Raw genomic sequence first — 57,671 nt, 5'->3', positions numbered from 1 at the left:
ATGAAAAGGCGTATAAATTCTATGTGAAAGGGAACTCTATGGCAGATTCATTGCGGGGAGCAGAAATGAAATCTCGAATACTTGAATTAGAAGAAAAATACAAAACAGCTCAAAAAGATCGACAAATAATGGAACTCTCAATGATTCGTCAAAAAAATCAATGGCTGATTGCGGGGTTATTTGGAGGCTTATTATTCGTATTGGGCGCAAGTTATTTTTTAGTGAAGCGATGGAGGTATAAAGCTAAAATATCCGAACAGGAAAAGCAAAAGTTAAAACAAGAGCAACAACTCAGGGCTACGGAATCTGTTATTCGAGGGCAGGAAGAAGAGCGGACCCGCCTGGCGAGGGATTTACACGATGGCTTGGGAGGATTATTATCAGGACTTAAATACACACTTAATAATATGGACGGAAATGTAATTTTGAGCGGTAAAAGTGCTATTTCTTTTACCAAAGCGATGGATCAATTGGATAATGCTATATCGGAAATGAGAAAAGTGGCGCACAACATGATGCCTGAAGCACTCGTGAAATTTGGTCTCGACGATGCATTGACAGATTTCACAACTGATATAGTAGATAATAGCCCTTTACAGATCCATTATCAATCCTATGGATATGAAAGAATGGAGCCACCTGTAGAAATAACGCTCTACAGGATAATACAGGAGGCTATAAATAATACAATGAAACATGCAAGGGCTTCTGATATTTTTATTCAGCTTAGGAAAGAGGATAATACAGTTACGCTCTCTATCGAAGATAATGGGGAAGGATTTGATACAAATGAAATAGGAATTGAAGAAGGAATGGGATTAAGGAATATAAGAAATAGAGTAGCTTACCTCAATGGGAATGTTGATATCAGTAGCTCGCCAGGCCAGGGTACCGTAATAGTAGTAGAAATTATGATTTAAAGAAACCACAGTATGATTAACATTCTTATTGTAGATGATCACCCCTTAATCCTGGAAGGACTTCAGAATTTGCTTGAAGGGAATAATGAAGTCAAAATATTACACACTTGTAGCAATGCAATTGAGGCAATGGCTGCCATTAAAGAAGAACTTCCGGATGTAGCTCTCCTCGATATAAACTTGCCTGATATTAACGGCATCGAGTTGTGCAAAAAAATAAAAGAGGAGTTTCCGGGAGTGTTGACGGTAGCATTGACTACTTTTTCAGAAAGGAGTTACATAAACAAAATGATCGAAGCCGGAGCTTCCGGATATTTATTAAAAAGCTCTACAAAGGATGAGATCGTTAATGGAGTTAAACAAGTCTACAATGGTGGGATGTACCTGAATGTTCCAACAAATTCCAGTTCAATTCATCTCGATGAAAGACCTCCCGCACCTATGCTTACTCCGAGAGAAAAGGAAGTTCTGAATTTGATTGCAAAGGGGTTCACCAATCCACAAATTGCTGAAAAATTGTTTGTTAGTGTTCTGACTGTGAATAGCCATCGCAAAAACCTTCTGGGGAAGTTTGAAGTTAGCAATACCGCTAAATTAATCAAGCTGGCTGTCGAAATGGGATTAGTAGATTAGTTCAAATTCCTAAAAAGATTTCAAAGAATGTTTTTATTTTCATGTCAAATCGACAGTGTATTGGATTAATAAGTGACAAAATGGCTGTTTTTTGTTGGAGGTTTCGGCCAAAAATTCATTTTTTTAATAATGGACTCTAATTTGCAATTACTTAATCAAATGATTTGACAAAAAAATAAATCTTGAATTATGAAAGTTATTGCTAGAAAAAACATCAACAGAGATCCTTTTTGGAATTATTTGGACCGTGCATTTTTTAGTGACCTACAGAGTGAAAAACCTGCAAGTTCAAATAAAAATAATCGCGCACCAATGAACATTATTGAAAATAATAATGTTTATACTATTGAATTATTGATTCCTGGTTGGAAAAAATCTGAGATTAGTATCGAAATAGAGGATGATACATTGAAAATTTCAGGAGAGAAAAGTATTTCCAAGGAGGAAACGAATGAGACTGAGAATTTTAAACTTAGAGAATTCAAAACGGAAAAATTTTATCGCTCTGTGATTTTGGGAGATGTTGTTGACAGGGATAGTATTGAAGCCAATTTAGAGGACGGTGTCCTGAATCTGGTTTTACCTAAAGTTCCGGAAGCACAACCTGAAGAGCCCAAAAAAATAGCGATTAAATAAAGATCTAACATGTTCATGGGGTTAGGGCTTGTTTAAATGGCTGAGGTTCTTTTTAGGGCCTCAGCTTTTTTTTCTCTCAATATTCCCACAAAAAAGTTATCTGATAATAATCGACCGGACAATCTCATTTTTTGTGCTGTGAATTTTCCTTCTTTTGAAATCGATTCAGTATCTACGCAAAATTCATGATGAATTTTTATAAGCTTTTGAACGGACACTACGTGAGGTTTTTATAATTACTGGGTATATCCGTTTTGCAAAAAGGTTTTCCTGCGGTTTAGACTTGGTTGGATTAAATGCGAACTGTTGCCGATTCTTACATATACTCCTCTCCAATTTTGCCTGGACAAACTCGCCAGGGGCTTTGAAATTGTGGTATTACCTACTGAATTAATTGAAGGTGTCGCTTAATTTTGAAAGCGATAAATATGGTAATCTTGATGTATACAACTGTAAGTCTATTCGATCCCGCAAAGTATTGTAATTATGCCCTATTGAAGGACATTCAAAGTGAGCTCTTGTCTAATGGGAAAATGCTTACTGTATCATACGGATTCATTGTCTTAACCAACTATTTTAGATTCATTGCTTGATGCAATATGTTCTTTAGACGTAGGTACAATGATCTTTTGGTGTTTCTTCAAGTTTAGAAACGGATTAAGTCTGAGCAAATCTTCTAATGTAAGATCAAATTTTTGAGCTACATCCAACATTGTTTCCCTAGGCTTGAGGTAGTATATTTTTGTCTTAATATTTATCTCATCAATATTATTCATTGCCAGGAACGAGTTAGTCCTTTTCCATTTATATGAAATAGGATTTAAATTTTTGAAAATATACGGTGCGGGCATGGGATCAATCACCTTTCTTATTTTCAAATAATCTTCATTGGGTACGTAGAAATTCAATACCCCTGAAAAATATTCCTGATTATTATAATATCCATTGATCAACATCATTAAACGATGGTTAATACCCATTATACCAGCTACCTTCTTTAACTCTTCAATATTGTCAAAGTGATACTTGATATTTCGGAATAAAGCAGAGTCGGGTTTATCCCGATCATGTATGGGAATTCGAATGCTTATGGTCGAATTTTCATTTAATGTGATCGCATTCCTTTTGATATGAGGGTTTAATGCTAAAATATCATATTTTGATATATTGTACTCCTTGGCAATATTATTGAGGTTAAAATGGCTGGAAACGATATGATGCTTAGTATACAATTCTTTGGCAGAGGGCATTTCGGGTATTAATTCATACGATTGGTAGGTTTGAAATATCAATTTGGCCGCTACCATTTTGCTCAAATATTCTTGAGATTCCCGGGGCATTTTTCGAATAATGGCCTCCACGTCTTCAATTTCATTATCCCGAAGGATCTTTTTTAAGCGATACGGCCCGCCGTTATAGGCCATAAGTACCAGGCTCCAGTTTTGGAATTCATCGTAAAGGGACTTTAAATATTTTGCTGCTGCTTCACTAGATTTGATAAAGTCCTTGCGTTCATCAATTGAACTATTAATTAAAAGACCATTAGTCTTTCCCGTACCACTCATAAATTGCCACATTCCTACAGCGCCGGCTGATGATACTACATCAACCCTGAATCCGGATTCAAAGAAAGGGATATATTTAAGATCTTCCGGTAGATTATATTTTTTCAAAGCAGATTCGATGAATGGAAAATATAACATGGCCCTTCCCAATAAATGTTCTGTATACTGGGGATAAACAGAGAAGAAAGGTTTGGATATGGCAATGGCTTTATCCTTCTCATAATACGGGATTATAGTATTGATTTCCTCGATATCGCTGCGAATCTTTAATTCAAGTGCCTCTTCTTTATTAATAAAGGGGGTGTTCGCGAAAGATTGAGTATGTTGACCTATAAAAAACAGGATTTGTATGCTAAAGTAGCAAAAATACAGTCCTTTGTTCATAATACCTATTTAGTGAATAAATCGTAGGATATTAATTTATAAGCAAATATAGTTTAAAAAATTTTATAATATGATTTATGGCTCACTTTTTTGTATAGTTCATTTGTATACCTTTTTGGTCGGACCAAAATCAAGTTGCAAATGTATGAATATTTACGAACCAGAAACGTAATCAGTTTTAAAAATTATACTTTTATAAGACGTCTTGAGCAATTTTTAACAATTTGCCTTCTTCCCAGGAATTGGATATAATTTGTATTCCAATGGGGTAGCCGTTTTGGGATGTACCAATAGGGATACTAATTGCTGGAAACCCTGTAAGATTAGGTAGAACGGAGAAAATATCAGACATGTAAAGTTCTACTGGAGAAATTTTTTCGTCTATTGACCAAGGAAATTTAGGAGTGATCGGGCAAATAATAGCATCAAATTCCTCCATTAAACTCTTAATTTTTTTAACAAGGATTCTTCGAGCTTGTTGTCCTCTCTTATAGTACGCATCGTAATATCCACTGGATAAGACATAAGTACCAGTTATGATCCTTCTCTTTACCTCTTTTCCAAAACCTTGAGTACGGGATTTGGTGTATAATTCATTGAGGCTTTTAACATTTTCTGCGCGGTAACCGTAGCGTACGCCATCGTATCTTGATAAATTAGCCGAGGCTTCAGCTGATGTCAAAATGTAATATGTGGGAATGACATAATCTATTAAATCGAACTCAGCATTTTCTACAGTGTATTTGTCTTGGAGAGTCTTTTCAATGAATTGTTTTGAAAACGTTCTGATCTCCGGATCCATCGAATGATGATCAAAACCAGAGTTCATTATACCTAATTTTAATTTTGCCTCAATTGTAGCAGATATGGCTTCATTGGCTGTTGGGGATACCGTTCCATCATTTATATCTGTTCCGGATATTATGTTCAGGGTCGTTAATAAATCTTCAGGATGGTTGCCAATTAATCCGATCTGATCAAAAGAAGATGCGTAGGCTAATAATCCATATCTGGACAACCGACCATAAGTTGGTTTGATACCAATGGTCCCCGTAAATGCGGCAGGTTGACGAACCGAACCACCGGTGTCACTACCAAGCGCAACTAAGCAACTGTCAATTTGTATAGATACAGCTGCACCACCTGATGACCCCCCTGGTACTTTGTCTTCTCCCAGTTTATTTAATGCAGGACCATAAAAACTATTCCGATTGTCAGACCCCATGGCAAATTCATCACAGTTAGTACGGCCAATGAGAATTCCATCCTCCTGTAAGATTTTGTCAATAACTGTTGCGTTGAACGGTGAGCGGTAATTATCCAGGATCTTTGAGGCTCCCGTTACAATTTTGTCTTCTACACAAATTACATCTTTTACCGAAAATACCGCACCTGCCAACTTCCCTACTTCTTTACCATTTGTAATTTTATGATCTAATTCGCTGGCTTTTTGTAATGCCTCATCTTTCCATACTTCAATATATGCATTGAGAGAACTGTGAGTGTCTATTTGTTCCAGGTAATAGTTTACGATTTCACAAACAGATAAATTGCCGTCAAATAATTGACTTCTTAAATTTTGTAGTGTATTGGACTTCAATGGTTTTCGGGTTTTAATAACTTTTCTACAATTTCATCTCTGTCGATGGTGACTTGTTCACCTGTAATCATATTTTTTAGAGATGCGTTTTGGTTTCGAAACTCTTCTTCTCCAATAATTATTACGAATTGGCAATTGATATTATTTGCATATTTCATTTGCTTTTTCATCTTATCACCTGCTGGATAAAGATCCGCTTTTATTCCTTCATCACGAAGGGTATTTAATATTGTATAACCATGCTGTTGATAAATGGGGTCTAATGTGAGTATCAACACTGGAGCTGATTTTATTTTTGGGGGAAATAATTTGAGTTCTTCCATTACATCGAAAATTCTTTCGGCCCCAAAAGATATACCAATACCCCCGAGGGCTTCACCTCCAAAAACTTTCGTAAGATCGTCATATCTACCACCTCCTCCTATACTTCCCATTTCTACATTTTTAGCAGCAACTTCAAAAATGGTACCGGTATAATAATTCAATCCTCTCGCCAAGGTCGGATCAAAGGTCAAAGTATTGGTTAGTTGTTGATTTGTCAAGAAGCTGTATATTTCTTCTAATTCTTTTACTCCAAGTTGCCCTAATTCAATATCATTGAAAAATTCCCGAACATCAGATAAATTTCTAAAGGACAGAAATTTCAGGATGGATGTAATTTTTGCGTCAGGCAATTTCAGTTTTTTCAAAATGTTGACTACTCCTGATTCCCCGATTTTATCTAATTTATCAATAGCAGTAGTAATCGATGTTAAATTCTCTTCTTCATTAATTAATATAGATAGAGCTGTGAGGAGTTTTCTATTATTTATTTTTATATCAACTGAGATACCTAAATCCCTGAAAACTTTATCGAATAATTGGACAAATTCCGCTTCGTATTGCAATGATGAAGATCCAATTACATCGGCATCGCATTGATAAAATTCCTGATATCTTCCTTTTTGAGGCCGGTCAGCTCTCCATACGGGTTGTATTTGATATCTTTTGAAAGGAATATTTATTTCATTTCTATGCATTACTACATAACGGGCAAATGGTATCGTCAGGTCGTATTTTAATCCCCGTTTGGATAGTTGCTTAACAGCTTTAGGACTGTTTTTTTCTTCTAATATATCCGGTGAAACCTTTTTTAAGAAATCCCCATTGTTTAGTACTTTAAACAATAATTGATCGCCTTCTTCACCATATTTACCCGTTAATGTATCAAGGTTTTCCATGGCTGGAGTCTCGATTGGGACATATCCAAAAAGTTCGAAGTATTTCTTAATAGTATTAAAAATATACTTTCGTTTGTATATTTCCTGTGGCCCGAAATCCCGGGTACCTTTAGGTATATTTACTTTCATATACTTACAGATCTGAATTGATTTAGAAACCGCATATCATTCTCGAAGAACATTCTGATATCCGTAATTCCATACATACGCATAGCTTGCCTTTCGATACCCATTCCGAATGCAAAACCACTGTATTCATCTGGGTCGATTCCACAGTTCTCCAGAACATTGGGGTCAACCATCCCACATCCCATTATTTCAAGCCATCCCGTTCCTTTGGTTATCCTGTGGTCTGCTTCGGTTTCCAGTCCCCAATATACGTCTACCTCTGCACTTGGTTCTGTAAATGGAAAGTAAGAGGGCCGTAATCTTATCTTTGCTTCTGGTCCGTACATTTCCCGGGCGAAGTACAACAACGTGTTTTTTAAATCCACAAACGATACATCTTTGTCAATATAAAGCCCCTCTACCTGGTGAAACTGGCAGTGAGATCGGGCAGATACCGTTTCATTTCGATATACTCTACCTGGAGAAATAATTCTAATAGGAGGTTGTTGACTTTCCATCACATGAACCTGAACCGTACTTGTTTGGGAGCGAAGCATGTGGGTCCAATCATTTTTGATATAATAGGTATCAGTCATATCACGGGCCGGATGGTTTTCCGGAGTATTTAAAGCCGTAAAATTATGCCATTCGTCTTCTATTTCACGATTTTCAGCAATTGAAAAACCTATTCTGGAAAATATATCAATAATCCGATTCATAACTAATGATACCGGATGTCTGGATCCCAGATTAATTGTCGGCCCTGGTTTTGTAAGATCCAGATTCTTAATTTCTTTTATTTGTTCAGAGCTTTCCAACGAAAGCTTTAGGGACTGATATTTTTCTTCTGCCAACTTTTTAACGGCATTAATCTGTTGACCAAATTCTTTCCTGGAATTAGGTGGAATATTCTTTATTTCTGAGAATAATGGTTTGAGCTGATTTTTTGACCCTAAAAATTTAATTCGAAATTTCTCTAGTTCCTCGCTTGTCTCCATCGAAATATTTTCAATTTCTTCCCGGTATGATTCCAACTGACTTATAGCATCCATATTAAAATCCTGTATAAATTACTTTTTAATTTGACAAAGGTATAATTTTATTATTTTGAATGAAAGGGAATGAGAATTTATCAAATTTGAATTTATAGTATAGATACTATAGTATTATAGTTTTTTGATAGGAATAAGAAATGGATATAAAAAAAATTAACCTGAATTGGCAGGAGAGGTTGTTATTGGGAATTTGGTTATTGCTTCCCTGGGCATTTTACTTTTCAAAAGCTGTAATATCCATTTTGTTGGGTTGTTTTGTAGTAATGGTGCTTTTTGAAGCAAAGAGAATGAAAATGCCGGGATTTTTACGGTCAATGACCCCATATTTAATTATATCATTTGTAGTATTCATATCTGGACTTTGGACTTATAATACAAGAGATTGGTTTAATTTATGGAAGGCCAGCTTGCCTTTAATAATAATTCCTGCAGGCTTCCACATTAATCCCGAATTAATTAGCCGAAACAGAAAAATGATATTAAACCAGTTTATTTGGGGAGGAATGGCCCTTTGTATTTACATCATATACATATATGCAGGGAATTCTGATACAATAAATAATGACATTTATAAGGGAGGCTCTATACCATTGCCAATGAATCATATACGAACGAGTATTTTATTGGCTATTGCTACTTTAATTGGACTGGCTTCGTTTTTGGAATTCAATCATTCTATAAAGAGAAAAATTACAGTACTTTTTTTTACGTTAATTCTGTTTTTCGGGGTTCATCTTTTAGCCGTCAGGACTGGTATCATATTAATGTATGTAGGAATTATTTTGCTAATAATATGGGCCAATGCCCGATGGGACTTTTCATGGAAGTATTTCGCATTTGGCTTACCTGTATTAGCAATTATATCATTCCTGGTTTTTCCCTCTCTCCAGGCAAAGTGGTCTTATTGGGTAGATGATATGGGTAATTTGGATAGTTATTCATGGACGTATTATTCTGATGCAATGCGCTTGAAGTCTATTGGTTTGGGATGGAAAATTGGAATATCTCATCCCATTATTGGCGTAGGTATTGGAGATTTAAGAGATGAAATGTCGTGGATTTTCCAAAGAGAAGAAAATGTAATTGCTTCACTCTATCCACATAATATGTTTATTACATGGTTCGCTGGTTTTGGGGTTGTTGGGTTGGGGATAATATTATATGCTTTAGGGTATATGTTTTATAACACCGGTATGTATAAAGATCCTCTTTTTGGTTCTGTATTTATATTATTTATGATTAGCTGCCTCGTAGAAAATACGTTTCTGGGATTTTTGGGCTGTACTTCTTTTGCAGCATTGACTGCACTTTCTAACGATACTTTGAATGGTTGAAGCGGTTGTTATACTCCCTTACAAATTCATAAGTTTTTGCTTTGGTACGAAAGAAGAACCCTACAATAACTCCAAAGATAAAGCCCCCGATATGGGCCCACCATGCTACTCCTTGTGTTTGGGCCGGCATTTGACCGGCTTCATTATACACCGATAAAAATTGCTGGAAAAACCAGAACCCGATAAAAAATAAAGCAGGAATATAAAAGGTCATAAAAAATATGATAAAAATCATTTTTATTCTTGATCTGGGAAACAATATAAGATAAGCTCCCAGGACAGCTGAAATAGCTCCACTGGCTCCGAGGCTGGGAATGGTACTTTGGTAATTCATTCCAATGTGAACAAGCGATGCAATAACCCCTCCCGCTATGTAGAAGAGGAAAAACTTTATATTGCCGAAAACCGCTTCAATGTTGTCTCCAAAGATCCAAAGAAATAGCATATTCCCTACCAAATGAGCCATCCCACCGTGTAAAAACATATTTGTGAACACAGAATAAAGTTTATGACCATTTAGAAAATCCTTGGGTACTGTACCGAATGTGTTAAAAAAAACCTGTAGATAATTGCCTCCCAGGCTCACCTCATAGATATAGATTAAAATATTCGATAAAAGGAAGAAATACGTAAAAACAGGCTTTGCCCCGCCCTTAATATTATCATCGCCAATTGGGAAAATCATATGAAATCATTTATTCGGCTATGCCTTCTTTTAGTAAATCATGTAGATGAACCATCCCCAGATATTCATTTTTTTCTGTTACAATCAGTTGGGTAATACTGTTTTTTTTCATAATCTGAATAGCCGATATTGCCATTTCATCCGGACTAATTGAAATTGGATTCAAGGTCATAATATCAATAGCTTTTACAGTTGAATTAAATTTTTCGTGCAGGAGCATTCTACGTAAATCCCCATCTGTAATAATACCTGTAATTCTATTATCGTGTATTACGGCCGTAGCCCCCAGTCTTTTTGCAGTTATTTCAAGGATGACTTTTTCAATGGAAGTTTCTTGAGATACCATAGGCTTTTCGTGTAAGTGGAGCAAATGTTGGACTTTTAAATAAAGCTTTTTGCCGAGGCTTCCACCTGGATGAAACTTAGCAAAATCGTCCTTACTAAAATTTTTTAGTGCCGATAAGCACATTGCGAGGGCATCACCCATAGCAAGTTGTGCAATAGAGCTACAAGTCGGCGCAAGATTGTCATTATCTGCTTCATATTTTACGGGTGTAAATAATAAAAAATCAGAGTGTAATGCCAGATATGATTCCTTATGGGCGGTCATGGCAATGGATTTGTTACCAAACTTTTCGATGATATTATGAATAATCTTTATCTCGGGAGTATTACCACTTTTAGAAATGAAAAGTATAATATCGTACCGATCTATAACACCCAGGTCTCCGTGAATAGCGTCTGCCGCATGTAAAAATGTAGAAATGGTCCCAGTGGAATTGAGAGTTGCAACAATTTTTTGACCAATAATCGCACTTTTTCCAATTCCTGTAATAATTAATTTACCTTTGGACAGGTGAATTGCTTGGACAACTTCTTCAAAGGCTGGACCAATTTCAGGAATTAAATTTTCAATAGTGTTTTTTTCCAGTTTGAGGGTCTCAGTTGCTATCTTTAAAGATGATTTGTGCACATTCATCTGATTTTATGTGTGAAATTTCACGAAAAATAGATATTTTAATTGATAGAACCATATTGAGTTCGTATGTGAATTAAGATTTAATGTAAAATATCAATTATGGAGTTTAAAGAGAAATCACTGCAAGGGGCTCTTCAGCAGTATTTTGGCTTTGATCAATTTAAGGGACCTCAGGAAGAGATTATTAATAGCATTCTTTCGGGCCATGATACTTTTGTTATTATGCCTACCGGTGGTGGAAAATCTCTGTGTTATCAATTACCAGCAATTTTATCGGAAGGCACTGCTATTGTTATTTCCCCATTAATTGCTTTGATGAAGAATCAAGTAGATTTGATACGAGGGTATAGCCAGTCTGATAGTATAGCCCATTTTTTAAATTCATCATTGAATAAGGCTCAGATCCGGAAAGTAATGAGTGATATTACTGAGGGAGAAACAAAAATATTATATGTAGCTCCGGAAACGCTTACAAAGGAGGAATACCTTAGTTTTTTTAATCGCGTAAATATTTCTTTGGTGGCAGTGGATGAAGCACATTGTATCTCTGAATGGGGGCACGATTTTCGACCGGAATATCGAAAGATTAAGTTCATGGTGGATTCAATAGGACCCAATATACCCATCATGGCCCTTACCGCTACAGCTACCCCAAAGGTCCAGAGCGATATAGTTAAGAATCTCAATTTAGGGAGTTACAATAAATATGTTTCTTCATTTAACCGGACTAATTTATACTATGAAATACGTCCTAAGGTAAATAAGCAAAATGCAATAAAAGAGATTATCCAATTCATCAATGAAATGAATGACCCTTCGGGAATTATTTATGTACAGAATCGAAAGACTACGGAGGAACTGGCGGAGACGTTGAATATGAATAATATCAATGCGGCCCCATATCACGCAGGATTGGATGCAAATACCCGTGCCAATACACAGGATGCTTTTCTTATGGAGGACGTAAAAGTGATATGTGCTACGATAGCGTTTGGGATGGGGATAGACAAGCCTGATGTGAGGTTTGTGATTCATTATGATATGCCAAAGAGTATTGAAAATTATTACCAGGAGACCGGGAGAGCGGGTAGAGATGGATTAGAAGGAAGGTGTCTGGCTTTTTATTCGCCCAAGGATTTATTGAAATTGGAGAAATTCCTAAGAGACAAGCCTGTAGCTGAACGAGAAATGGGAATGGTATTGTTGCAGGAAGTAATGGACTACGCAGAGACTTCAGAATGCAGGCGGGCTTTCCTTCTTAATTATTTTGGAGAATCTTATACCAGGGATAAGTGCAATGATATGTGTGATAATTGCAGGCATCCCGTCGAAAAAGAGGAAGTATCGAATCAAATGGTCCATGCATTAAGTGTCATTGATTCACTAAAAGAGAATTATACTTCTAAAATGTTGGTCAAATTTTTGATGGGGGAAGAAAATGAAACATTGAAAAGTTTTAGTCTCAACGAACATCAATGGTTTGGTTCCGGGAAGGATAAGGGCAAAGATTTTTGGAATACAATGTACAGACAGGGAATATTAAAAAAGTTTTTGTTCAAAGATATTGAGACGTATGGTGTTTTGAAGCTAAGTGATAAAGGCAAAGATTTTATACAAAACCCCAGTGAACTTTGGTTGGGAATTAACCGGAGCTACAAAAAAATGGAAGAAAGTGGTTACGATCCATCAGTGGGGCGTGGTGGTGCAGTAGATAACATTTTGTTTAAAATGCTTTGTAGCCTTCGTGACAGGGAAGCCAAGAGGAAAAGGATTCCAAAATATGTAATGTTTCAGGAGATTTCACTGGAAGATATGGCGACTCAATATCCGTTGAGTATGGAGGATATGACCAAGATCTCAGGCGTAAGCATAGGCAAAGCGAAAAGGTACGCAAGGCCATTTCTCAAGTTAATTGCAGACTATGTAGAAGAGAATGATATAGAAAGGCCCGAAGGGTTTGTTGTTAAAACAGTTGCGAATAAATCCAAGTCTAAAGTGGCAATTATTCAGGGAATTGACAAGCAAATGGACATGGAAGACCTGGCTTCAGCAATTAATATGAGTTATAATGAATTGTTAGAGGAACTGGAGATCATTGTTTTTTCAGGAACAAAATTAAATATTGATTATTACCTGGACGAGAATATAGATGAATATGTTATTGAGGATATTTATGAATATTTTATGGAAGCGGAAAGTGATTCCCTTGAAGATGCTCTGGCTGAATTAGAAGAAGATGATATCAATAGTGATGAAATACGATTAGTAAGAATAAAATTCTTGTCTGAGCTAGCTAACTAATATGGAAAAATTATCAGTTTTAATTATAAATGGGCCAAATTTAAATTTATTGGGTACCCGTCAGCCGGAAATTTATGGGAGTACGACTTTTACGGATTACTTGGATGAGTTAAAAGATTTGTATTCAAATACGTTAGAATTAGAGTATTTTCAATCCAATTCAGAAGGGGAGCTAATAGATTGTATCCAGAAATATTCTTCTTCTGTCTCTGGAATAATTATTAATGCCGGAGCCTATACGCATACATCCGTGGCTATACATGATGCCTTGGCCAATATATCCATACCTAAGGTGGAAGTCCATATTAGCAACATTCACAAAAGAGAAGTATTCAGGCACCACTCATATTTAAGTCCGGTATGTGATGGAATTATTATTGGAATGGGATTGAAGGGGTACAGACTGGCGTTGGAATTTATACTTCAGAAATAATCTATATTTATTCTTCCGGTACGGACATTCGCAAATCAACAACCCGGAACCTCCATCCTTTATTGGCTACATAGGGACGGTCAATCCATTGGTGGAGTAACCAGGCGATTCCGAATACGATTGGCCCCGGAAGCAATAGACCGGCTCTAAATCTTTTTTCATAAATAGTCCCTATAATTCCGGATAAAGTGCCTGTAGCTCCTAATGTATATAAAGGGTAAATAAAGAATCTCCCTTTCCTGTGATAAAAATCATTGGGAATTATAGAATATATACTATCCGCAAAAAATACTTCGCTTTCGGTAATAACTACACCTTGGTCCGGTCGAAACCCTGTTATTTTCTCTTTTGTATAATAATCTCTTCCCTTTAATTTGAATTCAATTTCACTTCCTACAGGAATTTTGAGTGTTTTAGTATTACCGATTTTCTCAAGTTGGAGAAAAACTTGTGTGTATGCCTTATAAGGTTGGAGGTAAAGAAAGAAAAGGATAATTATAATTGATTTCATTCTGCCGGTTGTTTTAGAATGAAACGATTAATAGCTTTATTAACGCTGGAAAATATCGGAATTTCTTTACCGATATACAACAATATTAATCCGACCTGATCATCCGTTTCCGCAGAAGTGATCACTTCTGCTATTTTATGTTTCTGCAAACGGTACGCTTCGCGCATTACCCTTTTTATTCGATTGCGATCAGTGGCTTTTTTGAAGCGTCTTTTGGATACAGTAAAGGCACATTGGATGGTTGGTGGTGCCTTTTTTTCAATTGGAGCACGTTTTATCGTGCCATATAAAAATAGGATGGGATAGAACTTTATTTTTTTCCCGTTTTCAAATAAGTCTTTTATTGCATGCTCATCTTTGAGCTTTTCTGATTTTGGAAAACGGAATTGAGACATTCCAGGGGATGATCTTATTTCAATTTGAATTCAGAGGAAACTGATAGTTTTTGCCTTCCTTTTCTTCTTCTTCTATTGATAACCTTTCTCCCGTTTTTAGTACTCATTCTAGATCTAAAACCGTGTTTATTTTTCCTTTTTCGTACTGATGGCTGAAATGTCCTTTTCATGATTCAGTCTTCTTTTTATTAAAAATTAATGCTCCCACTTAAAAGGGAGCACAAATTTAGAAGTTATTTCTTAAGTATCAAAATTAATTGGTAATTCTTGGTATTTTTTTCAGCTTATCCATTCATGGAAGCCAAAAATTCCTGATTGTCACTTGTGTTTAGCATCAATCTTCGAATATGTTCCATTGCTTCATCCGGTTTCATATCAGCCAGGTATTTGCGTAGGATAAACATTCTTTGTAAAGTATCTTTATCGAGCAATAGCTCTTCCCTTCGAGTACTTGACTTGGTAAGGTCTATTGCAGGATACAATCTCTTGTTGGCAAGCGACCTATCCAATTGAAGTTCCATGTTACCAGTTCCCTTAAATTCTTCAAATATTACGCCGTCCATTTTTGATCCGGTATCGATAAGGGCCGTAGCTAAAATAGTAAGTGATCCTCCGTTTTCTATATTACGTGCCGCACCAAAGAATTTTTTGGGCTTGTGAAGAGCGTTTGCCTCAACACCACCTGACAATACTTTACCACTGGCAGGAGCTACTGTATTATAGGCTCTGGCTAGTCGCGTAATGGAATCGAGTAGAATAACTACATCGTGTCCTGATTCCACTAATCTTTTGGCTTTCTCAAGGACGATGCCAGCTACTTTTACATGGTTATCGGCAGGCTCATCAAAGGTGGAAGCGATTACTTCTCCTTTGACACTTCTTTTCATATCTGTCACCTCTTCCGGTCTTTCATCGATCAGTAATACGATCATATAACATTCCGGATTATTTTTTGCAATTGCATTAGCTACATCCTTTAGCAAAAATGTCTTACCTGTTTTGGGTTGTGCCACAATCAATCCCCTTTGACCTTTTCCGATTGGTGCAAATAAGTCGATCATTCTATTCCCAATATCACGTCCAGTAGGAGAGGATGTCAAATTGAACTTTTCATTGGGGAATAAGGGAGTCAAATAATCAAAGGAAACTCTTTCTCGAACTAACTTCGGATCGAGTCCATTAATTTTTGTTACTTTCAATAAAGCAAAATATTTTTCACCGTCTTTTGGAGGTCGGATTGTTCCTAATATGGTATCTCCTGTTCTCAGTCCAAAAAGTTTGATCTGAGAAGGGGAGACATAAATATCGTCTGGTGAAGAAATGTAATTGAAATCGGCTGATCTCAAAAAACCATAACCATCAGGCATCATTTCGAGCACTCCCATGCCTTCAATCGCACCATCTAGGTCAATATCAAAAGACTTTTCTTTCTTTTTTTGATCATTTCTTTCTTGATCGTTTGACTTTTTTTGTCTATCCGAAGAACTGTTTTGTGTATTTTCTTTTCTGTGATTCTCTTTGTGAGAGCTGTTTTTTGGGCTATTTTGGTCTTTATTGTCCGATTTATTGTTTTTGTCAGAAGTGTTCTTTGGATTGGTATTACTGTTGTTGTTAGGCGTATTTGCTTTTGGGGCGTTACTGCCAGGATTCTGTTTTGGGGAGCGTGTACTGTTTTGCTGAGTTTTCTCAGAAGGTTTTTGATTAGCACCGCCTTGATTTTGTCCTTTTTTAGTATTGGGACTATTTGGGGTGTTTGTGACCCGTCTTCTCCTTCTGCCAGATGAATTTTGATTACTATCTGAGTTATCTGGTTGATTGGGATTACTTTTTGATTCCGGTTTTTTGGGGGCTGCTGCTTTATCTTTTTCGCCTTTTTCACCGTCCTCTTTCTGCATAGCTTGTGCATCCAGGATCTTATATATTAAGTCCTTTTTATTCAGGCGCTTGTATTTTTTTAAACCTAAATTTTCCGCAAGTTCTCTTAGCTCTGGAACGAGCATGTCATTCAACTGCAAAATATCATACATATGATTAAACTTTCTTTAAATCGATTGATAAATAAATAAAATGATACCGTTGGTTTATGTTACGAATTATTCAAGATCTAGATGTAAACTATGGAAATTGAATCTAACAATAAAAAAAGGAGTATATCAAATCAAAAGATTAATTTTATAATCTTGACGCAAAAATAAGTGCTTTTTTTTAAAGATGCCTATATCTTTGCAAAAAATATGAAAGAAACAACAAAAAAAGTATGCTTGAGGTAAAAAGAATTCGTAAAAATAGAGATTTTGTCATTAAAAGCCTGGAAAAAAGGGGGATAAAAGATGTAGAAACCAAAGTTGATGAAGTTATTAAATTGGATGACGATCGCAAAACCCTTCAAACTGAGTCAGATGAAATCCTAAGTAATATAAATAAAGCATCAAAAAAAATTGGTGATTTATTTAAATCCGGTAAAGGAAATGAAGCTGAATCGCTAAAAGGAGAGGTGGCAGATCTGAAACAAAAGGTCGGTTTTTATGAGGAGAAGTTAAAAGAAACGGAAGAGGCGTTGGAGGCGAATCTTTTGGAGATCCCTAACGTGCCACATGAAAGTGTTCCCGCTGGTGTCACTGAAGAAGATAACGAGATAACAGAAGATTGGAACGGACCATTACCTCAATTAGGAGATGAGGCAAAACCTCATTGGGAATTAATTGAAAAGTATGACCTTGTTGATTTCAATCTTGGTGTGAAAATCGCGGGGTCTGGCTTTCCTGTTTATAAGGGCAAAGGAGCTGTTTTGCAAAGGGCATTGATCCGGTATTTTTTGGATGAGGCAACCAAAGCTGGTTGTCTTGAAATTATTCCCCCGTACTTGGTTAATGCTGCTACGGCAAGAGGGACGGGACAACTTCCGGATAAAGAGGGACAAATGTACCATGTCACCAAGGATGATTTGTATTTGATTCCTACGGCAGAAGTGCCTGTTACAAACATTTTTAGGGGAGATATTGTTAACGCTGATGAACTTCCATACAAATTAACAGCCTATACTCCATGTTTTAGACGGGAAGCGGGAAGTTATGGGGCGGATGTAAAAGGTTTGAACCGGGTTCATCAATTTGATAAAGTAGAAATGGTTGTTATTGCGAAGCCGGAAGACTCCTACAATATACTGGACTGGATGGTAGAACATGTGCGAAATTTGCTTAAAAATTTGGGATTGCCATTTAGGATTCTAAGATTGTGTGGTGGCGATTTGGGGTTTACTTCCGCGCTGACTTTTGATTTTGAAGTATATTCAGCTGCGCAAAAAAAATGGTTGGAAGTAAGTTCAGTATCAAACTTTGAGACCTATCAAAGTAATAGGATGAAAATACGGTACAAGAATGAAAGTGGAAAATCTGAATTGGTTCATACTCTTAATGGAAGTGTATTGGCCCTGGCAAGAATTGTTGCATCTTTGTTAGAGAACAATCAGACGGAATCGGGGATCGAAATTCCATCTGTTTTGAAACCTTATACGGGGTTTGAACGTATTACATTATAAAATAAAATAAAATTTAAATATGGGAGGATATACGGGGTATATTATTATTGCAGTTGCCTTTTCTATTATCGGATGGTTTGTAAGTAATCGACTTAAATCAAAATTTCGTATTTATAGTAAAGATCAAATTTCCAGTGGCCAATCGGGAAAGGAAATTGCTGAGCAAATGTTGTCATATTACGGTATTAATGATGTTCAGGTACTTCCCGCTAAAGGGTTCTTGAGCGATCACTATAACCCTGCCAATCGCACCGTTAATTTGAGCCCGGAGGTTTATCAGGGGCGAAGTGTTATGTCTGCGGCTGTAGCAGCTCATGAATGTGGTCACGCTGTTCAACATGCTACTAGTTATAATATGTTGAAATTTAGATCGGCGATTGTGCCTGTAGTAAAAGTAGCTTCTGGTCTGCAACAGTATCTTTTATTGTTTGCACTTGGAGGATTTGGCATGAATATGAATGGCGCAGGAGGAACAATTTTGATTATTACTATCTTGGCCTTTGGTGTTACGACTTTATTTTCATTAGTTACCCTTCCTGTCGAATTCGACGCAAGCAGAAGGGCCTTGGTTTGGTTGGACCAAAATAATGTTACTGCTGGTAAGGAACATGAAAAAGCGAGGGATGCTCTGAAATGGGCTGCGATGACTTATGTAGCGGCAGCGTTGTCCTCATTGGTTATGTTATTATATTTAGTAATGCAACTTATGGGATCGAGAGATTAAATTTTATTAAATTAATAAAAAATTATGCAAGCAGATACTGATAGTGTATTAAACGTGTCTAAGAGTCAAATGGATGATTCGATAAAACATCTGAAAGACGAATTGTTGAAAATTAGAACGGGTAAAGCTTATCCTTCTATGGTGAACAGTGTAATGGTTAGTTATTACGGAGCTCCTACACCTTTAAACCAAGTGGCGAATGTAACGGCTGTTGATTCGCGTACTCTGGCCATCCAACCCTGGGATAAATCAATTATTGATGATATCGAAAAAGCTATCATTGAATCCAACCTGGGATATAATCCAATGAACGACGGTGAATTTATTAGAATTCCTGTACCTCCTTTGACAGAGGAGCGCAGAAAGACACTTGTGAAACAGGCAAAGGCTCTTGGGGAGGATACCAAGGTAAGTATTCGCAGTACAAGAAAGGAAGCACTTGATGTAGTAAAGAAGGCAACAAAGGATGGCTTTCCTGAAGATGCAGGGAAGCGGTTGGAATCAAAAATTGACGATCTTGTCAAGAAATACTACGAAAGTGTAGACAATCATATCGATGCTAAAGAAAAGGATATTTTGACGATATAATTCTTTGGAAAGATAATATCACAAGTAAAGGTCTTTCGGAACTTTGCTTTAAAAGTGTACTACCCAGGATCAGGCGTTGACGCTGAAGATTAAATTCTTTGGTTTGGGTTACGTAAAAAGGAAAATTGAATATGACCAATATTTCAGTCGTACTGATTACACTGAATGAGGCTGATAATATCAGAGATTTTATCGCTAACGTAAGTAATATAACTGACGATATTATTGTTGTAGATGCTCAAAGTACTGACCATACGGTCGAAATAGCTAAAAAATATTCCCAAGTTTCTGTAATTTCTCATCCCTGGAAAGGTTTTTCAGCTGCAAGAAATTTGGGAGCGGAGTCAGCCAGGTATGATTGGATATTAGCATTGGATGCTGACGAACGACTATCTGATAGGTTAATTTCAGAGATTAATACTTTATCGTTTGATAATCCGGAAGATGTATATTCTTTTTCATTTTTGAATTACATTGGAAAAACTCCCGTTTTTTATGGTAGTTGGTCTGGGGTGTGGGTAAAAAGAGTTTATAATAAAAATTTTTCGAGTTGGCAAGGGGATTTTGTTCATGAGAGGTTGAGGTTTTCTGGGCGAGTTGTAAAACTCACTGGAATATTTCATCATTATTCTTACCGTGATTGGCAGCATTTATATAAGAAAACAGATAGATACGCATACCTGGCCAGTAAGAAATTAAAAGAAAAGGGTAGGGAATATAGTATAGTAATGCATACACTGAGCCCAGTATGGCGTTTTGTTAGAGACTTCGTCGTAAAAGGAGGTTTTTTGGATGGTAGGACTGGATTGTTTATTGCGATAAATAATGCTAGATTGGTGTATAAAAAGTATAAGTATTTGAAGGATATTTCATGAATGTCCTATGGTCTTACGTCTGTATTGTTTTTGAATTCAAAGTAAATTGTGGAATGAATAACCGAATCCTTTTTTCAGCCTTGTTTTTGATGATAGCTGTTTTGTTATTGTCTCATAGAATTGATGCACAAAGCAAAGGATCTGATAGATGGCAACCTATATTTAATGGGCAGAATTTGGAAGGGTGGATACCCAAGTTTCATCATCATAATGTGGGAGATAATTACAGGAATACCTTTAGAGTAGTAGATGGAGTTATACAGGTGAATTACAGTGATTATGGAGAATTTGATGAACGGTATGGTCATCTTTTTTACGAAAAACCTTTTTCTTCTTTCCATTTAAAATTTGAATATCGTTTTACAGATGAGTGGTGCAAGGATGCTCCGGAATACACTTATAGAAATAGTGGCGTCATGTTTCATTCTCAATCACCAAATACAATTCTTAAGGAGCAGGATTGGCCCATCTCAGTAGAATATCAGATGCTTGCGGAAGCTGAAGAGGGTGTATCTCGACCTACAGGTAATATGTGTTCACCGGGAACTGAGGTTTTTTACAAGGGAGAGATGGATCCCAGGCATTGTATTAATTCGACCTCTGATACGTATAAATGGAACGAATGGGTGCAGGCGGAATTAATTGTACATAGTGATTCTCTTATTGTACATAAAGTGAATGATATGAAAGTATTAGAATATACCAACCCACAGATTGGAGGTGGTGTGGCAAATGGTTTTGATCCCAAAATTAAGGTAGATGGTAAAATGTTAAAGGAAGGATATATAGGCTTGCAGGCTGAGGGGCAGGGGGTGGAATTTAGGAATATAAAAATTAAGGAGCTAGTAGATTGATATTCAGATTGACATTTACCACTTTGATCCTCTATAATCTTTTATTAACAAAGTGGCTAAATACTTCGGACGTTACAAGAAGGTGTACAGAGAATAAAAGGTGCTATATCTTGTATAGGTGTTCACGACATAGTATTCAAGTTTTTTCTTGATACTTCATTATCTTTTGAATTGCCCGCATATTGATTAAGATTGTGGCGGTAAATTTTTATGTTTTTAATGGATATGTCTTACTAATTATTTTTACGTAAAAGGTTGCTTCTAATGAAGTTCCATAAGAATATCATAAAGAGGGTGACGAATTTTCGATAAATTCTTACTGAATTATTTTTAAAGAACTTTGCGGTTTGAAGTGATATACTAAAGAGAGTACAGAAGGGGAGTAAAAGCATCCATTGACAAGGTGAAACTGTTGTTTATTCACGTTACTATTTGCCGGAACTATACAATTTTTCCAGACTTTTGATTCTTTGTGTTTCTATAAAAAAAAAAAGAGTGATTTGAAATTTTCAAATCACTCTCACTGTATTCTAAATTATCTGATTCAGATAATTAATTTTTCAACTCAAATTTTACGGGAAGAATAAATTGAACCCTTACTGGATTACCCCGTTGTTGTCCGGGTGTCCACTTTTGAGGGAGATTATCCATCATTTGAACCACTCGAATAGATTCTTCACCTAGTCCTGCACCTACATCCCGCATGATTTTTGGATCGGTAATAGAACCGTCTTTTTCTACTACAAAACTGACAACAACATTACCTTCAATGCCATTTTCTCGAGCAATGGCAGGATACTTGATATTGTCGTAGAGAAATTCAAGCATCTTTTTATCAGCACATGCTTTCTTTTCTGCTTCTGTTCCTGAAATGTTTTCACATCCTGGAAACCGCGGCATTTGTTCCACTACTTTGAAAATCTCCTCTTCTTTGGGAGCTGGTGGTGGTGGTGGCGGTGGCGGTGGTGGTGGCGGTGCTGCCTCTTCTACCGGAGCCTCCACAAAAGTCTCTTCCTCTACCGATTGGTCAACAAACTCGATTTCTTCTTCTTCTTCGATAAGTTCCTCAGGAACTTCTTCGATCACCGGCGGTGGTGGCGGTGGTGGCGGTGGTGGTGGTTCAGAAGTACGAGGCGGCTCAATTTCAATGTCATCAGGTATTTCCAATGCATTGTCCGGAATATAAATTTCTGGATCTTTTTCCGTGTAATTAAAGCTCAACCACGTAATACCTAAAGCAACGACTCCACCGAAGAGTAACAATGGCATCGACAACCTAAAAGCGTCCACATCCGGATATTTACTCCGGCCTTGAAGTGGACTTCCCCAGTCGTGATCACTGTATTTGTCCGAAAGGTCTGAGGCTGACTTGCTACGCATTATATACTTTACAACAAGTATAACAGCGATTACAAGCGCCAAAAAGCCAAACAGAGCTATAACCAATGTCCGCCCATCAACAGTAATGTCATTTAACATGGCTTTAAAATTTATAAAATTTAAAAAAAACTATTCCTAGAATAGAGCCAATAATATTAGCAATAATATCAGCAATATCAAAATCTCTATTTATTATTTTTGAACTTTGTAAAAACTCCATCAATATACCCCAACCGATACAAAATAAAGAAGCCATTAAATACTTGTGCTTTATTTTGGTTTTATGAAGGTAATGTATTGCGATAAAACTTAATACAAAGTACATTCCCGCGTGAACTATTTTATCCAGATGAGGAAGATCCAAAATACTCTTTTGCACTCTATCTCCCGTCGGTATTAGGGATAAATAACAAACAATACCTAACCATAAATAAAAAAGTATTGTCCATTTCTTTTTTCCCACGGTTTCTATTTACTAGATGTTTGTGAAAGAGATTTTGTTGTATCCGTAAAGAAAAAAATTATGAAACTAAATTTTTGTATTCATCTGCATCTAACAAATCATCCCATTCCTCGGCATTTGTCATTTTAATTTTCACAATCCATCCTTTTTCATATGGGTCTTCGTTAATTAAAGCCGGATCATCACCTTCCGATTCATCCAATTCCGAATTGAATTCGAGGACTTCACCTGAAACAGGCATAAACAGGTCCGAAGTAGTTTTTACTGCTTCTACCGTACCAAAAATTTCGTCTTTATCAATTTGATCACCAACGGTATCTACTTCCACATAAACTATATCGCCCAGTTCGGATTGGGCAAAATCCGTAATACCAACGGTAACGATATCTCCGTCATCTTTGCGAACCCATTCGTGTTCCTTTGAGTACTTGAGTGTGTCAGGTATTTTCATGTTTAATTAATTCTGTTGATCAGCAATATAGTTTTTAATCCAGTCTAATGTGACGGACTTTGGACGTTCTAGAGGAAGACCCAGTGCCCGGGACCAGCAAAGGTTACTTAATACTCCAAGGGCTCTTGATACACCAAATAGAACAGTGTAATACGTATATTCTTTTATGCCGTAATGAACAAGGATTGCGCCAGAATGAGCATCTACATTTGGCCATGGGTTTTTAACTTTTCCTAGGCCTTCCAGAATACCGGGAACGATTTCGTACAATTGCCATACGACTTTTACCAACTTATCATTTTGTAAATGTTTTTCTGCAAATAGTTTTTGCGCCACAAATCTTGGGTCGGGTTTTCTCAAAACAGCGTGGCCGTATCCGGGAATTACTCTTCCGCTATCCAGTGTTTTTTTGATAAAAGATGAAATTTGTTCATCCGTTGGTTCATCTGTTCCTATCTCATCCAGCATTTCGAGAATAAACTTAATTACTTCCTGGTTGGCTAGACCGTGCAATGGACCTGCCAATGCATTCATTCCACCCGCTAATGAATAATAGGCGTCACTTAAAGTGGACCCTACTAAATGAGTCGCATGTGCAGAAGCATTACCACCTTCATGGTCTGCGTGAATGGTAAGATACAATCGCATTAAATTTTGGAATTCGGGATCTTTATTCCCTAACATATGGGCAAAATTTGCCGCCCAGTCAAGGGAGGTGTCCGGAGCAATTTGATCGTTGTTGTGATAAACTCTCCTATATATATAGGCCGCTACTCCCGGAAGTTTGGCTATAAGGTTCATGACATCTTCAAAGGTAGGATCCCAAAAATCCTGCTTATTAATTCCCTCTGCATATTTTCTGGCAAAGATACTTTCGGTCTGCATTGATGTGATAGCAGCACTAAACTGAGTCATAGGGTGAGTGTCAATGGGCATAGCCTCAATTACATCATAAGTATGTTGGGGAACTTTTGCTCTTGATTCCCATTCATCAGCCAACCCTTTTACCTGTTCTTCAGTTGGAATTTCTCCCGTTAGCATCAACCAAAACAAACCTTCAGGTAACGGTTCAGTATGATTTAATTTAGGTAGTTTCTCTCGCAATTGGGGTATACTATACCCTCTGAATTTTATCCCCTCTATAGGATCTAGATGGGAGGTTTCGCTAAACATACTTTTGATACCCCTCATACCACCTACCACTTGTTTCAATACTACTTCATCTACCTTCAGATCGCCACTTTCTTTTAACATTGATTTCAACTCATTGGCTACAATTTTTGATTTTTGTTGAAATAATGACTTGAGTTCCTTCATTAGGATAATATATTTTTGAATCTTTGATTAAATAAGAATAGTGTGAAAATTTATTTCACAGGGAGCGAATATACAATTTTAATTGTCGATTTACAATTATAGTTTAGACATGTTCATGATAAATAATATACTCGTTAGTGACGAGATTTTGGAAAAAAAATTTTGCTGTAATTTGGCTGCTTGCAAAGGAGTATGCTGTGTTGAGGGCGATTATGGGGCTCCGCTTGAACCGGAAGAACGCGAAATACTCAAGGCGATTTATGACAAAGTTGAACCGGGATTGGATGATGTATCTCGAGATGCTATTGATGCAAATGGTGTGGAGCAGTACTTCCCTGGAATGAATGATTACGGAACAACACTCAGGCCTGATGGGGCTTGTGCTTTTGTGACTTTTGATGAATCGGGAATGGCTTTATGCGGGATTGAGAAGAAATACAACGAAGGCATTATTGACTTTAAGAAACCATTAAGTTGTGAATTATATCCTATTCGGGTAAATCGGGACAGGGAAGTTGGATTTACCGCACTAAATTATGATGAATGGGAAATTTGTACTCCTGCTATTATGAATGGGGAAAAGTTAGGTTTGCCTCTGGTAGCTTTTGCTAAAGAAGCATTGATAAGGGGATTTGGTGAGGAATTTTATAATGCTCTGGAAGCGGCACAGGAATTTTATAATGAGAAAGAAAAGCAATAACAATTTATTTTAGAAGTCTAGGTGAAAAATGTGGAAGTTTTTTACCTTTGCAAATCTTTTTAGAAGCAAACAATCAAATAATTATGGCCTTAATAGGTACAATTAGAAGAAATAGCTGGTTATTATTTGTCATGATAGCATTGGCACTAGCTGCATTCCTTATAATGGATATGGTCGGTAATAGCAGCAGATATCAAGCTGGAAATCTTACGTTAGGAGAGATTAACGGGGAGAAAGTGGATTACCGAAACTTTATGGCTCATGAAGAAGCTGTATATGCCGGTGGAGGATCCGATGTGTATTCGAGAAGGAGTTATCTGTGGAATTATTACCTGAATAAAACTTTATTCGACCGGGAGGCAGAAGCTAATGGTATAGGTGTGGGTAGGGAAGAACTACTGGATCTTGAATTTGGTTCAAACCTCAGTCCGGTAGTTCAGCAGAGATTTACGAATCCCAATACCGGAGGTGTTGATTTTCAACAATTAAATAATATCAGACAACAAATTCAAGCAGGACAGATGCCTGAAGAAACAAAGCGATTCTGGGCATGGCAAGAGAAAGAGATCATCGCTGATCGCAAGCAGAGGAAAGTGGAGAACCTGGCAGCTAAGGCCTTTTATACACCCTCCTGGTTGATAGATAGATTAATGGATGATCAGAATAACCAAATGGAATTTTCTTACGTAAAAATCCCATTTAATGAAGCTGATGCCAGTAGCCTGGAGGTTACTACTTCGCAAATACAAAACTATTTGGAAGAGAATAGGAGTGAATTTGCACGTGATGAAGAAGGTAGAAGATTGGAATATATGACCTTGAATGTAACGGCCACTGCTACTGATAGCGCTGAAGTTAAAGAAAATCTCAGATCTGTTTTGGAGCGTTTCAAAGAGACTGATAATGATACTACCTTCATCCAAAATAATGAAGGTGTATTTACATCCGCTTATCAATTCAAAGAAGAACTGCCTGCTATTATCGCAGATTCCGTTTTTGAAAAACCGGTCGGGTCTTTTGTGGGACCGTATGAAGTACAGGGATCAATAAGAGCAACTAAAATTGTCGACAGGAAGATGATACCTGATTCAGTGCATGCAAGGCACATTCTTTTTAATGGGCAGACCCAACAGCAATTGATGCAAGGATTTCAAACGGCTGATAGTCTAATGAAAGTGATAGAAAGTGGTCAGGCTACTTTTGATTCATTAGCCATAAAACATAGTCAGGGACCATCTGCTCCGAGAGGAGGGGACCTGGGATATGCTGCAAGAGGTCAAATGGTTCAGCAATTTAATGATTTGATTTTTTATCGAGCTGAGATTGGAGAGTTATATACGGTCGCCACACAATTTGGAGTACACCTGGTTGAAGTACTGGATAAAAAGTTTATTAATAATCAGGAAGGAGTTCAATTGGCTACTGTACAGGAGGAGATTGTTCCCAGCCAACGTACACAGGATTCCATTTACAATATTGCGCAAGAATTTATTTCCAACGCCAGGACATTGCCCGAGTTGAAAAAAGCAATTGCTGATAGACCGGAGTTTAGAATTCAGGAAGCCCAGCCTTCAACAAAAAATGGATATTTGTTTGCAAGTTTTGGTGGCGGAAACGTAAGTAGAGATATTATCCGTTGGGCATTTGAAAACAGCACGGAAGAAGGTGATGTTTCTCCAATCGTTTATAGTTATCAGAATCCTCAATTATTTTATATTGATCGCTATGTTATTGTAGGATTAAATGAAATATTACCAGAAGGTTTGCCTGATCCTGAAAGCGTCAGATTACAAGTAGAACAGACCATACTTGATAAGTTGAAAGGAGAACAAATTGCCAGTCAAATAAGTAATGCTACTTCTCTTGAAAGCATAGCTTCGCAATTCAATGTAACAGTAGATTCAATCGGGGCTGTTAATTTTATGTCCGACAATATTCCTGATATAGGACGTGAGCCCAAATTATTGGCGGCAGTAAAAAATACTGAACTTAACCAGCTTTCCAAACCTGTAATAGGTAATACCGGCGTCTTTGTGGCAAAGCCCACTAATGTTTCTCAAACAAATTCGGCTAATTTTTCAAGTGTGCAAAATAATTCAGTATCACAGATGGCCCAACAAGTTAATACGGCTTTGAGCGGGGCTTTAAAAGAGAATGCTGAAATTGAAGATAATCGATCCGATTTTTATTAGATTAACGGGGTCGTTGAAATACAATAGTTACTCAAAAAGCTGTTCTAGTTAGGACAGCTTTTTTTATTTACCTTTGCTATCAAGACTGTTAATGCCTACTTTATGTTGTTGATACTACATTTGAGAAGAATGATATGATAGCCCCTATTGGAAAGTATATGTTTTTACGAGACCATCTGCAGTTTGGGCTGCGTTTGTGGTTTTTTCCTTTGGGTATTATGATGGTGTGTTCAGTAAATGCACAAAATGAATCATATAATGGTTTTGTTCCTTTAGATAATTATTATGGTGCAAGCGGAGTAGCATTAAGTGGAACGAACGGATCCCGGTCAATGAATGATGTTAACCAATGGGGTATTAATCCTGGAATTCTTACGGGAACACTCAATGGGGAAGTAGGAGTTAATTCTTCTTTTTATCCTTCAAAAATATCTGTCTTTTCTCTTACTTCTGTACTTCAATTGGATAGTATTTGGCCAATTGGTGTGAGATTATTGCAAACCTCTTTTGGAGAAACAGATAGATATGATGCAGAAGGTCGTAATATTGGTACTTTTAGGTCAAGTTCAAGCAGTATCTCTTTGGGAACTTCTCGAGCACTTTCTCAGGATTTGAGAATTGGGATCGCATTGAATTATCATTTACGGAATATTGATTCCTACAATTCCCATATTCTAAGTGTTGATATTGGCAGTGTGTACAGTTTGGGTGATAATTCCGCTGTAGGGCTATCAATCAGCAATTTGGGCCATGAGATTATTCCATTTGAGACCGAACGAACCCCTATTAACTGGGACCTGTCTATATATGGTAGCAAAAAGTTAAGATATTTACCGCTTGAATTATTTTTAAAATTTCAAAAGCTAAATTATTGGAACCGTCTCAGCTATTTAAATCCATTTGATGAATCACAAAATGATTTTGATAATGGCGGCTCGTCAGAATCTTCCCGCATTGAAAATTTGGTTCGCGAAATATTTGCCCACATGGTAGTGGGTGGGCAGATGAGCTTTGGAAAACCGGAAAAGTTTTGGTTGCGATTTTCATATGACCACTTGCAGAACCGCCAACTTGGAATAGAAAATATACGTTCACTTGAAGGCATTGCCCTGGGATTTGGTATAGCCGTTAAAGAACTTAAAATTGATTATTCCTGGGAACGTCTTTATTTTGACACTGGTGTTCATCATTTATCACTTTCTCTCAATATTTTTGGTGATAAAAAGGTTGCTCCCAGGAGATTCTAATATATTCCCTTCCACAAATTAATATTGATCCAATATTGACTTACCTGGAGGGACAATATTCATATATTTTTAATGGTAAATATGCAGTACTTTTCAGAAGTGGTTCTATATTTTGTTGCTTAATTGACAAAATGATTATTACTCCACCGATGTATTTTCATCTTCCGAAGTCACTGATACTTCATCATTTTTTAGTTTTTCAGGTTCGGGAAAAGGTCGTGGGCCTATGAGTTCTTCCAGGTCACTTTTTACGACTACTTCCCGCTCTAATAATGCTTTGGCAAGAATTTCAAGTTCTTCCCTTTTATCTGTCAATAGAGCTTTTGCCCTTTCGAATTGGAACTGAACCATTTTCCTGACTTCCGAATCAATCAATGCGGAGGTTTCTTCACTGTAAGGTTTGTTTATTTGATCTTTTTGCAAACCGTGGAAAGAAATATTACCCACATTATCATTCATACCATAGATAGCGATCATACTGTACGCCATTTTAGTAATTTGATCCAGGTCGTTTTGTGCACCAGTGCTTACCTTTCCAAAAATGATACTTTCGGCTGCTCTTCCTCCAAAAGTCATACACATACGATCTAACAATTGCTCTGTACTGGTAATATATTCTTCTTTGGGCAAATATTGAGCATAACCCAAAGTGCCTATTCCCCTAGGAACAATAGTGACTTTTACAAGAGGTGAAGCATGTTCCAAAAACCAACCGCAAATTGCATGGCCCGCTTCGTGGTATGCTATTACTTTTTTCTCACTTGGAGAAATAAGTTTATTTTTCTTTTCCAGACCTCCAATCACTTTGTCCAGGGCGTAATTGAAGTCTTCCATGTCAACTTTCTTCTTGTCTCTACGGGCTGCAATTAAGGCTGCTTCGTTACAAACGTTGGCAATTTCAGCACCGGCAAAACCAGGAGTCATCTCAGCTAATACTTCTGCATTGACATCAACAGATACCTTTATATGTTTTAGATGAACTTCAAATATTTGTTCACGTCCATTTAGATCCGGGCGATCTATTCCTATTTGTCTGTCAAATCTTCCGGGTCGTAGCAGTGCTGTGTCCAGAACATCCGGTCGATTGGTAGCAGCCATAAGTATTACCCCTTTTTCACTGGAGAATCCGTCCATTTCTACAAGAAGTTGATTAAGGGTATTTTCACGTTCGTCATTACCTCCCTGAATACTGTTTCTTCCTCTGGCTCTTCCTATGGCATCGATTTCATCAATAAAAATAATACAAGGTGCCTTTTCTCGTGCTTGTCTAAAAAGGTCCCTTACCCTTGAGGCACCTACACCTACAAACATTTCTACAAAGTCGGATCCACTAATCGTAAAAAAAGGTACTTCAGCCTCTCCTGCAACAGCTTTGGCAAGAAGTGTTTTCCCTGTTCCCGGAGGGCCAACCAACAAAACTCCTTTGGGTATTTTACCTCCCAGGGAAGTATACTTTTTAGGGTTTTTGAGGAAATCGACCACTTCCATTACTTCTTCTTTGGCTTCATCCAGTCCGGCTACATCTTGAAAAGTCACATTGACTTTAGTGTCTTTGTCAAATAAAGTAGCTTTTGATTTACCAATATTAAATATTTGAGCTCCGGGTCCACCGGCACCTCCACTCATTCTTCTCATAATAAATATCCAAATAGCTATAATAAGTACTATTGGAATAATGTATGTTAAGGCGGATGTCCAGCTATATTCAGTTTTGTAAACCGGATACAGTTGATTCTCCTCTGCGAGTTCTGAATTAATTTTCTCAAGACGTGTTTCCAGGGCATCAACGGTTCCTATGTTGAAAGTATAATGAGGTTGATTCAGCGAAAACGCATCTTGTGATATATCTTTGAATTCTTCAGAGTCAAGCCGTGATTTTTTGATAAAAACTTTTGCTTCACTTTTGTTGACTATTTCGAGGCGATTTATATCTCCGTTTTCAGCCAGGCTTTTAAACTTTTTATAGTCTATTTCCTGTCCTCCACCAAATCCGGATCCAATAATATTAAAAAACAGAAGTAAAAGAATTATTATTCCATATATCCAATAAATATTGAATTTATTACCTTTTTTATTATTGGAGTTCTTTTTATTGTTCTTGTTGTTGTCCATTCTAATTTATATATTTTCGTACTCGGTGATTTCAGCATCTTGCCAAAGTCCCTCTAAGTCATAAAACTTTCTTGTCTCACTATAAAAGACGTGAATAATCGTTGTGAAATAATCTATTGCTATCCATGTCGATTGTGTTTTCCCATCTGTATAGCTGGGGAACAGGCCTATTTCGTCTTTAATGTCTTTTTCTAAATTTCCTGCTATAGATTTAACATGTGTAACAGAATCTGCCTCACAAATGATAAAAAAATCCGTAGGCGGGGTTTCTAGGGATCTTAAGTCAAATTTTAAAATATTTTTACCTTTATGGTCCTGAATTTTTTCGATTATAAAGTCATTCAAATGTTCTCGCTTATATTGCGGGTTTTCTTTTAACTTCGCTTGCAAATTATTCCTTTTTTATTTTCTAATTACAAATTTACTGATAAGTTGGCTGAATTTGATCATTTTAAACACTTTAGTTCTATTTCCAGTACCAATCGCTACGGTATAGAATTAATAGCAAAAAGCAATCCACCTGCATTTACTGTCATATCTGCTGATTTTCAGACCGAAGGAGTCGGACAAATTGGCAGTGAATGGGTGTCTATACCCGGAGCAAATTTATTAATGTCAATAATTCTGTATCCTGACTTTATAAACGCCAAAGAACCATTTAAGTTGCATTTTATAACTTCATTGGCTTGTACGGAGTTATTACGTCAATTTATAAAAGATGAAAGAATACAGATTAAATGGCCTAATGATATCCTGGTAGATCGAAAAAAAATAGCAGGGCTGCTTATTAAAAACACATTTTCCGGAAATCATGTGAAAAACTCAGTCGTAGGAATAGGAATGAATGTTAACCAGGATGATTTTGATAAATATTTATTTAATGCTACATCTTTGAAAATGGTTTCGGACAAAGAATATAATATATCTGATTTAAGGATAGACCTTTATGGGCACCTAAAGAGGTTTTATAATCTTGCAGAAAATGGAAAAAGTCTTAAAGAAATTTATTTGACATACCTTTTTGGCTATGATGAGGATTTTTCATTCTTTGATCTGGTGGATCAGGAGTATAAAAGAGGGATCATAGTTGATGTATTATGTACGGGTGAACTTGTGGTCGAAGTTGAAGGAGTCGAGAGAAAATATGATTTTAAGCAAATTAAATTTTTATTGAATGAGGAGTGATTGTGTGTCGATTGTAACCATTGGGGATGAATTGCTTTTGGGGCAGATTACTGATACGAATTCATCATGGCTTGGGTTAAGTTTGGCCTCCTTGGGATGGAATGTCGTTTCAAAATATACTATAGGAGACCGTGTAGATGATATTACATTGACCTTAAATAGAGCATCTAAAGATGCGGCAATAGTTTTGGTTAGCGGAGGGCTAGGCCCTACCTCTGACGATATGACACTTTTGTCAATAGCAAAATTTTTTAATTGCGACTTGGTAGTCCACGAGCATACCAGAAAACGTATTAAATCCTATTTTGAAAACAAAAACCGGACAATGTCAGCACAACATGCACGCCAATATACATTGCCGGAAATAGCTGAAGTATTGGACAATAATGTAGGGACGGCTCCAGGGCTCCGGATTCACCAGAAAGGGATATTGTTTTATTTCTTTCCAGGGGTTCCTACTGAAATGAAGTTTTTGTTCAACACTTATGTATTGCCTTCATTGAAGTCTTTGAACCAGGAGAGGGTGACCTTGTTTACAGCCGGGATAGGGGAAACAGATGTTGTCGATACTATTTTGGATATTATCAAGGAATTTCCCAGAAATATTTCGATCGCATATCTTCCGTATCACGGAGGTGTTCGTCTTCGGTTAACGGAAGTAAAGGAGAAAGGAAGTGGACATAGCAAAATTAATTATTTTAAAGAAAAGATTATAACGCGTCTTCAAGATTTTTATATTGCTGAGAATCACAATGAATGGGCAACCATTATGGGTGAGTTATTGAAGGAGAGAGGATTGATGATGGCTACGGGTGAGAGTTGTACAGGTGGTTATATCGCTCATAAAATCACATCTGTTCCAGGGGCATCAGAATATTTTTTGGGTTCTGTTATTTCATATGCCAATGAAATAAAGGAAAATTTGTTGAATGTAAGTTCACATGTACTAGATACATATGGTGCAGTTAGTGAAGAATGTGCTAGAGAAATGTTAGCCGGTCTTTGTAACGCAACTAATTGTGATATAGGTATTGTGACCACGGGAATTGCGGGACCCGGTGGAGGCACGAAGGATAAACCTGTAGGAACAGTTTTTGTTGCTGTAGGAAATAAAGAAAGGATACTGGTACAAAAGTTTTCTTTTCGAAGCAGTCGGGCGGGAATAATAGAGCACACCTTCAATAGAGGTATGCATATGATATATAAATTTTTAAGTAAGGGATAAAACTTTTACTTTTACTACAATAAAATGAAATACGGTCATGGCAAATTATGAATTAGTGATGCCTAAAATGGGAGAATCTATTTTTGAAGCTACCATACTTAATTGGTTGGTAGAAGAGGGACAAACAATTGATCATGATGAAATTATACTGGAAGTGGCTACAGATAAAGTGGATTCTGAGATACCTTCTCCGGTAGCAGGGAAGGTTGTTGAGTTGAAAGCAACTGTGGATCAGGTAGTTAATGTAGGGGATGTTATAGCAGTTATAGAGACGGAAGGGGATGATGGTAAGCATAGCAAGTTGATTGCTGATACTGATACGAATGGTGCCAACAACGGAAACGAACATACCACACCCGAAGTTCCCACCTCCGTAGTTGTTAATGAAACTGTACGGAAGTTAAAGGATAAAAAAGATCGCTTTTACTCACCTTTGGTTCGTACGATTGCCCGAAAAGAAAATATTTCAAAAGAGGAATTGGAAAGCATACAGGGAACTGGTATGGGGGGAAGGGTGACTAAGCAGGACGTTATGGAGTTTCTTATTCTAAAATCTGATGATGGAAGTAAAGAGCAACAAAAAGCTAGCAAAGAAGAAGATATCGTTGAGGCATTTGAAGAGAATGTAACGAAGTCATCACATGATAGTGATCTGGAAGAGGTAGTGAATATGACTCGGGTTAGATCCACCATCTCTAAACATATGATACGATCAAAAGAAACGGCCGCACATGTTACCTCAGTAATCGAGGCTGATATGACAAAAATGGTTGAATGGAGGAATAGAAATAAAGTCAAGTTTCAGGAGAAATACGGAGTTAAGTTGACCTATACCCCTATCTTTTTAAAAATATTGTCTGAATTATTGAGGGAGTTTCCTTACCTGAATTCAAGTGTGGAAGGTGATAAAGTAATTTTAAAGAAATATATTAATATCGGAATCGCAACTGCTCTTCCGGATCACACACTAATTGTACCGGTTGTTAAAAATGCAGACCAGTATAGCCTGGCAGGACTTGCTAAACAATCGAATGACTTAATTTCAAGAGCACGAAAAAATGCTTTGAAAGCTGATGAAATTAGGCAGGGAACTTTTACCATAAGTAATATTGGGACCTTTGATAATTTGATTGGAACCCCAATTATTAACCAACCGGAAGTAGCTATATTGGCTGCTGGTGCGATCAAGAAGAAACCTGCAGTTATAGAAACTGCCGAAGGTGATTTTATTGGGATCAGGCAAAAAATGTATCTGTCATTATCTTTTGATCATAGAATTATTGATGGTTACCTTGGAGGTTCTTTTCTCAAGGAAATAGCTACAAAGTTTGAATCATTTGATGAAGACGATTTTTAAAATGAATTATTTTTTTAAACCCCACTTTTTTTTTGCACTTCAAATAATTGGCTATTTGATATTCCCATCGGCCAAACTGGCTGCACAGGCCCATTCGGACGAATTAATTAAAGTAGCAGGTGAATTTCATAAAAACGGCGCATTTAATGACGCTCGTAAATACTATGATCTTTATTTGAAAAGAAAGCCAAAAGATGAGGATGCTCGATTAAGTTTGTCAAGATTGTACCTGGACTTTGGATATCCCGAAAACGCATTGGAAGAGATGGATAAAATTATTGAAAGTGAAAGACGGGTAGATAATTTTTTTTGGTATTACAAGGCCCGGGCACTTCATGCAATAAATTCATTTTCAGAGGCAGCAGATTTATATAAAAGATACCTCCGTGAAAGTACAAATGCTCAATTCAAGACTATAAGTTATTATTATTTGAATCAGGTAGGGGTAGGAATTGATTCTCCTGAAAGATCTGATGCGTATTTTATGGAAAATATTGGAAGTGTAGTTAATTCGATCAGAAATGAACTAAGGCCAATTTATTCCCCTAATATTTCAGACAGGATATATTTCTCCTCATCCCGGGATTTCAATAGATCGGATATAACCATTGGGGAGGGAAACTATCATAGTGATAATCTTAATATGTATTCATCATCGATTAATCAGGGAGTTTGGGCTAATGTTGCTCCTATGAATGAGGGTTTTTTTACTCATGAAGATGAAGTATTGTTGGATTTTAACCAGGATGGGATGGTTGCATTTTTTGAATATTCAGATAAAAATAACTTATCCAAAACAGTTGTGGATTCGGTACAGAACCAATCGGAAAGATTATTGAAGAAGTGGAATCATCCTGTTTATAATTCTGAATTAGGGGATAGAGATTTATTTTTCTTTAATGATTCAACCATACTATTTTCCAGCAACAGGGAAGGGGGATATGGAGGCTATGATTTATATGTTTCTTTTAAAAAAGCAGGTAAATGGAGTATTGAGAATCTGGGGCCAGGAATAAATTCCAATTTTCATGAAATTTCACCTTTTTTAACCAAAGATGGGAGGAATCTATATTTTAGTTCCAACTGTGAAAAAAGTATGGGGGGGTATGATGTATTCACGTCTATATTTGAGGAAGAAACGGGGCATTGGACAGAACCATCAAACTTGTTAAGGCCGATTAATAGTGGAATGGACGAAATTAATTTTAGAATTTCTCCTTCCGGAGAGGAAGCCCTTCTCGTATCAAACAGACCTGGTGGAGAAGGTGGATATGATATATATGGATTGTTTTATGATCATCCGATAGAAGCACAGCGGACCAATAAAATTCCCGTATTATTCACGCAAAATAGAGAGTACGAATCTTTCCGTTCGAATCTGGGTGGTGACAAGATGAATATATTGTCCCGAAGGGAGGTTGAACCTATTTTTTATAAGGATAATGGTCCTGTACTGGTTAAAGGTACAATTTCAAAACTAGAAGAAATCCTGCAATATTATAGACAATATCCTCATATTGAGTTCCTGGTAAAAGTATATTCTAATAGGGAGCATACGACTGGACAGAATTTGTTCCAATCCTATTTAAAAGGTGAAGAAATTGCAGAATACCTGACGAGAAATGGGGTCCCACCAGATAAAATTAAGATATGGACATTTGGCGGACAATACCCATTTGTGAAGAATTTCGTGGATGGAGAGCCATTTTTACCTGGACAGAATTTGAATCGTCGAATTGAAGTTCAATTATTAAATACGGAAAATTTACCAGTTTCATTTGAAATGAAATTCGACCCGCAGATTCAAAATAAAGAGTATTTGAGAGATGATTATGGACTTTTTAATAGGCGAACTACGGGTTTGTATTACAGGATAAAATTTGTGACTACCAAACAAGTCTATAGAGGAGATTTATTCACCGATACGAATGACGCTTTGATCGAAAAAAAAATGAATACGGATTTTATTTCGTATTATATAGGCATATACCCTACATTTGATTCAGCAAATGAGCGGTTGTTCGAAATTAAGAAAATGGGGTATAAAAATGCTTTGATTGTGGCATTCGACAATTTGCAAGAGATTGGAGATGAAGGATTTACGACTGAAAGAATAGAAAAGTATCCCGATTTAAAAAAATATTTAATTTACCTGGATTAAGATGAATCGATTTAAATTTTTGAAGGAAGGATTAAGGAATATTAAGACTGTGGGAACAGTGACGCGCAGTTCCAGGTACCTATGTGACAAGATGATCAATCATAGTAGAATTCACAAGGCTCGTTATATTATGGAGTTGGGAGCAGGAGACGGAGTCCTTACCAGAAGAATTCTTGACCGTATGCCGGATAACTGTAAATTAGTATCCTTTGAAATCAATGAGAAATTTGTTGACATTCTCAATTCGATTCAGGATGATCGATTGATTGTAGTAGGGGATTCGGCAGAGAATATTGAAAAGCACTTAATTAAACATAATATTGATGAGCTGGATATAGTGTATTCGGCTTTACCGTTTACCGTTTTTCCAAAAGAGTTAGCAAAAAGCATTGTAGAGTTGGCAAAGAAAAAATTGAGGTTTGAGGGAGAATATCTACAAATTCACTATTCCCTTATTGCCAAAAAAATGTATGATGACATTTTTCAAAATGTTCAGGTCTATTTTCAGCCGATAAATATCCCGCCTGCATTTGTTCTGAAATCTTTGAAAGGGGAGTAAGAGAAAGGTAAATTAGGATCTATTTGAATACCAAAAATTACTATTATCCTTTTCGAGTAAGCGTTCATTTTTTGTTTTTCGAAATGTGTCATTATCAAAGTAGAAGTCAACTTCATTTGAATCACCCCAGTCATCGTCTTCTGGTTCTCTCCTGCTTTTAAAGATATAAGCTGTTAAAATTCCAGTAAGGCCTCCCAATAAGTGACTTTCCCAGGAAACGCCCGGCTGGTTGGGAAGGACACCGTAGAACATTCCGCTGTATAAGAATAATATGATCAAAGCAAGTACTATGGATCTCCGATCCCTATTGAAAAATCCTGCCCAAAATATAAATGAAACCATTCCATAAACTACCCCGCTGGCCCCTATATGGAATGCAGGCTTTGCAAAAGCCCAAACTAACCCACCTGTAAGCGTCCAAATAAGAATAATAGCCGGTATAGCAATACTCCTGTAAAAGTATGATATAATAACACCTGCTACGAAGAAAGGTATACTATTATTGATTAAATGTCCAAATGAGCCGTGAATAAAAGGCCCGGTAAGTATACCTATCAGTCCTTCCTTGTGCCTGGGCCATACTCCCCAGGCTGAAAAACTAATATGGCCAAAAATTTCCATGCATTTAATTGTCCACATTATTATGAGGATAATTGATGGCCATTTAATGGCATTGATAAGGGCTTTTGTTTTATTCTCTGCCATATTAAAAAATTTCTTTGGCTACTTCAAATGCATTTAATAGCGAATTTTGATCGTATTGAAATAGTTCTTTTTTTTCAAAATAGTTTATCAGGTTTTCTGAAGGCATGTTCCCTACCAATTCATCTTGAGCCATTGGACAACCTCCGAAACCTTTAATAGCTCCATCAAACCGGGTACAACCATTTTTGAAGGCAGCATCAACCTTTTCCTTCCAATTACTTTTTTTAGTGTGTAAGTGAACACCAAAGTCTATATTGTCAAATGTTGAACTCATAGCACTTACCGTATTACCGATAGTTTCCGGATTCCCTATTCCGATGGTATCTGACAGGGCAATCGTATGAATGTTTATTTCTCTGAAACGCTGCGCCCAATATGTGATTATATCCGGATGCCAAAGATCCCCGTAGGGATTTCCAAAACACATAGAGAAATATATAACCATTTTCTTCTCGTTGATATCCGCTAATTCCTGGATTTCACGTATGCGTTCGAAGGCTTCTTCCCTTGTCGCGTTAGTGTTTCGTAGCTGAAAAGTCTCAGAAATTGAAAAAGGAAACCCCAGGTAATCTACTTGATCATATGCAACAGCCATTTTGGCTCCGCGGTAGTTGGCTACAATTACCAGCACTTTTGTTTTAGAATCGGATAAGTTTATTTTTTTGAGGACTTCACCCGTATCCTTCATTTGGGGTATTGCTTTCGGGGATACAAAGCTACCGCAATCCAGCGTGTGAAAACCAACATTTAGTAATGCATTGATATATCTCACCTTGAGATCGGTAGGGATAAACGGCTTTATACCTTGCATGGCGTCCCTTGGACAATCGATTAGTCGAATATTTGCACTCATTTGATCACCGGTTGATTAGGTTTGAATGACACCCGGATTAAATTTTTCTATTTCTGAATTTTGGGCTACTTCCAGTGAAAGAGAGATCCAATCCCTGGTTTTTTCCGGATCTATAATCTCATCTACCCAAAGTCTTGCTGCTGCATAATACGCTGATGTTTCATCCGCGTACTTTTTCTTAAGTTCTTCCAGCCTTTTATTTGATTCTTCCTCATTATAATCTTGTTTACTTTGTTCTATTTGCAATAATACTTTGGCTGCCTGTTCACCTCCCATTACGGCAATCTGAGCCATGGGCCAGGCAAAAATAAATCGGGGATCGTATGCTTTTCCACACATTGCATAATTACCGGCACCATTTGAATTGCCCATGATGACAGATATTTTAGGAACTGTGGAATTGGCAACGGCATTTACCATTTTAGCCCCATCTTTGATTATTCCTCCGTGTTCGGATCTGGATCCTACCATAAAACCGGTTACATCGTGCAGAAAGACTAAGGGTATTTTTTTCTGATTGCAATTCAGGATGAATCGGGTGGCTTTGTCAGCCGAATCAGAGTAGATGACTCCTCCAAATTGCATTTCTCCTTTTTTCGTTTTTATCCTTGATCGGTTGTTCATAACTATACCGACATGCCAACCGTCAATTTTTGCATAACCACAAATAATTGTTTTTCCATATTTAGCTTTATACTCTGTGAAAGTATCACTATCAATAATTGAATTTAAAATACGGTATGAGTCATATGGGGTGGTTCGATGTTCTGGGAACTCTTCTAATAAGGTTTTTGAATGTAAGGATGGTGAAACAGGGTTACTACGCTCTAAGTGTGACTTAGTAAGTATTCCCATATTTCCCATAATTGATTTTATTTGGTCCAGGCAGTCTTTATCTGATTCTGCAATGTAATCAGTAACTCCGGAAATTTCCGAGTGCGTTTCAGCACCCCCCAGGGTTTCTTTATCCACATTTTCACCAATTGCTGCTTTAACCAGGTAGGGACCTGCTAAAAAAATGGATCCCGTGCCTTTGACAATGAGAGCCTCGTCTGACATAATAGGAAGATATGCGCCTCCTGCGACGCAACTACCCATTACTGCAGAAATTTGAGGAATTCCCATACTTGATAGCCTGGCATTGTTTCTAAAGATCCTTCCAAAATGTTCTTTATCCGGAAAGATTTCATCTTGCATGGGCAAAAATACACCTGCACTATCCACTAAATAAATAATGGGAAGACGATTCTCAATAGCTATCTCCTGGGCTCTCAGATTTTTTTTGCATGTCATCGGAAACCAGGCTCCTGCTTTGACTGTAGCATCATTTGCTACCAAAATTACCCTTCTACCGGCAACCTTTCCTATTCCCATTACCACACCGGCAGATGGGCACCCTCCGTATTCCTGATACATTTCAAATGCTGCAAATGTACCCAGTTCATAGAATTCAGTGTTTTCATCGATTAGATACCTTATGCGTTCTCTGGCAGTCAGTTTCCCTTGTTGGTGTAATTTTTCTATCTTTTTGTTACCTCCACCTTTTTTAATTTTTTCTATATGTCGTTGCACAGAAGAAATAAGAAGATGATTTTGATCTTTGTTTTTTTCTTTTTCTATATTGACCATTCCGGACAGTTTTTTTAGTAGTCTTATTATTGGAGCCAGAATTTAAACAAATCAGATTGGAAAAAGATTGTGTTTTAGTTATTTTTTTGGGAATTTAGGTTTGTTCATAGGAGATGTAGGGGAACTAATTTTTTAGGGTATTGGGTAGTGATTGCTTTTTAAAATGGGATAAATGTTACAGCCTACCCAGGAGGATTTAATGGGGTTCATAGAAAGTAATCTAATCAATACTGATTTGGAAGAATGACAAAGTGATGACATCCAATTAGAAGTAAAGAAACAATTTATTTCATCTTCGGAGAGAGTCCTGGTAATAATAAAAGGACCTTTTCCGTAGATATCAATAGAATCAAAATCGGGATTACCTACGCGTTGCTGCGGTGATCCCGAAAATGGGAGTTTCAAATCAAAAGAATTCAGTTCGTTTCACTCACTAGTATTTTCGTTTGAAAATGATAAATTAATCTTTTTCTGCGGAAAGCTCTTCCTGAATCAGATGTTAAATATTTTTCGAAATCATAGGTTTTATACTTGTCAATAAAGACGATATAATTGATAATTTTAAAAGGTTTGTAATTATGATTAGAATTGATCCACCTTTATTGTGATGTTAAAGTTGTCATTTAGATATTTAGTACATCCTGTGTAGATATAATTTTTTTACTTATTAGGATATAAACGAAGTAAAAAATAGTAATTACTTATTTGAAGCGGTCATCTACCGTCGAAGGTCTTTTATTAAGATTGTAATATTGGGGGAATAATAAAAAAGCTCGCCTAATACTTTTCAATTTTTCAACGTTCTTGTTTCGCTGGTTATAGGTTCTGGCGAAGGTATGTGAGTGAAGTCGGGATTACCTACGCGTTGCTACGGTGATCCCGAAAATAGGAGTTTCAAATCAAAAGAATTCAGTTCGTTTCACTCACTAGTATTTTCGTTTGAAAATGATAAATTAATCTTTTTCTGAGGAAAGCTCTTCCTGAATCAGATGTTAAATATTTTTCGAAATCATAGGCTTTATACTTGTCAATAAAGACGATATAAGTGATAATTTTAAAAGGTTTGTAATTATGATTAGAATTGATCCAACCTTTATTTTGATGTTAAAGTTGTCATTTAGATATTTAGTACATCCTGTGTAGATATAATTTTTTTTACTTATTAGAATATAAACGAAGTAAAAAATAGTAATTACTTATTTGAAGCGGTCATCTACCGTCGAAGGTCTTTTATTAAGATTGTAATATTGGGGGAATAATAAAAAAGCTCGCCTAATACTTTTCAATTTTTCAAAGTTCTTGTTTCGCTGGTTATAGGTTCTGGCGAAGGTATGTGAGTAAAGTCGGGATTACCTACGCGTTGCTACGGTGATCCCGAAAATGGGAGTTTCAAATCAAAAGAATTCAGTTCGTTTCACTCACTAGTATTTTCGTTTGTAGCTTTTGCGCAAACAAGTTTGGCAATGCTAAAAACAAAAATACCCGCTAATGCGGGCATTCATTTGATTTGCGGTGAGGGCGGGATTCGAACCCGCGGTACCTGTTACAGTACGCCGGTTTAGCAAACCGGTGGTTTAAGCCACTCACCCACCTCACCTAATCCAGTTTTTGAGATTTTTCTTGTGTGCAAGCTGACTTACGCGGGGCAAATATAAAAACATTTTTAAAAATCATGCAAGGAATTTAAATTGCATGTAAACTCATAGTAATTTTCTTTTCCAAATCGGAAACAGTGTCTTTGAAAACTTTATCTGTATCCATGAGATCCTGAACGGTTTTACAAGAATAAATTACCGTACTGTGATCTCTTCCTCCAAAAGTTTCGCCAATGGTCTTAAGTGATTTATTTGTATGTTTTTTGGCAAAGTACATTGAAAGTTGACGGGCTGTCACAATATTTCTTTTTCTTGACTTGCTTTGCAGGTGATCCACGCCTATATTGAAATGACCGGCTACTAATTCCTGAATGCTATTGATAGTTACTTCTTTGGAAATTTGTTCTACGAACTTTTGTACAACTTCTTTTGTGATTTCCAGGTCAATTTCTCGATTATTGAGGCTGGATTGGGCAATTAGGGAAACGAGCACTCCTTCCAGTTCGCGAATATTACTTTTGATATTATAACAAATGAATTCAAGAACGTTTTCAGGTAATTCGATACCTTCTTTATTCATTTTATTGTCCAAAATGGCCATACGGGTTTCGAAATCGGGAGATTGGAGATCTGCAGTGAGACCCCATTTAAATCTTGAGATCAGTCGTTCTTCCATTCCTTCCAGGTCTTTGGGCGCCCGATCCGATGTTAGTACTAGCTGTTTCCCGTCCTGGTGGAGTTGATTAAATATGTGGAAGAATATATCCATCGTTTTGGTCTTATTGGCAAAAAACTGGATATCATCAACAATCAAAATGTCCAATTGGTGGTAAAAATTGAGAAAGTCTTCAACTTCCCCATTTTTTATTGCATGTACAATTTGATTGGTAAATTTTTCGGACGAAACATAGAGGATTTGCTTGTTTTTATTATTTTTCAATGCTTCGTTACCTATGGCATGTGCCAGGTGAGTTTTACCGAGACCGACGTCGCCGTATATTACTAAAGGATTAAATGCGGTACCTCCCGGACGTTTGGAAATGGCCATCCCGGCATTGCGGGCAAGTCGGTTGCAATCTCCTTCAACGTAATTTTCAAATGTATAGTTTGCATTTAAATTGGGATCTATCTTCAATTTTTTTATTCCGGGAAATACAAAAGGGTTTTTGAATTTTTCTGATTCTGTCTCTATTTGTGTATTCTTTTCAATTTTTACAGCATTTGAAACATCTTGTTTGGCTTTCAAAATACGATAATTTAATCCTGCACTGGATCCAATTACTTCCAATAATGCTTTTTTCATGAGATGAACATAATGCTCTTCTATCCATTCATAGAAAAAATTATTTGGCACTTGTATCGTAAGCGTTTTTTTATCATATCGTACTGGTTCAATTGGCTCAAACCAGGTTTTATATGCCTGTGGATTTATTTCGGATTTTATGATTTGAAGACATTTATCCCAGATAGCTTTCCCATCATTCACCATTTCCGTTTTTTCTTTTTGTCCTATTATAAAATATTCTTTACCCCAGTAATTTTTATATCGGTAATTGGGGGCTGCGAATTTTAAAAAATTAATCCGCATTTGGAATGAAAATCTACGAAAAAAATCAGAATAAATTTATATTATAAAAATAAAAAATATGTTAATGAAAAAATATAAATGTTTATATAGGATATTTTTCGAAATATTGTTTTGGTAAATAAAACTCTTATTTAAATATAAATAAACCTGTGATTAATTAAAAACTTTTGGTCAAAGAACCTTGATATTTTTACAGGAATAACACCTTTTTGTATTGTTTTTCTCTAAATAAAGATCGATCCTTCCCAGTAAAATTCCGGCCCAACCTACCTGGTTTATTATAATTGTTTCACCGTTTTTATTTTTTGTTAAAACTGGTTCATCCAAAAAAGTATGAGTATGTCCTCCTAATATTATATCTATACCCGATGTAGCTTTTGCCAATTTTAAATCATCAATCTTAGAGCTCGAGTATTTGAATCCCAAATGGGAAAGGCAAATAACCAGGTCACAGTCTTTTTCAAACTTCAAATGCATTGCGGTCTTTTGCGCTGTTGGAACAGGATCTATATATTGTGTGTCCTTATACAGTTCTTTTGGGACGAGTCCTTCCAATTCAATCCCAAGCCCGAAAATTCCAATCTTTATTCCACCGACTTTTTTGACCGTAAAAGGTTGAATGGCCGAGTGTAGGATGGTATCATCAAAATTGTAATTGGCGGAAACAAAGTCAAATTTTGCATGCTTCAGTTGATTGTGAAACCCCTCAATTCCGGCGTCAAAATCGTGATTGCCAATTGTAGCCACATCGTATTTCATAGCAGTCATTGCCTTAAATTCCAATTCACCTTTGAAAAAATTAAAATAGGGAGTGCCCTGGAAAATATCTCCACTATCCAATAATAACACATTGTCTTCTTTTGATCGAATGTCCTTTACCATAGAAGCTCTGCGAACTATACCCCCCATATTTGCATTCCTGCTTCCATCATCAGGAAAAGGTTCTATGCGTGAATGCATGTCATTGGTATGGAGTATTGTAAGTTTTGTGAGTTCGCTTTGGCTGGAGAATAAATCAAAAGGAAAAACCCCTGACGACAAAAACATTCCACCTAATGAGCTCCATTTTATAAAGTTACGTCTACTGGTCATGATTGTTAGTTTTGATTCTTCCCTCAAGTTTAGCAGTGATTGTTTTTTCAGACCTGGCGATGTTGATCAATGCATCTCGGTAATACACATTGAGATTATTTTTTGGTAAGTGACTTAAAAAACTTAACCCATCTCCACCATTCGCAAGATAATCAGACAGAGCAATTCTATATTGTCCCACCGGATCAATTGATTGGGAATTGAGTTTTGCTTCAATAATATGGTCCCCACCAATAGTCATCTCTAATTCAGAACTGACAGGCCATCCACCATAGTCAGCTATCCGTTCAAGTATCTTGATCAATATTTTACCCTCTACGACCATTGTGACTACATAATTATCAAAAGGCATTAATTCATATACATTTCCTACCGTGAGTTCTCCTTTGGCTAATTCAGCAATTCTTACACCTCCGTAATTGCAAATCGAAAGATCAATTTTTTCTCCGGTTGTTTTTTCTGCATATTTACCAATGGCATCTGCCATCCAATTCCCCAATGTTGATTCTGGACGATCTTTGACTAGCGTCTGCGGGATATCGGCAATGACTTCATTCATTTGGGAGGAAACCTCTGATTTGTATGGTGCTATTAGGCTTTCGATTTCAGGTGCACCTTCCGTGTTGTTTTCTCCGTTTAGTCTATATCGATCAAACTCTGCCTGGACTGGATGGTAGGTAGTCTGACATGAAAATAGAATAAGGACGATGAAAATTATCGACAAAAAAATTGAAGAGTGGTTGGTTAATTTCATATGCGGGACTTTACGATAAACTGCTGACTTCTTTTCGAATCGCCAGTAATGCCTTATCTATGGGGTTGAATTTCTTTTGATCCAATTTATCTATCAATGCACCTACGAACACCTGATCAGATTGATATTCTTCAAGATCGTTACTGAGATCATTAAGTGTGGCAAAGACGTCATTTTTTGTAAGTGAAATAATTTCCCATAATTGATCTGAAACATAGATTTGCTGAGTGACGTTATGTTCAAATTCAGTCTGAATATCCATTTTCATCATATTGATCAGTTGAAGGGCAGTCATATTTCCATCATGGCACCTTTTTATAACATTGGGGAATTGTATGCGTTCCATAAGTAATGAGAGCCTTTCATAGGCTTGAAGCTTTCGCTGAAGCATATCATGCGACAAATTTGGCCTTTGAGATAAAAACACATTGGATAAGATTTGATCCAGTTTTTGACTGAGTAGATGGTAAAGAAGCCACAATCCAAAAATGAAACAAAGTCCAAAAACACTGAGGCAAATGAAAATTATTACACTATTATTCATACATTAAAATAAACTTTTCTTTTTTACTTTGTGTTAATTTTTTGAAATTAAAGTATTAATCGGAATATTAGAAATTAATCACATGGAAGATACAAAAGTTCAAAACGGAGTGGACCCGGTAACCCTTACGGATGGAGCAGTAAGTGAACTTGAAAAAATAAGAAATCAGGAAAAAATTCCATCGGAATACGGCCTGAGGATAGGAGTAAAGGGAGGTGGCTGTTCTGGATTTTCATATATTTTGGGGTTTGACGAAAAAAAAGAGAACGATAAAGAATATGAGGTCAACGGAGTAAGGGTGATAATTGACAAAGGGCACGCTATTTATTTGTTGGGAATAGAAATTGATTTTGAGGTTGGGCTCAACAACAGGGGGTTTTCGTTTAATAATCCCAATGCATCGGATACTTGTGGGTGTGGAACCTCTTTTGCTACGTAAAGGAAAGGTATGGATATCTATGATAGATGATTTTACCAAAAAAAGTACTCAAACATGGTAAGGGTAGAAAAATTGAGTTCATTTCCCCAATCCGGGCCTCTATGGGTAGTGTAATATTATCAAAGTATTCTGTTGTTATCATACTTCGACCACAGGTGTTTTTATCAGTTTATACCCTCATAGGTCCTTTGAGGTTAATTACGGTTCCAACGGTGTATCTTTTTGAAAGGATTTGATATTTGACTAAGTTTGTGTTTATAGAACGACTGCATAGGAACTGGATTATTGCTTAAAGGTATGGGTGTGCGGTGTTCAGATTTAGGATTCCTGAGATTATTCGTTTAAGACAATCTGAATATTTCCCATGAATGCTATATATGTAGGAATCATTCAATTTCTATTTGTATACTTACCCGGTCTATTTGACCTGCAATGGGAGGAGCAAGTTTGTGTATGGTGAGGGTAAGGGTATCCATAGCAGGATATCTGTCTTTAAGGAGAGAAGCCATTTCATACCCTACTGTTTCTATTAATTTCCGGGGATTTGCCATTTCGTTTTTACAGAGGGTATAAATCTCTTCGTAGTCGATAGCATTTTCCAGGGAATCAGTGGTAGCTGCTTTGACAATATTGTAATTAAACTCAATGTCGACCATATAATCTCCTCCGATCCTTTGTTCCTCTGCGTAATACCCATGGAAGGCTTTAAACCGAAGACCTTTTAAAATAATTTTGCTTTTCATACAAATGTATACTTTTTAGTACCTTTAGGTCCGTAGAAAATGGAGCTTGTTTACTGGTCTGGCCAACGCTGTAAGAAATTATTACAGAATAAGTATGAAACAAGTCATTTTTTCATTTTGAGCGGAAGGATACAAAATTTTCGACAAAGTAATGAGAAATAATATTAATCACCTCGATTATTTTAATTTGGAATCCAATTTAGACCCTGACACCTTATTGGTCCGGGACGCTGTGAGAGATTGGGTCGATAAGGCAGTTAGACCCAATTTGGAAAAGGTAGCTGAATCCAAAAAAGTACCCGATAATTGGTTTAAAGAAATGGCTGAATTAGGATGTTTCGGCCCTTCACTTTCTGAAGAGCATGGAGGTTTGGGAATGTCAGACCTTGCTTACGGGTTGATAATGCAGGAATTAGAGCGTGGGGATTCAGGAGTAAGGTCAATGGCTTCAGTACAGGGAGCCCTTGTTATGTATCCTATAAGTATTTTCGGGAGTCCCGAGCAGCAAAGCAAATATTTAAAAAAATTAAGTCTAGGTAATACTATTGGTTGTTTTGGGCTTACCGAACCCAATCATGGAAGCAATCCGGGAGGTATGGAGACCAGCCTGGTAAAAGATGGTGCTAACTATAAGTTGAACGGTACTAAAATGTGGATCACCAATGCTCCGGTAGCTGATATTAGTATCATCTGGGCCAAAGATACCGAAGGGAAGGTGTACGGTATCATCCTTGAACTCAGTAAGAAAGGAGTATCTGTGGAAACGATTGAAAATAAATGGTCAATGCGTACTTCACTGACGGGTACTATTTATTTGGATGATGTAATAATTGAACCAGGGGAGATATTACCTGGTGCCAGGGGATTGAAGGCTGCACTTAAATGCCTTAATAAAGCCCGGTATGGGATTGCGTGGGGAGTTATTGGAGCAGCGCAAGATTGTTATGAAACCGCACGTAAATATGCGCTTGAAAGAACTCAATTTGGAAAACCTTTAGCTGCATTTCAATTGGTTCAAAAAAAGCTCGCCGAAATGCTAACTAAAATTACTCAGGCCCAGGCTCTCGTTTTCCAATTGGGGTATTTGAGTGATAGTGGTTTAGTAACTAATGGGCAAATTTCGATGGCAAAAAGGGCTAATGTCGAAATGGCTTTGGATGTTGCCAGAATATCCAGACAAATTTTGGGTGCTATGGGAATTACACAGGATTATCCTATTATGCGGCACATTATGAATTTGGAAACAGTAATTACGTATGAGGGGACCCATGATATACACCTTCTGGTTACAGGCCAGGAAATAACGGGTATTTCTGCATTTACATAGGAGCAATAATAAAAGTGGTTATGGGGAATTTCAATTCAGGGCAACTTAAGCGATTAAAGGAAATATTTGAAGAACTGGAATATCAAGTAATTTTTGGGAAAGGACAATTTAAGTCCGGATATTGTATTATTCAGGACAAAAAAATGATTGTAGTAAATAAATATTTTGATACAGATGGAAAGGTGGAAACCCTACTTGAAATTATGGATCAAATAGAAGACCCTAAAGAAATTTTGCTGTCTAAGCCCTCTATGAAATATTTGCATAAACTATATGAAAGAATTACTGAAATAAAGAATTAAATTTTGAAAATAACCATTCTTGGAACTGGGACTTCCCAGGGAGTGCCGGTTGTGGGTTGTCATTGTGAAGTCTGTATTTCCCGGGATACAAGGGACAAAAGACGCCGGCCGGCAGTACTGGTACAACATAAAAACACGAATTTAATAATCGATATAGGTCCGGATTTTCGAAACCAGATGCTCGACCATTTTCCCGGAAAATTAAATGCTGTATTGCTTACCCATGAACACAATGATCATACGGCTGGATTGGATGATATCCGACCTTTTAATTTTAAATATGACATGAATATTCCTATCTACGGATTGCCAAGGGTTTTGGAGAACCTGGAAAGGAGGTTTTCTTATATCTTTTCCAGTCAAAAGTACCCGGGAATCCCACGAATTTCACTGAAGCCCATACGTCCCTGGGATGAATATGAAATCCAGGATGTTACAGTTTTAGCATTGCCTGTACAACATGGGGGATTGCCTATTTTAGGTTATTGTTTTGAGGGGTTTGCTTATTTGACGGATGTTAAAAAATTGAATGAAAAAGTCGTAAATCAGTTAATGGGAATAAAAGTTTTGGTGATAAGTGCACTGCACCATAATAAACACCATTCTCACATGAACCTAAATGAAGCCCTGGCGTTAGTTAGTAAATTGCAACCGGAACAGGTGTATTTTACGCATATGAGCCATTCTATGGGATTACATAAGAAAATAGAAAGCCGACTTCCATTAAATGTTAAATTGGCATATGACGGCTTAATAATTGATGTGTAAACAATCATTTGTCATAAAATTTTAGCATATTGTAAGTAGGAGTAAACCCAAATATTTGAGAAAAAACTTTTACATATTACTATTCACATTCATTGGCTATTTGAGTATAGGGCAGCAGCTTCCCCAAATGTCCTCTGTACATTGGGATAAGTTTATCCAAAATCCTGCATTTGGCGGTGTGACCGGGGTAACACAGATAACCGGACATTTCAGATCTCAATGGCAGAGTATAGAAGGACAACCTAAAACCCAGTTATTGTCATTTAATACGCCGATTGATGCTATAAACAGTGGGGTTGGTGCCTTGATATTGGGTGATCAAATAGGTAGGGTGCGTCGCCAGAATTTTATGCTTACCTACAATTATATGATGGATCTACCATTTGGATTTTTATCCGGTGGTATGGCTGTTGGTATGGAAAGACTTACCTACAATGGAAGTGATTGGAGGGCACCCGACGGTGAATACGGATTTACCACAATAAATCACAATGATCCAATACTGGCGAATGAAAATATTTCGGGACTGGCGCCTAAATTGGATTTTGGCTTGTTCTTCTCTTCACAATTTTTCGAAGTGGGATTAAGTTCACAAAGTGTATTGCCCTTTAGGTATCAATTAGGTGACCAGGTAGGAAATATCGATGCAAGGCAAAGCAGGAGCTATTTGTTCCAGGCAAGTTATTTTTATGATTATACAGAGGAAATCTTATTAGTGCCCTCTATTTTAGTCAAAGCAGGAAGCGGGCTTGTACAGACTGAATTGGGAGTGGGCGCTGATTATTTGGGCGTTATTAAAGGGGGATTATATTTCAGAGGATATGATAGTAAGTCAATTGATGCACTGATTGTTCAGGCAGGCTATCAATTTGCAGAAAATGCATATGCTTATTATTCATTTGAATTAGGATTGTCAGGGTTGAGAAAAGTTCACGATAATTCTCACGAAATAAGCCTGAGATATATAATTGATGAACCACTATTTAAAGTTAAAAGGGAAAAGGTTATTTACAATCCCAGATATATAGAATAATTACCGGTTTTGATCTTCATAAAATTTTCATAAATCTTTATTCTAATTGATTGAAATCCAAATAATTTTAACAAATTAGTATCTTTAATGTTTTATTGTTTGACAGTAAGTTAGTTATATGTTTTATTATGTAGCTAGATAGATCTAATTGATTATTAAGTATTTAGAGTGAGATGAGGGGCTGTTTTTGATCAAGTTCAGAATTTATATTTAAAATAGAGTCAGAAATTGATTTTGGGAAAAATAAACGAGAAATTTTAGGCGTTAGTAAAGCGTTGATCAATAAACATTGTTAATGTGATTTTGATTATCCAGAAGTGGAATTATATTTGCAGCAGAAAGAAATAAATTTGATAAAGAATGTTAAAAGGATTTAAAGGTATTTTTGCCTTGGGGCTCGGTGTGGTCTTTCTTGCTTCTTGTGGCAGGAATAGTAATACCGGAGATTTGGTAGGTGTGCAGAATAGGTCGGAGTGGAAGAATGATATAAACCCCTACGGTATGGTTTATATTCCTTCGGGAACTTTTATGATGGGGCCAAGTGATCAGGACATTAGCTATAGTTATGTCCAGCGGCCAAAAGCAATTTCGATCCAGGGATTCTATATGGATGACACAGAAATATCGAATAACGAATACCGTCAGTTTGTTCATTGGGTTCGTGATAGTATAGCACATTTGATAATGGGCGATGTTTTCACTGATGATTATGGTAATGAACACATTGATTGGGAATATGAATTGGATTATCGAGATGAGACACTTGATGAAATGTTTTACCAGGGGAATGACCGGGTAAATGGAAGAAGAGAATTGGATGTTCGAAAGTTGAATTATCAGTGGGAGCGTTACAATTTAAAAGCTGCGGCTGCAGATAGAGGGAAATCTCCCAGAAGCGATTTTGTAGAAAAGTTCCAAATAAATGTATATCCTGATACGCTTGCATGGATCCGGGATTTTGCCTATTCATTTAATGAGCCGATGGCTAGGAATTATTTCAGTCATGTAGCTTATGATAATTATCCGGTAGTAGGTGTTAACTGGCATCAGGCGCAAGCTTTTTGTAACTGGCGGACAAAAATCTGGAATGCGTATAAAGATGAGCCTATTGGTAACGATGGCTTTCGATTACCTACTGAAGCAGAATGGGAATATGCGGCAAGAGGTGGACATGAATTGGTCCCTTATCCATGGGGAGCATATAGTTTGAGAAATGCAAAAGGATGTTTATTGGCCAACTTCAAACCGGGAAGGGGAAATTATCCTGAAGACGGAGGCCAATGGACTGTAGAAGTTGATAAATATGATCCGAATGACTACGGATTGTTCAATATGGCAGGGAATGTTTCTGAATGGACAAGTTCTGCTTATCACGAAAATAGTTATTCGTTTTTGCACGATTTGAATCCCGATTTTAAGTACGATGCAGATGAAAACGATCCTGATGCATTTAAGAGAAAAGTAGTTCGCGGCGGATCCTGGAAAGACGTTGGGTATTTCTTAAGAACTGGTGTCCGTGACTGGCAATACCAAGATACAACTACCTCATACATTGGTTTTCGTTGTGCATTAACATTCCAGGGGCGGTCTATAAACGATAGTTACTAATAGAGAGAATTGAAACAAAGTTGAACCCTATATCAATTCCTACATGTTTTTATTTTCGATTTCGACGAAAAAATAATTTTCACATTTTTTCTGATCTGCGCAAGAATCAGATACATAGTTGCGTTCATAATCTTAGTTTAAAACAATCAAATAATAAAGAACAATGAGTTTTTATAAAAAATCCTGGTTTAAGTACTTGAAAAATTTCATCATTGGTGTAGGTGCCGCACTGGTTATGATGGGAGCTTTGGGGAAAATCAACTCGTATGAATGGGGAGGTACTGCTATTACCATTGGCCTGGTAACGGAAGCCTTATTATTTTTAATGTTGGGTATCTTGCCACCGGAAAAAGATTATTACTGGGAGAATTTGTATCCCGGTCTTGATAAAGCCAATGCAGGGATAGAACCATTGACCAATGGGGCCGTTGCGACCAGTAACGGACAGCCGCAGGGTAAACCACTTGACAGTGATTTTGTAGAGAATCATTTGGATGGTATGTTGGGCGAGTTGAGGACTATGTCCAAAAGTATGAGTTCACTTAAAGCGTTGCAGGAAGTGGATTTTTCTCAAACAGGTGATCAGATTAAATCGATGAACAATTTTTATGACAAACTGAATACAGCAATGTCTCAGCTAGAAGGAAGCGTTGAAGATGCTAAGCAGTATAAAGAAAATATGGCTGTACTCAATCAGAAATTGAATTCATTGAATACGGTGTACGGCAATATGCTTAATGCCATGAATGTGAAGCAACAATAATATTTATTAAACAGACAAGAAGATAATATAGCGTATGTCAATACCTAAGGAACCGCGGCAACTGATGATCAATATCATGTATTTGGTATTGACAGCAATGTTGGCACTGAATGTATCCGCGGAAATTTTTAATGCCTTTAAAGTTGTAGATAAGGGATTGAAGAAGTCCAATAATGTATTGGATGAAAATAATTCTCACTTACCCCCTGAAATTGCCAAGTTAGCCAAGAAAAAGGATGAATTGGCTAAATATGCAGAACGGACAAAACCCGTGCAGGAATTGTCGACAAGTTTTTCAGATTATATAGATGAGATCGTTGATCACATGATTCAGGAGACGGGTGGATATACCGAGGAAGGTGAATTGAAGGGATATAAAAACAAAGATGTAACCACCAGGTACCTTGTCAATGAGGGAAAAGGTTCTGAACTGGAGGAGCGAATTCATGGATTGGAAGAGCAATTTTTAGAGTTTATAGATCCGGAAGACCGCGAAAGGTTAGCGAATGAAATTAACCTTGAGATTGATGAGGCATGGAAAAATTCAGATAAGGCCAGTTGGGCTGATTTCAATTTCCGGCAGATGCCGCTGTTAGCTACGCTCCCTATTTTTTCAAAAATAAAGAATGATGTAAAAAGCGCAGAATCTACCGTACTTAATTACCTGATGAGTAAAGTAGGTGGTGAAGATGTAGTATTTGACCAGTTTCAGGTCGTAATGCAGGCTAAAAAGGGATATGTAATCAAGGGAGAACCTTTTGAAGCGGACTTTTTCTTGAGTTCATCAGCATCGTCAAATTCTAATACACAGATCAATGTTGCCGTAAATGGCAATAGCCTTCCAGTAACAGACGGTGTAGCATCGTACCGTGCTCCCACTTCCAGTACAGGCGTGAAAGAATTGAATGCTTCAGTGACAGTTACAAATCCGGTGACAGGAGAAACCAAAGAATATTCCAATAGCTTTACATATGAAGTAGGGGAAAGATCAGCCAGCGTTTCTGCAGATAAAATGAATGTATTATATGTTGGTGTTGATAATCCACTGTCTATTACCGCTGCAGGTATATCTTCTAATGATTTGCGTGTATCCGGAAACGGTGCGGGAATCAACCTTACTAAAACGGGAGCAGGTAAATACAACGCCACAGTTAGTAGTCAAGGGGATGCAACGATAAGTTTGAGTGGTGGTGGTCTGGCTCCTACGAATTACGAATTTCGGACAAAAATTATCCCGCCACCAGTGGCTACCCTTTCGGGACAAGAAGGTGGAGAAATGGGAAATGGTACTTTCAGGGCTCAGAAAGCTCTTTTTCCGGAGTTGAAAAATTTTGATTTCAATGCCCGCTGTGAAATATTGTCTTTTAATTTATTCCGGGTTCCCAAGCCGGGAACGGGTGATGCTGTTGCTGCTTCCAATAATGGCGGTACTTTTCAGGCAGGTGCCAGGAATTTAATTGATAAAGCCAGCCCCAATGACAGATATTTATTTGAGGATATCCGCGTGAGATGTCCTGGTTGGCCAACCAGCCAAAAGATAGGTTCGGTTTTCTTTAAGATTCAATAATTGTTGATGATCAATAAGATATCATGAAATATTTAATGTTTATTCTGACATTTGCTTTTACAATTTCACTTCGGGCTCAAATAGCCGAAGAGATTATTACGGAATCTTCTGAAGACGAGGGGATCGCTGAAAGCCCTTTGACTTCGCAAAGCCCGTCTTCCTCTATTACCCCCGTAGATGGTCTGGCAGAAGGTAATTTAATGAAAGAGCGGATGGTCATGGATTATGCTCCAATTCGTGAAGGAGATATCTTTTGGTCAAAATACATTTGGGGTATAATAGATGTCAGAGAAAAAATAAACCAACCTTTTGTTTATCCCAAGTCACCGTTTTTCCAATTGTTGGTAGAAGGGATTCAAAGTGGGGCCATTACACCTTATATTGGTGATTCGGATGATTTTACAAAGAAAATGGAGATTGAAGCGGTCAATAACCTATTATATAGTGTAGATACGGCTATGGTTCAGAATCCTGAAACCTTTGAATTGGAACCGGTTATTACCCGTAACGATAAAGATTTTAGTGATATTAAAAAGTTTCGGATTAAGGAAATATGGTATTTTGATAAATTACACTCGAGAATGCGGGCAAGGATTTTAGGAATATCTCCGATTGAAGAAAGAGTGGGAGAGGAAAATACCTTTAGTTTTGAATTGCCATTATTCTGGATTTATTGGCCTGAGGCCAGAGATTTCTTTGCGAGCAAGAAGGTATATCTACCAGGAAACGATGCTACGATATTATCCTGGGACGATTATATGGAAATGCGTTATTTCAACTATTACATCATCAAGGAATCCAATGTGAGGGATTACCGACTAAAAGATTTTCCTTCTATGTCAGGTGATAGTGAAGAAGCGCAATTACGAAGAATGATGGAATCTAAGAAAATTAAGGAGGCCATATTCAATTATGAGAGTGATATGTGGTCGTATTAAAAAATATTGAAAAATTGACGTATATGAAATAGTACGGTCAATTTAAAAGAATAATGTAGGGTCAGCGGATTATTTTCGCTGGCCTTTTTCATTTTAATTGACAATGCTTTGGTAAATAGAAGCTTCAATTTTTACGTTGAATAAATACAAAAGTCGATTCCTGTGAATTGGGAATATACTCCACCACAATAATTAGAATACCCTTGTATAGTCTTTATTTGTGTTTTCTGATTTTATTTTGGTATTTCCTATGATTTTATTGTTCATGAGAGCCATAATTGGAATAGGGATTGAAAATTCTTTTGTTGAAAAGATGGAAAGTAAAAATTCAAGCTAAGAATAATGATGAAGTATTATTTGAATGAGCTCACAGGGTGGCATAATTGACAGGAACAAATTTGGATTGTACGATGAATTTATCCGGATTGTCCTTGTGAAGCCTTTGGTGGATAGTACAAGTTTTATATAATCCTATTGAGTGTTGTAGGATTGTTGGAAAGGGGGAGTTGGTATTTATTGAAAAAGGTTTTCCATTAACTGCCTTTGACAGGAATGGTCATTTCATACGTTTGACCGTTTTTTACGGTTAATCTACCAGCTAATAACCATGGATTGTGAACTTTTAGTTGTCGATATGAAATGTCGTGTTTATGGGCAAAATCTGCCAGGCTGGGTATGCTTTCAGTTACCTCCACTATTTTAATGTTTTCATAGGGAGTATATCTTTGTTCGGGTCCGATCTGAAATCCAAATCTTTCCGGAGTAGTTAAGATTTCTTTCAGCGCCAGGACTCTGAAGATATATCGGTTCGTTTCTTCTCCAAAATTCATATCGTAATAGTTGGTTTCTTTTTGAAGTTTCATTTCTTTTGAAAAATTACCTTCGCCTATATTATACGAAGCAGCAGCATTGGTCCAGGTATTGAATTTTTCTTTGTAGTTGAGGATAAGTTTGCAAGCGGCATAGGTAGATTTCTCAACATTATATCTTTCGTCCACTTCGCTGTCGACTCTCAATCCATAGTAGCGGGCAACTGAAGGCATTAATTGCCAAAATCCTCTGGCTCCGGCAGGCGACCTTACATTGTCAAGATTGGATTCTGCCACGGAGATAAATTTAAAATCGGTGGGGATATTGTTTTTTGTGAGGATTTCATCAATAAGGGGGAAATACCTTTGACTTCTTTTGATATTTAGGATCGTACTGCTATGGTAATATGAATTCACGGCCAATTCTCTCTCCAGTCTTTCCTTGATATCCGGGATTTCTATGGGTACTTTTTCACCCGCGAAATTAAAATTATCATGTAGATAAATAGTTTTAATTTTTTGAGGAAGTGAATTATCATCTAAAGCAACTTTTACTTTTTTTATATTGTTTTCACCTCCTGTGTCCTTATTGGAAGAAGATTCTGTAAAGGCAGAGGTGAAAATTGTTATAGCTACAATCAATGTTCCTGCACTGAGCAAAACCGGTTTTGAAAATTTCATAATATTGAAGTTGTAAATAAATTTTGGGATGAGATCTTGTTTATATCAAAGGGGTGACTACGTGGAAAATAAAATAGGGAGCTGTACAATAAAACTTGATTCATTAATACGTGAAATATTTTCATAATTGTTCTACAATTACTCTCGTCTAACAAAATATTTGATCTTTTTTCCTCCATCCCCTATGTTGAAAATTTAATCAAGCGCTGAATAGAGTAAATTTAACGAATAAATGGGAAAAAAGAA

The 57,671-nt window shown here is 36.9% G+C and carries 54 protein-coding genes and 1 tRNA gene (1 of these 55 running past the window's edge); 28 read left to right on the top strand and 27 right to left on the bottom strand.

The window, feature by feature from the left end; all coding sequences use genetic code 11:
* The 3 genes from LVD47_RS09220 to LVD47_RS09210 form a co-directional block, all read left to right on the top strand.
* Positions 1-920, top strand: partial view of a tetratricopeptide repeat-containing sensor histidine kinase gene (locus tag LVD47_RS09220; protein WP_236975454.1) — the 3' portion only. It extends 1,066 nt beyond the left edge of the window; the window shows 920 of its 1,986 coding nt (coding positions 1,067-1,986); its start codon lies beyond the left edge, outside the window; it ends in the stop codon at positions 918-920.
* 12 nt (positions 921-932) lie between these two features.
* On the top strand, positions 933-1,553 hold the full coding sequence (locus LVD47_RS09215; protein ID WP_236975453.1) for a response regulator: 621 nt from the start codon (positions 933-935) through the stop codon (positions 1,551-1,553).
* Positions 1,554-1,742: 189 nt separating this feature from the next.
* Positions 1,743-2,189, top strand: coding sequence for an Hsp20/alpha crystallin family protein (locus LVD47_RS09210; protein WP_236975452.1), 447 nt, complete (start codon positions 1,743-1,745; stop codon positions 2,187-2,189).
* A 563-nt stretch (positions 2,190-2,752) separates the two neighbouring features.
* Here the strand turns inward: LVD47_RS09210 and LVD47_RS09205 are convergent.
* From LVD47_RS09205 to pheS, 4 genes are all read right to left on the bottom strand, one after another.
* Positions 2,753-4,138, bottom strand: coding sequence for a transglycosylase SLT domain-containing protein (locus LVD47_RS09205; protein ID WP_236975450.1), 1,386 nt, complete (start codon positions 4,136-4,138; stop codon positions 2,753-2,755).
* A 193-nt stretch (positions 4,139-4,331) separates the two neighbouring features.
* Positions 4,332-5,738, bottom strand: coding sequence for an Asp-tRNA(Asn)/Glu-tRNA(Gln) amidotransferase subunit GatA (gene gatA, locus LVD47_RS09200; RefSeq protein ID WP_236975449.1), 1,407 nt, complete (start codon positions 5,736-5,738; stop codon positions 4,332-4,334).
* Positions 5,735-7,087 (bottom strand): histidine--tRNA ligase, encoded by a 1,353-nt coding sequence (hisS, locus tag LVD47_RS09195; protein ID WP_236975448.1) that lies wholly within the window; start codon positions 7,085-7,087, stop codon positions 5,735-5,737. Before hisS ends, gatA begins: the two co-directional genes overlap by 4 nt.
* Positions 7,084-8,118 (bottom strand): phenylalanine--tRNA ligase subunit alpha, encoded by a 1,035-nt coding sequence (gene pheS, locus LVD47_RS09190; protein ID WP_236975447.1) that lies wholly within the window; start codon positions 8,116-8,118, stop codon positions 7,084-7,086. Before pheS ends, hisS begins: the two co-directional genes overlap by 4 nt.
* A gap of 140 nt (positions 8,119-8,258) precedes the next feature.
* Here pheS and LVD47_RS09185 point away from each other — a divergent pair, with 140 nt between their 5' ends.
* Complete coding sequence (locus tag LVD47_RS09185; protein WP_236975446.1) at positions 8,259-9,455, top strand: O-antigen ligase family protein; 1,197 nt, start codon at positions 8,259-8,261, stop codon at positions 9,453-9,455.
* On the opposite strand, the gene LVD47_RS09180 is transcribed toward LVD47_RS09185, so the two are convergent.
* Together LVD47_RS09180 and LVD47_RS09175 are read right to left on the bottom strand one after the other, a co-directional pair.
* Complete coding sequence (locus tag LVD47_RS09180; protein WP_236975445.1) at positions 9,433-10,140, bottom strand: rhomboid family intramembrane serine protease; 708 nt, start codon at positions 10,138-10,140, stop codon at positions 9,433-9,435. The genes LVD47_RS09185 and LVD47_RS09180 overlap by 23 nt on opposite strands.
* Before the next feature lie 10 nt (positions 10,141-10,150).
* Complete coding sequence (locus LVD47_RS09175; RefSeq protein ID WP_236975443.1) at positions 10,151-11,119, bottom strand: KpsF/GutQ family sugar-phosphate isomerase; 969 nt, start codon at positions 11,117-11,119, stop codon at positions 10,151-10,153.
* A gap of 99 nt (positions 11,120-11,218) precedes the next feature.
* Here LVD47_RS09175 and recQ point away from each other — a divergent pair, with 99 nt between their 5' ends.
* The gene (gene recQ / locus LVD47_RS09170) at positions 11,219-13,420 is read left to right on the top strand and encodes a DNA helicase RecQ (protein WP_236975442.1); all 2,202 of its coding nucleotides are present in this window, start codon (positions 11,219-11,221) and stop codon (positions 13,418-13,420) included.
* Position 13,421: 1 nt separating this feature from the next.
* On the top strand, positions 13,422-13,853 hold the full coding sequence (aroQ, locus tag LVD47_RS09165; RefSeq protein WP_236975441.1) for a type II 3-dehydroquinate dehydratase: 432 nt from the start codon (positions 13,422-13,424) through the stop codon (positions 13,851-13,853).
* A gap of 7 nt (positions 13,854-13,860) precedes the next feature.
* Here the strand turns inward: aroQ and LVD47_RS09160 are convergent, their stop codons facing one another.
* The 4 genes from LVD47_RS09160 to rho all read right to left on the bottom strand — a co-directional run bounded on the left by LVD47_RS09160 (position 13,861) and on the right by rho (position 16,786).
* Positions 13,861-14,364, bottom strand: coding sequence for a hypothetical protein (locus LVD47_RS09160; protein ID WP_236975440.1), 504 nt, complete (start codon positions 14,362-14,364; stop codon positions 13,861-13,863).
* On the bottom strand, positions 14,361-14,759 hold the full coding sequence (rnpA, locus tag LVD47_RS09155; protein ID WP_236975439.1) for a ribonuclease P protein component: 399 nt from the start codon (positions 14,757-14,759) through the stop codon (positions 14,361-14,363). The genes LVD47_RS09160 and rnpA overlap by 4 nt, the downstream gene beginning before the upstream one ends.
* Before the next feature lie 14 nt (positions 14,760-14,773).
* On the bottom strand, positions 14,774-14,929 hold the full coding sequence (rpmH, locus tag LVD47_RS09150) for a 50S ribosomal protein L34 (protein ID WP_236975438.1): 156 nt from the start codon (positions 14,927-14,929) through the stop codon (positions 14,774-14,776).
* A gap of 114 nt (positions 14,930-15,043) precedes the next feature.
* On the bottom strand, positions 15,044-16,786 hold the full coding sequence (rho, locus tag LVD47_RS09145) for a transcription termination factor Rho (RefSeq protein WP_255785067.1): 1,743 nt from the start codon (positions 16,784-16,786) through the stop codon (positions 15,044-15,046).
* A gap of 230 nt (positions 16,787-17,016) precedes the next feature.
* On the opposite strand from rho, the gene serS reads away from it, so the two are divergent.
* The 5 genes from serS to LVD47_RS09120 all read left to right on the top strand — a co-directional run bounded on the left by serS (position 17,017) and on the right by LVD47_RS09120 (position 21,338).
* A complete protein-coding gene (serS, locus tag LVD47_RS09140; RefSeq protein ID WP_236975437.1) occupies positions 17,017-18,297 on the top strand; it encodes a serine--tRNA ligase in 1,281 nt (426 codons plus the stop codon).
* Between the two features lie 19 nt (positions 18,298-18,316).
* Positions 18,317-19,021 (top strand): zinc metallopeptidase, encoded by a 705-nt coding sequence (locus tag LVD47_RS09135; protein ID WP_236975435.1) that lies wholly within the window; start codon positions 18,317-18,319, stop codon positions 19,019-19,021.
* A 24-nt stretch (positions 19,022-19,045) separates the two neighbouring features.
* The gene (gene frr / locus LVD47_RS09130; protein ID WP_236975433.1) at positions 19,046-19,609 is read left to right on the top strand and encodes a ribosome recycling factor; all 564 of its coding nucleotides are present in this window, start codon (positions 19,046-19,048) and stop codon (positions 19,607-19,609) included.
* 131 nt (positions 19,610-19,740) lie between these two features.
* On the top strand, positions 19,741-20,484 hold the full coding sequence (locus LVD47_RS09125) for a glycosyltransferase family 2 protein (protein WP_236975431.1): 744 nt from the start codon (positions 19,741-19,743) through the stop codon (positions 20,482-20,484).
* A gap of 89 nt (positions 20,485-20,573) precedes the next feature.
* Entirely contained in the window at positions 20,574-21,338 is a 765-nt protein-coding gene (locus LVD47_RS09120; protein WP_439651997.1) for a 3-keto-disaccharide hydrolase, read from the top strand.
* A 552-nt stretch (positions 21,339-21,890) separates the two neighbouring features.
* On the opposite strand, the gene LVD47_RS09115 is transcribed toward LVD47_RS09120, so the two are convergent.
* The 4 genes from LVD47_RS09115 to LVD47_RS09100 are packed head-to-tail and all read right to left on the bottom strand — an operon-like array spanning position 21,891 to position 24,949.
* Entirely contained in the window at positions 21,891-22,817 is a 927-nt protein-coding gene (locus LVD47_RS09115) for an energy transducer TonB (RefSeq protein ID WP_236975427.1), read from the bottom strand.
* A gap of 4 nt (positions 22,818-22,821) precedes the next feature.
* A complete protein-coding gene (locus LVD47_RS09110) occupies positions 22,822-23,181 on the bottom strand; it encodes a VanZ family protein (RefSeq protein WP_236975425.1) in 360 nt (119 codons plus the stop codon).
* Positions 23,182-23,239: 58 nt separating this feature from the next.
* Complete coding sequence (gcvH, locus tag LVD47_RS09105) at positions 23,240-23,632, bottom strand: glycine cleavage system protein GcvH (protein ID WP_236975423.1); 393 nt, start codon at positions 23,630-23,632, stop codon at positions 23,240-23,242.
* A 6-nt stretch (positions 23,633-23,638) separates the two neighbouring features.
* On the bottom strand, positions 23,639-24,949 hold the full coding sequence (locus LVD47_RS09100; RefSeq protein ID WP_236975421.1) for a citrate (Si)-synthase: 1,311 nt from the start codon (positions 24,947-24,949) through the stop codon (positions 23,639-23,641).
* Between the two features lie 115 nt (positions 24,950-25,064).
* Here LVD47_RS09100 and LVD47_RS09095 point away from each other — a divergent pair, with 115 nt between their 5' ends.
* The 3 genes from LVD47_RS09095 (at position 25,065) to LVD47_RS09085 (ending at position 29,088) form a co-directional block, all read left to right on the top strand.
* Entirely contained in the window at positions 25,065-25,649 is a 585-nt protein-coding gene (locus tag LVD47_RS09095) for a DUF3109 family protein (protein ID WP_236975419.1), read from the top strand.
* An 83-nt stretch (positions 25,650-25,732) separates the two neighbouring features.
* On the top strand, positions 25,733-27,841 hold the full coding sequence (locus LVD47_RS09090) for a peptidylprolyl isomerase (RefSeq protein WP_236975418.1): 2,109 nt from the start codon (positions 25,733-25,735) through the stop codon (positions 27,839-27,841).
* Positions 27,842-27,975: 134 nt separating this feature from the next.
* Positions 27,976-29,088 (top strand): PorV/PorQ family protein, encoded by a 1,113-nt coding sequence (locus tag LVD47_RS09085; RefSeq protein WP_236975416.1) that lies wholly within the window; start codon positions 27,976-27,978, stop codon positions 29,086-29,088.
* Between the two features lie 138 nt (positions 29,089-29,226).
* Here the strand turns inward: LVD47_RS09085 and ftsH are convergent, their stop codons facing one another.
* Both ftsH and rsfS read right to left on the bottom strand, forming a co-directional pair.
* The gene (gene ftsH, locus LVD47_RS09080; protein ID WP_236975415.1) at positions 29,227-31,200 is read right to left on the bottom strand and encodes an ATP-dependent zinc metalloprotease FtsH; all 1,974 of its coding nucleotides are present in this window, start codon (positions 31,198-31,200) and stop codon (positions 29,227-29,229) included.
* Positions 31,201-31,206: 6 nt separating this feature from the next.
* The gene (rsfS, locus tag LVD47_RS09075; protein WP_236975414.1) at positions 31,207-31,590 is read right to left on the bottom strand and encodes a ribosome silencing factor; all 384 of its coding nucleotides are present in this window, start codon (positions 31,588-31,590) and stop codon (positions 31,207-31,209) included.
* 42 nt (positions 31,591-31,632) lie between these two features.
* Here rsfS and LVD47_RS09070 point away from each other — a divergent pair, with 42 nt between their 5' ends.
* The 5 genes from LVD47_RS09070 to LVD47_RS09050 are packed head-to-tail and all read left to right on the top strand — an operon-like array spanning position 31,633 to position 37,687.
* On the top strand, positions 31,633-32,385 hold the full coding sequence (locus LVD47_RS09070) for a biotin--[acetyl-CoA-carboxylase] ligase (protein WP_236975413.1): 753 nt from the start codon (positions 31,633-31,635) through the stop codon (positions 32,383-32,385).
* Entirely contained in the window at positions 32,375-33,610 is a 1,236-nt protein-coding gene (locus LVD47_RS09065) for a CinA family nicotinamide mononucleotide deamidase-related protein (RefSeq protein WP_236975412.1), read from the top strand. Before LVD47_RS09070 ends, LVD47_RS09065 begins: the two co-directional genes overlap by 11 nt.
* A 37-nt stretch (positions 33,611-33,647) precedes the next feature.
* Positions 33,648-34,967, top strand: a complete 1,320-nt coding sequence (locus LVD47_RS09060; protein ID WP_236975411.1) for a dihydrolipoamide acetyltransferase family protein — start codon at positions 33,648-33,650, stop codon at positions 34,965-34,967.
* A 1-nt stretch (position 34,968) separates the two neighbouring features.
* On the top strand, positions 34,969-37,128 hold the full coding sequence (locus LVD47_RS09055; RefSeq protein WP_236975410.1) for a hypothetical protein: 2,160 nt from the start codon (positions 34,969-34,971) through the stop codon (positions 37,126-37,128).
* A gap of 1 nt (position 37,129) precedes the next feature.
* Positions 37,130-37,687, top strand: a complete 558-nt coding sequence (locus LVD47_RS09050) for a class I SAM-dependent methyltransferase (RefSeq protein ID WP_236975409.1) — start codon at positions 37,130-37,132, stop codon at positions 37,685-37,687.
* Between the two features lie 12 nt (positions 37,688-37,699).
* Here LVD47_RS09050 and LVD47_RS09045 read toward each other — a convergent pair whose 3' ends face one another.
* The 9 genes from LVD47_RS09045 to LVD47_RS09005 form a co-directional block, all read right to left on the bottom strand.
* Positions 37,700-38,392, bottom strand: coding sequence for a rhomboid family intramembrane serine protease (locus LVD47_RS09045; RefSeq protein ID WP_236975407.1), 693 nt, complete (start codon positions 38,390-38,392; stop codon positions 37,700-37,702).
* A 1-nt stretch (position 38,393) separates the two neighbouring features.
* Positions 38,394-39,245, bottom strand: coding sequence for a hydroxymethylglutaryl-CoA lyase-like TIM-barrel protein (locus tag LVD47_RS09040; protein WP_236975405.1), 852 nt, complete (start codon positions 39,243-39,245; stop codon positions 38,394-38,396).
* A gap of 15 nt (positions 39,246-39,260) precedes the next feature.
* Complete coding sequence (locus LVD47_RS09035) at positions 39,261-40,874, bottom strand: acyl-CoA carboxylase subunit beta (protein WP_236975403.1); 1,614 nt, start codon at positions 40,872-40,874, stop codon at positions 39,261-39,263.
* Between the two features lie 132 nt (positions 40,875-41,006).
* Positions 41,007-41,279, bottom strand: coding sequence for a hypothetical protein (locus LVD47_RS09030; RefSeq protein WP_236975401.1), 273 nt, complete (start codon positions 41,277-41,279; stop codon positions 41,007-41,009).
* 1,105 nt (positions 41,280-42,384) lie between these two features.
* Positions 42,385-42,471 (bottom strand) — tRNA-Ser (locus tag LVD47_RS09025).
* A gap of 86 nt (positions 42,472-42,557) precedes the next feature.
* Complete coding sequence (dnaA, locus tag LVD47_RS09020; RefSeq protein WP_369427766.1) at positions 42,558-43,958, bottom strand: chromosomal replication initiator protein DnaA; 1,401 nt, start codon at positions 43,956-43,958, stop codon at positions 42,558-42,560.
* Between the two features lie 270 nt (positions 43,959-44,228).
* Complete coding sequence (locus LVD47_RS09015; RefSeq protein ID WP_236975397.1) at positions 44,229-45,149, bottom strand: bifunctional metallophosphatase/5'-nucleotidase; 921 nt, start codon at positions 45,147-45,149, stop codon at positions 44,229-44,231.
* The gene (locus LVD47_RS09010) at positions 45,139-45,903 is read right to left on the bottom strand and encodes a 5'-nucleotidase C-terminal domain-containing protein (protein ID WP_236975396.1); all 765 of its coding nucleotides are present in this window, start codon (positions 45,901-45,903) and stop codon (positions 45,139-45,141) included. The genes LVD47_RS09015 and LVD47_RS09010 overlap by 11 nt, the downstream gene beginning before the upstream one ends.
* Before the next feature lie 10 nt (positions 45,904-45,913).
* Positions 45,914-46,447: a DUF7935 family protein gene (locus LVD47_RS09005; RefSeq protein WP_500797285.1), complete on the bottom strand. Its 534-nt coding sequence runs from the start codon at positions 46,445-46,447 to the stop codon at positions 45,914-45,916.
* A gap of 82 nt (positions 46,448-46,529) precedes the next feature.
* Between LVD47_RS09005 and LVD47_RS09000 the strand changes: the two genes are divergently transcribed.
* Positions 46,530-46,886: a HesB/IscA family protein gene (locus LVD47_RS09000; RefSeq protein WP_236975394.1), complete on the top strand. Its 357-nt coding sequence runs from the start codon at positions 46,530-46,532 to the stop codon at positions 46,884-46,886.
* A gap of 386 nt (positions 46,887-47,272) precedes the next feature.
* Here LVD47_RS09000 and folB read toward each other — a convergent pair whose 3' ends face one another.
* Positions 47,273-47,629, bottom strand: coding sequence for a dihydroneopterin aldolase (gene folB, locus LVD47_RS08995; protein ID WP_236975393.1), 357 nt, complete (start codon positions 47,627-47,629; stop codon positions 47,273-47,275).
* A gap of 151 nt (positions 47,630-47,780) precedes the next feature.
* Between folB and LVD47_RS08990 the strand changes: the two genes are divergently transcribed.
* The 8 genes from LVD47_RS08990 (at position 47,781) to porN (ending at position 55,935) form a co-directional block, all read left to right on the top strand.
* Entirely contained in the window at positions 47,781-48,956 is a 1,176-nt protein-coding gene (locus LVD47_RS08990; RefSeq protein WP_236975392.1) for an acyl-CoA dehydrogenase family protein, read from the top strand.
* 20 nt (positions 48,957-48,976) lie between these two features.
* Positions 48,977-49,258 carry a hypothetical protein gene (locus LVD47_RS08985; RefSeq protein WP_236975391.1) on the top strand — a complete coding sequence of 94 codons (282 nt, stop codon included), beginning with the start codon at positions 48,977-48,979 and terminating at the stop codon, positions 49,256-49,258.
* A gap of 3 nt (positions 49,259-49,261) precedes the next feature.
* A complete protein-coding gene (locus tag LVD47_RS08980) occupies positions 49,262-50,026 on the top strand; it encodes an MBL fold metallo-hydrolase (RefSeq protein WP_236975389.1) in 765 nt (254 codons plus the stop codon).
* Between the two features lie 55 nt (positions 50,027-50,081).
* Entirely contained in the window at positions 50,082-51,059 is a 978-nt protein-coding gene (locus LVD47_RS08975; RefSeq protein ID WP_236975388.1) for a PorP/SprF family type IX secretion system membrane protein, read from the top strand.
* 360 nt (positions 51,060-51,419) lie between these two features.
* Positions 51,420-52,667, top strand: a complete 1,248-nt coding sequence (gene porK, locus LVD47_RS08970) for a T9SS ring complex lipoprotein PorK/GldK (RefSeq protein WP_236975387.1) — start codon at positions 51,420-51,422, stop codon at positions 52,665-52,667.
* Between the two features lie 163 nt (positions 52,668-52,830).
* Entirely contained in the window at positions 52,831-53,430 is a 600-nt protein-coding gene (locus tag LVD47_RS08965; protein WP_236975386.1) for a GldL-related protein, read from the top strand.
* 34 nt (positions 53,431-53,464) lie between these two features.
* Complete coding sequence (gene porM / locus LVD47_RS08960) at positions 53,465-54,997, top strand: type IX secretion system motor protein PorM/GldM (RefSeq protein WP_236975385.1); 1,533 nt, start codon at positions 53,465-53,467, stop codon at positions 54,995-54,997.
* Positions 54,998-55,020: 23 nt separating this feature from the next.
* On the top strand, positions 55,021-55,935 hold the full coding sequence (gene porN, locus LVD47_RS08955) for a type IX secretion system ring subunit PorN/GldN (RefSeq protein ID WP_236975384.1): 915 nt from the start codon (positions 55,021-55,023) through the stop codon (positions 55,933-55,935).
* A gap of 533 nt (positions 55,936-56,468) precedes the next feature.
* Here porN and LVD47_RS08950 read toward each other — a convergent pair.
* Positions 56,469-57,425, bottom strand: a complete 957-nt coding sequence (locus tag LVD47_RS08950; RefSeq protein WP_236975383.1) for a lytic transglycosylase domain-containing protein — start codon at positions 57,423-57,425, stop codon at positions 56,469-56,471.
* Positions 57,426-57,671: the final 246 nt, after the last annotated feature.

This window comes from Membranihabitans maritimus, from assembly GCF_021729145.1.
Lineage (GTDB): Bacteria > Bacteroidota > Bacteroidia > Chitinophagales > Saprospiraceae > Membranihabitans > Membranihabitans maritimus.
The sequence above is the reverse complement of the archived record's forward strand: the minus strand, read 5'-3'. Positions and strand labels throughout refer to the sequence as shown.

What these genes read in the sequence shown, in the direction of transcription:
- LVD47_RS09215 (WP_236975453.1), top strand. Translation starts at nt 933, where the DNA reads ATGATTAACATTCTTATTGTAGATGATCACCCCTTAATCCTGGAAGGA.
- LVD47_RS09210 (WP_236975452.1), top strand. Translation starts at nt 1,743, where the DNA reads ATGAAAGTTATTGCTAGAAAAAACATCAACAGAGATCCTTTTTGGAAT.
- LVD47_RS09205 (WP_236975450.1), bottom strand. Translation starts at nt 4,138, where the DNA reads ATGAACAAAGGACTGTATTTTTGCTACTTTAGCATACAAATCCTGTTT.
- hisS (WP_236975448.1), bottom strand. Translation starts at nt 7,087, where the DNA reads ATGAAAGTAAATATACCTAAAGGTACCCGGGATTTCGGGCCACAGGAA.
- pheS (WP_236975447.1), bottom strand. Translation starts at nt 8,118, where the DNA reads ATGGATGCTATAAGTCAGTTGGAATCATACCGGGAAGAAATTGAAAAT.
- LVD47_RS09185 (WP_236975446.1), top strand. Translation starts at nt 8,259, where the DNA reads ATGGATATAAAAAAAATTAACCTGAATTGGCAGGAGAGGTTGTTATTG.
- LVD47_RS09180 (WP_236975445.1), bottom strand. Translation starts at nt 10,140, where the DNA reads ATGATTTTCCCAATTGGCGATGATAATATTAAGGGCGGGGCAAAGCCT.
- LVD47_RS09175 (WP_236975443.1), bottom strand. Translation starts at nt 11,119, where the DNA reads ATGAATGTGCACAAATCATCTTTAAAGATAGCAACTGAGACCCTCAAA.
- recQ (WP_236975442.1), top strand. Translation starts at nt 11,219, where the DNA reads ATGGAGTTTAAAGAGAAATCACTGCAAGGGGCTCTTCAGCAGTATTTT.
- aroQ (WP_236975441.1), top strand. Translation starts at nt 13,422, where the DNA reads ATGGAAAAATTATCAGTTTTAATTATAAATGGGCCAAATTTAAATTTA.
- LVD47_RS09160 (WP_236975440.1), bottom strand. Translation starts at nt 14,364, where the DNA reads ATGAAATCAATTATAATTATCCTTTTCTTTCTTTACCTCCAACCTTAT.
- rnpA (WP_236975439.1), bottom strand. Translation starts at nt 14,759, where the DNA reads ATGTCTCAATTCCGTTTTCCAAAATCAGAAAAGCTCAAAGATGAGCAT.
- rpmH (WP_236975438.1), bottom strand. Translation starts at nt 14,929, where the DNA reads ATGAAAAGGACATTTCAGCCATCAGTACGAAAAAGGAAAAATAAACAC.
- rho (WP_255785067.1), bottom strand. Translation starts at nt 16,786, where the DNA reads ATGTATGATATTTTGCAGTTGAATGACATGCTCGTTCCAGAGCTAAGA.
- serS (WP_236975437.1), top strand. Translation starts at nt 17,017, where the DNA reads ATGCTTGAGGTAAAAAGAATTCGTAAAAATAGAGATTTTGTCATTAAA.
- LVD47_RS09135 (WP_236975435.1), top strand. Translation starts at nt 18,317, where the DNA reads ATGGGAGGATATACGGGGTATATTATTATTGCAGTTGCCTTTTCTATT.
- frr (WP_236975433.1), top strand. Translation starts at nt 19,046, where the DNA reads ATGCAAGCAGATACTGATAGTGTATTAAACGTGTCTAAGAGTCAAATG.
- LVD47_RS09125 (WP_236975431.1), top strand. Translation starts at nt 19,741, where the DNA reads ATGACCAATATTTCAGTCGTACTGATTACACTGAATGAGGCTGATAAT.
- LVD47_RS09120 (WP_439651997.1), top strand. Translation starts at nt 20,574, where the DNA reads ATGATAGCTGTTTTGTTATTGTCTCATAGAATTGATGCACAAAGCAAA.
- LVD47_RS09115 (WP_236975427.1), bottom strand. Translation starts at nt 22,817, where the DNA reads ATGTTAAATGACATTACTGTTGATGGGCGGACATTGGTTATAGCTCTG.
- gcvH (WP_236975423.1), bottom strand. Translation starts at nt 23,632, where the DNA reads ATGAAAATACCTGACACACTCAAGTACTCAAAGGAACACGAATGGGTT.
- LVD47_RS09100 (WP_236975421.1), bottom strand. Translation starts at nt 24,949, where the DNA reads ATGAAGGAACTCAAGTCATTATTTCAACAAAAATCAAAAATTGTAGCC.
- LVD47_RS09095 (WP_236975419.1), top strand. Translation starts at nt 25,065, where the DNA reads ATGATAAATAATATACTCGTTAGTGACGAGATTTTGGAAAAAAAATTT.
- LVD47_RS09090 (WP_236975418.1), top strand. Translation starts at nt 25,733, where the DNA reads ATGGCCTTAATAGGTACAATTAGAAGAAATAGCTGGTTATTATTTGTC.
- LVD47_RS09085 (WP_236975416.1), top strand. Translation starts at nt 27,976, where the DNA reads ATGATAGCCCCTATTGGAAAGTATATGTTTTTACGAGACCATCTGCAG.
- ftsH (WP_236975415.1), bottom strand. Translation starts at nt 31,200, where the DNA reads ATGGACAACAACAAGAACAATAAAAAGAACTCCAATAATAAAAAAGGT.
- LVD47_RS09065 (WP_236975412.1), top strand. Translation starts at nt 32,375, where the DNA reads ATGAGGAGTGATTGTGTGTCGATTGTAACCATTGGGGATGAATTGCTT.
- LVD47_RS09060 (WP_236975411.1), top strand. Translation starts at nt 33,648, where the DNA reads ATGGCAAATTATGAATTAGTGATGCCTAAAATGGGAGAATCTATTTTT.
- LVD47_RS09055 (WP_236975410.1), top strand. Translation starts at nt 34,969, where the DNA reads ATGAATTATTTTTTTAAACCCCACTTTTTTTTTGCACTTCAAATAATT.
- LVD47_RS09050 (WP_236975409.1), top strand. Translation starts at nt 37,130, where the DNA reads ATGAATCGATTTAAATTTTTGAAGGAAGGATTAAGGAATATTAAGACT.
- LVD47_RS09045 (WP_236975407.1), bottom strand. Translation starts at nt 38,392, where the DNA reads ATGGCAGAGAATAAAACAAAAGCCCTTATCAATGCCATTAAATGGCCA.
- LVD47_RS09040 (WP_236975405.1), bottom strand. Translation starts at nt 39,245, where the DNA reads ATGAGTGCAAATATTCGACTAATCGATTGTCCAAGGGACGCCATGCAA.
- LVD47_RS09035 (WP_236975403.1), bottom strand. Translation starts at nt 40,874, where the DNA reads ATGGTCAATATAGAAAAAGAAAAAAACAAAGATCAAAATCATCTTCTT.
- dnaA (WP_369427766.1), bottom strand. Translation starts at nt 43,958, where the DNA reads ATGGTGAATGATGGGAAAGCTATCTGGGATAAATGTCTTCAAATCATA.
- LVD47_RS09015 (WP_236975397.1), bottom strand. Translation starts at nt 45,149, where the DNA reads ATGACCAGTAGACGTAACTTTATAAAATGGAGCTCATTAGGTGGAATG.
- LVD47_RS09010 (WP_236975396.1), bottom strand. Translation starts at nt 45,903, where the DNA reads ATGAAATTAACCAACCACTCTTCAATTTTTTTGTCGATAATTTTCATC.
- LVD47_RS09005 (WP_500797285.1), bottom strand. Translation starts at nt 46,447, where the DNA reads ATGAATAATAGTGTAATAATTTTCATTTGCCTCAGTGTTTTTGGACTT.
- LVD47_RS09000 (WP_236975394.1), top strand. Translation starts at nt 46,530, where the DNA reads ATGGAAGATACAAAAGTTCAAAACGGAGTGGACCCGGTAACCCTTACG.
- folB (WP_236975393.1), bottom strand. Translation starts at nt 47,629, where the DNA reads ATGAAAAGCAAAATTATTTTAAAAGGTCTTCGGTTTAAAGCCTTCCAT.
- LVD47_RS08990 (WP_236975392.1), top strand. Translation starts at nt 47,781, where the DNA reads ATGAGAAATAATATTAATCACCTCGATTATTTTAATTTGGAATCCAAT.
- LVD47_RS08985 (WP_236975391.1), top strand. Translation starts at nt 48,977, where the DNA reads ATGGGGAATTTCAATTCAGGGCAACTTAAGCGATTAAAGGAAATATTT.
- porK (WP_236975387.1), top strand. Translation starts at nt 51,420, where the DNA reads ATGTTAAAAGGATTTAAAGGTATTTTTGCCTTGGGGCTCGGTGTGGTC.
- LVD47_RS08965 (WP_236975386.1), top strand. Translation starts at nt 52,831, where the DNA reads ATGAGTTTTTATAAAAAATCCTGGTTTAAGTACTTGAAAAATTTCATC.
- porM (WP_236975385.1), top strand. Translation starts at nt 53,465, where the DNA reads ATGTCAATACCTAAGGAACCGCGGCAACTGATGATCAATATCATGTAT.
- porN (WP_236975384.1), top strand. Translation starts at nt 55,021, where the DNA reads ATGAAATATTTAATGTTTATTCTGACATTTGCTTTTACAATTTCACTT.
- LVD47_RS08950 (WP_236975383.1), bottom strand. Translation starts at nt 57,425, where the DNA reads ATGAAATTTTCAAAACCGGTTTTGCTCAGTGCAGGAACATTGATTGTA.